The 57,671-nt window shown below is 50.1% G+C and carries 51 protein-coding genes, 1 pseudogene and 1 riboswitch (1 of these 53 running past the window's edge); of the genes and pseudogenes, 24 read left to right on the top strand and 28 right to left on the bottom strand.

What is annotated here, in order from left to right:
• Positions 1-2,305: the 3' portion of a methyl-accepting chemotaxis protein gene (locus tag V5T57_RS04245; RefSeq protein WP_332889921.1), read on the top strand. 320 nt of this gene lie to the left of the window's left edge; the window shows 2,305 of its 2,625 coding nt (coding positions 321-2,625); its start codon lies off the left edge, out of view; the stop codon is at positions 2,303-2,305.
• 706 nt (positions 2,306-3,011) lie between these two features.
• Here the strand turns inward: V5T57_RS04245 and V5T57_RS04240 are convergent.
• From V5T57_RS04240 to V5T57_RS04220, 5 genes are all read right to left on the bottom strand, one after another.
• Positions 3,012-3,584: a phosphoribosyltransferase gene (locus V5T57_RS04240; RefSeq protein WP_332889920.1), complete on the bottom strand. Its 573-nt coding sequence runs from the start codon at positions 3,582-3,584 to the stop codon at positions 3,012-3,014.
• A gap of 105 nt (positions 3,585-3,689) precedes the next feature.
• A complete protein-coding gene (accC, locus tag V5T57_RS04235; protein ID WP_332889919.1) occupies positions 3,690-5,027 on the bottom strand; it encodes an acetyl-CoA carboxylase biotin carboxylase subunit in 1,338 nt (445 codons plus the stop codon).
• A 4-nt stretch (positions 5,028-5,031) separates the two neighbouring features.
• Positions 5,032-5,520 (bottom strand): acetyl-CoA carboxylase biotin carboxyl carrier protein, encoded by a 489-nt coding sequence (gene accB / locus V5T57_RS04230; RefSeq protein ID WP_332889918.1) that lies wholly within the window; start codon positions 5,518-5,520, stop codon positions 5,032-5,034.
• A gap of 11 nt (positions 5,521-5,531) precedes the next feature.
• Positions 5,532-6,002, bottom strand: a complete 471-nt coding sequence (aroQ, locus tag V5T57_RS04225) for a type II 3-dehydroquinate dehydratase (RefSeq protein WP_332889917.1) — start codon at positions 6,000-6,002, stop codon at positions 5,532-5,534.
• Positions 6,003-6,377: 375 nt separating this feature from the next.
• A complete protein-coding gene (locus V5T57_RS04220; RefSeq protein ID WP_332889916.1) occupies positions 6,378-6,938 on the bottom strand; it encodes a hypothetical protein in 561 nt (186 codons plus the stop codon).
• 410 nt (positions 6,939-7,348) lie between these two features.
• On the opposite strand from V5T57_RS04220, the gene thiS reads away from it, so the two are divergent.
• On the top strand, positions 7,349-8,329 hold the full coding sequence (gene thiS, locus V5T57_RS04215; protein WP_332889915.1) for a sulfur carrier protein ThiS: 981 nt from the start codon (positions 7,349-7,351) through the stop codon (positions 8,327-8,329).
• Between the two features lie 11 nt (positions 8,330-8,340).
• The gene (locus V5T57_RS04210; protein WP_332889914.1) at positions 8,341-8,886 is read left to right on the top strand and encodes a hypothetical protein; all 546 of its coding nucleotides are present in this window, start codon (positions 8,341-8,343) and stop codon (positions 8,884-8,886) included.
• Between the two features lie 228 nt (positions 8,887-9,114).
• Here the strand turns inward: V5T57_RS04210 and V5T57_RS04205 are convergent, their stop codons facing one another.
• Together V5T57_RS04205 and V5T57_RS04200 are read right to left on the bottom strand one after the other, a co-directional pair.
• Positions 9,115-10,035, bottom strand: coding sequence for an AEC family transporter (locus V5T57_RS04205; RefSeq protein WP_332889913.1), 921 nt, complete (start codon positions 10,033-10,035; stop codon positions 9,115-9,117).
• A gap of 298 nt (positions 10,036-10,333) precedes the next feature.
• Positions 10,334-10,660 carry a hypothetical protein gene (locus tag V5T57_RS04200; RefSeq protein ID WP_332889912.1) on the bottom strand — a complete coding sequence of 109 codons (327 nt, stop codon included), beginning with the start codon at positions 10,658-10,660 and terminating at the stop codon, positions 10,334-10,336.
• A 117-nt stretch (positions 10,661-10,777) separates the two neighbouring features.
• On the opposite strand from V5T57_RS04200, the gene V5T57_RS04195 reads away from it, so the two are divergent.
• Positions 10,778-11,338, top strand: coding sequence for an XdhC family protein (locus V5T57_RS04195; RefSeq protein WP_332889911.1), 561 nt, complete (start codon positions 10,778-10,780; stop codon positions 11,336-11,338).
• A gap of 1,520 nt (positions 11,339-12,858) precedes the next feature.
• Here V5T57_RS04195 and V5T57_RS04190 read toward each other — a convergent pair.
• Entirely contained in the window at positions 12,859-13,758 is a 900-nt protein-coding gene (locus V5T57_RS04190; protein WP_332889910.1) for a TauD/TfdA family dioxygenase, read from the bottom strand.
• Here V5T57_RS04190 and V5T57_RS04185 point away from each other — a divergent pair.
• Positions 13,757-15,148 (top strand): DEAD/DEAH box helicase, encoded by a 1,392-nt coding sequence (locus V5T57_RS04185; RefSeq protein ID WP_332889909.1) that lies wholly within the window; start codon positions 13,757-13,759, stop codon positions 15,146-15,148. The two genes, V5T57_RS04190 and V5T57_RS04185, sit on opposite strands and share 2 nt — an antisense overlap.
• On the top strand, positions 15,142-16,359 hold the full coding sequence (locus V5T57_RS04180) for a DUF790 family protein (protein ID WP_332889908.1): 1,218 nt from the start codon (positions 15,142-15,144) through the stop codon (positions 16,357-16,359). The genes V5T57_RS04185 and V5T57_RS04180 overlap by 7 nt, the downstream gene beginning before the upstream one ends.
• 58 nt (positions 16,360-16,417) lie before the next feature.
• Here the strand turns inward: V5T57_RS04180 and V5T57_RS04175 are convergent, their stop codons facing one another.
• Positions 16,418-19,621, bottom strand: coding sequence for a response regulator (locus tag V5T57_RS04175; protein ID WP_332889907.1), 3,204 nt, complete (start codon positions 19,619-19,621; stop codon positions 16,418-16,420).
• Positions 19,622-19,863: 242 nt separating this feature from the next.
• Between V5T57_RS04175 and V5T57_RS04170 the strand changes: the two genes are divergently transcribed.
• The 3 genes from V5T57_RS04170 to V5T57_RS04160 are packed head-to-tail and all read left to right on the top strand — an operon-like array spanning position 19,864 to position 21,529.
• A complete protein-coding gene (locus V5T57_RS04170) occupies positions 19,864-20,808 on the top strand; it encodes a glycerophosphodiester phosphodiesterase (protein ID WP_332889906.1) in 945 nt (314 codons plus the stop codon).
• Between the two features lie 23 nt (positions 20,809-20,831).
• Positions 20,832-21,176, top strand: a complete 345-nt coding sequence (locus tag V5T57_RS04165; RefSeq protein ID WP_332889905.1) for a hypothetical protein — start codon at positions 20,832-20,834, stop codon at positions 21,174-21,176.
• Positions 21,173-21,529: a hypothetical protein gene (locus tag V5T57_RS04160; protein WP_332889904.1), complete on the top strand. Its 357-nt coding sequence runs from the start codon at positions 21,173-21,175 to the stop codon at positions 21,527-21,529. Before V5T57_RS04165 ends, V5T57_RS04160 begins: the two co-directional genes overlap by 4 nt.
• 117 nt (positions 21,530-21,646) lie before the next feature.
• On the opposite strand, the gene V5T57_RS04155 is transcribed toward V5T57_RS04160, so the two are convergent.
• The 7 genes from V5T57_RS04155 to yoaA all read right to left on the bottom strand — a co-directional run bounded on the left by V5T57_RS04155 (position 21,647) and on the right by yoaA (position 27,400).
• A complete protein-coding gene (locus V5T57_RS04155) occupies positions 21,647-22,510 on the bottom strand; it encodes a symmetrical bis(5'-nucleosyl)-tetraphosphatase (protein WP_332889903.1) in 864 nt (287 codons plus the stop codon).
• 3 nt (positions 22,511-22,513) lie between these two features.
• On the bottom strand, positions 22,514-22,990 hold the full coding sequence (locus V5T57_RS04150; protein WP_332889902.1) for a CYTH domain-containing protein: 477 nt from the start codon (positions 22,988-22,990) through the stop codon (positions 22,514-22,516).
• Complete coding sequence (locus tag V5T57_RS04145) at positions 22,980-23,747, bottom strand: hypothetical protein (protein WP_332889901.1); 768 nt, start codon at positions 23,745-23,747, stop codon at positions 22,980-22,982. The genes V5T57_RS04150 and V5T57_RS04145 overlap by 11 nt, the downstream gene beginning before the upstream one ends.
• A gap of 11 nt (positions 23,748-23,758) precedes the next feature.
• Entirely contained in the window at positions 23,759-24,211 is a 453-nt protein-coding gene (locus V5T57_RS04140; protein ID WP_332889900.1) for a CBS domain-containing protein, read from the bottom strand.
• Positions 24,212-24,238: 27 nt separating this feature from the next.
• Complete coding sequence (locus V5T57_RS04135) at positions 24,239-24,898, bottom strand: thioredoxin family protein (RefSeq protein WP_332889899.1); 660 nt, start codon at positions 24,896-24,898, stop codon at positions 24,239-24,241.
• Between the two features lie 73 nt (positions 24,899-24,971).
• Entirely contained in the window at positions 24,972-25,439 is a 468-nt protein-coding gene (gene rimI / locus V5T57_RS04130; RefSeq protein WP_332889898.1) for a ribosomal protein S18-alanine N-acetyltransferase, read from the bottom strand.
• A complete protein-coding gene (gene yoaA / locus V5T57_RS04125; protein ID WP_332889897.1) occupies positions 25,436-27,400 on the bottom strand; it encodes a DNA repair helicase YoaA in 1,965 nt (654 codons plus the stop codon). Before yoaA ends, rimI begins: the two co-directional genes overlap by 4 nt.
• A gap of 190 nt (positions 27,401-27,590) precedes the next feature.
• On the opposite strand from yoaA, the gene V5T57_RS04120 reads away from it, so the two are divergent.
• From V5T57_RS04120 to V5T57_RS04095, 6 genes are all read left to right on the top strand, one after another.
• Positions 27,591-28,019 (top strand): 6-pyruvoyl trahydropterin synthase family protein, encoded by a 429-nt coding sequence (locus tag V5T57_RS04120; RefSeq protein ID WP_332889896.1) that lies wholly within the window; start codon positions 27,591-27,593, stop codon positions 28,017-28,019.
• Positions 28,012-28,626, top strand: coding sequence for a 7-carboxy-7-deazaguanine synthase QueE (locus V5T57_RS04115; RefSeq protein ID WP_332889895.1), 615 nt, complete (start codon positions 28,012-28,014; stop codon positions 28,624-28,626). The genes V5T57_RS04120 and V5T57_RS04115 overlap by 8 nt, the downstream gene beginning before the upstream one ends.
• A gap of 5 nt (positions 28,627-28,631) precedes the next feature.
• Positions 28,632-29,258 (top strand): thiamine phosphate synthase, encoded by a 627-nt coding sequence (locus tag V5T57_RS04110; RefSeq protein WP_332889894.1) that lies wholly within the window; start codon positions 28,632-28,634, stop codon positions 29,256-29,258.
• A 205-nt stretch (positions 29,259-29,463) separates the two neighbouring features.
• Entirely contained in the window at positions 29,464-29,790 is a 327-nt protein-coding gene (locus V5T57_RS04105) for an STAS domain-containing protein (RefSeq protein WP_332889893.1), read from the top strand.
• A gap of 5 nt (positions 29,791-29,795) precedes the next feature.
• Positions 29,796-30,161, top strand: coding sequence for a response regulator (locus V5T57_RS04100; RefSeq protein ID WP_332889892.1), 366 nt, complete (start codon positions 29,796-29,798; stop codon positions 30,159-30,161).
• Positions 30,162-30,218: 57 nt separating this feature from the next.
• Positions 30,219-32,333, top strand: coding sequence for a chemotaxis protein CheA (locus V5T57_RS04095; RefSeq protein ID WP_332889891.1), 2,115 nt, complete (start codon positions 30,219-30,221; stop codon positions 32,331-32,333).
• 109 nt (positions 32,334-32,442) lie between these two features.
• Here V5T57_RS04095 and V5T57_RS04090 read toward each other — a convergent pair whose 3' ends face one another.
• Together V5T57_RS04090 and V5T57_RS04085 are read right to left on the bottom strand one after the other, a co-directional pair.
• Positions 32,443-33,363 carry a chemotaxis protein CheV gene (locus tag V5T57_RS04090; protein ID WP_332889890.1) on the bottom strand — a complete coding sequence of 307 codons (921 nt, stop codon included), beginning with the start codon at positions 33,361-33,363 and terminating at the stop codon, positions 32,443-32,445.
• Positions 33,364-33,734: 371 nt separating this feature from the next.
• Positions 33,735-35,036: a CgeB family protein gene (locus V5T57_RS04085; RefSeq protein ID WP_332889889.1), complete on the bottom strand. Its 1,302-nt coding sequence runs from the start codon at positions 35,034-35,036 to the stop codon at positions 33,735-33,737.
• A gap of 222 nt (positions 35,037-35,258) precedes the next feature.
• On the opposite strand from V5T57_RS04085, the gene V5T57_RS04080 reads away from it, so the two are divergent.
• Positions 35,259-36,395, top strand: coding sequence for a protein-glutamate methylesterase/protein-glutamine glutaminase (locus tag V5T57_RS04080; RefSeq protein WP_332889888.1), 1,137 nt, complete (start codon positions 35,259-35,261; stop codon positions 36,393-36,395).
• Positions 36,396-36,398: 3 nt separating this feature from the next.
• Entirely contained in the window at positions 36,399-37,256 is an 858-nt protein-coding gene (locus tag V5T57_RS04075; RefSeq protein WP_332889887.1) for a CheR family methyltransferase, read from the top strand.
• A 12-nt stretch (positions 37,257-37,268) separates the two neighbouring features.
• On the opposite strand, the gene V5T57_RS04070 is transcribed toward V5T57_RS04075, so the two are convergent.
• The 4 genes from V5T57_RS04070 to V5T57_RS04055 form a co-directional block, all read right to left on the bottom strand.
• Positions 37,269-37,739 (bottom strand): DUF2059 domain-containing protein, encoded by a 471-nt coding sequence (locus V5T57_RS04070; RefSeq protein WP_332889886.1) that lies wholly within the window; start codon positions 37,737-37,739, stop codon positions 37,269-37,271.
• Positions 37,740-37,957: 218 nt separating this feature from the next.
• Positions 37,958-40,351 carry a lytic transglycosylase domain-containing protein gene (locus V5T57_RS04065; RefSeq protein ID WP_332889885.1) on the bottom strand — a complete coding sequence of 798 codons (2,394 nt, stop codon included), beginning with the start codon at positions 40,349-40,351 and terminating at the stop codon, positions 37,958-37,960.
• Positions 40,352-40,417: 66 nt separating this feature from the next.
• Positions 40,418-41,332, bottom strand: a complete 915-nt coding sequence (gene ftsY, locus V5T57_RS04060) for a signal recognition particle-docking protein FtsY (RefSeq protein ID WP_332889884.1) — start codon at positions 41,330-41,332, stop codon at positions 40,418-40,420.
• A 129-nt stretch (positions 41,333-41,461) separates the two neighbouring features.
• Entirely contained in the window at positions 41,462-41,875 is a 414-nt protein-coding gene (locus tag V5T57_RS04055; RefSeq protein ID WP_332889883.1) for a TlpA family protein disulfide reductase, read from the bottom strand.
• Between the two features lie 60 nt (positions 41,876-41,935).
• On the opposite strand from V5T57_RS04055, the gene V5T57_RS04050 reads away from it, so the two are divergent.
• The 3 genes from V5T57_RS04050 (at position 41,936) to V5T57_RS04040 (ending at position 46,723) form a co-directional block, all read left to right on the top strand.
• Complete coding sequence (locus tag V5T57_RS04050) at positions 41,936-42,973, top strand: TIGR04283 family arsenosugar biosynthesis glycosyltransferase (RefSeq protein WP_332889882.1); 1,038 nt, start codon at positions 41,936-41,938, stop codon at positions 42,971-42,973.
• Complete coding sequence (locus V5T57_RS04045; protein ID WP_332889881.1) at positions 42,966-44,654, top strand: hypothetical protein; 1,689 nt, start codon at positions 42,966-42,968, stop codon at positions 44,652-44,654. The genes V5T57_RS04050 and V5T57_RS04045 overlap by 8 nt, the downstream gene beginning before the upstream one ends.
• Positions 44,655-44,678: 24 nt before the next feature.
• A riboswitch (cobalamin riboswitch) is annotated at positions 44,679-44,904 on the top strand.
• Positions 44,905-45,961: 1,057 nt separating this feature from the next.
• On the top strand, positions 45,962-46,723 hold the full coding sequence (locus V5T57_RS04040) for a substrate-binding periplasmic protein (protein ID WP_332889880.1): 762 nt from the start codon (positions 45,962-45,964) through the stop codon (positions 46,721-46,723).
• 6 nt (positions 46,724-46,729) lie between these two features.
• Here V5T57_RS04040 and cobO read toward each other — a convergent pair whose 3' ends face one another.
• The 4 genes and pseudogenes from cobO to V5T57_RS04025 form a co-directional block, all read right to left on the bottom strand.
• Positions 46,730-47,269 carry a cob(I)yrinic acid a,c-diamide adenosyltransferase gene (cobO, locus tag V5T57_RS20865; protein ID WP_442918165.1) on the bottom strand — a complete coding sequence of 180 codons (540 nt, stop codon included), beginning with the start codon at positions 47,267-47,269 and terminating at the stop codon, positions 46,730-46,732.
• Between the two features lie 321 nt (positions 47,270-47,590).
• A pseudogene (locus V5T57_RS20860) lies at positions 47,591-47,911 on the bottom strand (esterase/lipase family protein); the annotation flags it as partial.
• Positions 47,911-48,939, bottom strand: coding sequence for an aminopeptidase (locus tag V5T57_RS04030; protein WP_332889878.1), 1,029 nt, complete (start codon positions 48,937-48,939; stop codon positions 47,911-47,913). The gene V5T57_RS04030 and the pseudogene V5T57_RS20860, both read right to left, overlap by 1 nt.
• Before the next feature lie 229 nt (positions 48,940-49,168).
• Positions 49,169-49,603 carry a bacteriohemerythrin gene (locus tag V5T57_RS04025; protein WP_332889877.1) on the bottom strand — a complete coding sequence of 145 codons (435 nt, stop codon included), beginning with the start codon at positions 49,601-49,603 and terminating at the stop codon, positions 49,169-49,171.
• 297 nt (positions 49,604-49,900) lie between these two features.
• Between V5T57_RS04025 and erpA the strand changes: the two genes are divergently transcribed.
• The 3 genes from erpA (at position 49,901) to V5T57_RS04010 (ending at position 54,398) form a co-directional block, all read left to right on the top strand.
• Positions 49,901-50,260, top strand: coding sequence for an iron-sulfur cluster insertion protein ErpA (gene erpA / locus V5T57_RS04020; protein WP_332889876.1), 360 nt, complete (start codon positions 49,901-49,903; stop codon positions 50,258-50,260).
• Between the two features lie 231 nt (positions 50,261-50,491).
• Positions 50,492-52,927: an endopeptidase La gene (gene lon, locus V5T57_RS04015; RefSeq protein WP_332889875.1), complete on the top strand. Its 2,436-nt coding sequence runs from the start codon at positions 50,492-50,494 to the stop codon at positions 52,925-52,927.
• 4 nt (positions 52,928-52,931) lie between these two features.
• On the top strand, positions 52,932-54,398 hold the full coding sequence (locus V5T57_RS04010) for a hypothetical protein (protein ID WP_332889874.1): 1,467 nt from the start codon (positions 52,932-52,934) through the stop codon (positions 54,396-54,398).
• Between the two features lie 39 nt (positions 54,399-54,437).
• Here the strand turns inward: V5T57_RS04010 and V5T57_RS04005 are convergent, their stop codons facing one another.
• Together V5T57_RS04005 and V5T57_RS04000 are read right to left on the bottom strand one after the other, a co-directional pair.
• The gene (locus tag V5T57_RS04005) at positions 54,438-55,865 is read right to left on the bottom strand and encodes a hypothetical protein (RefSeq protein ID WP_332889873.1); all 1,428 of its coding nucleotides are present in this window, start codon (positions 55,863-55,865) and stop codon (positions 54,438-54,440) included.
• Positions 55,866-55,914: 49 nt separating this feature from the next.
• A complete protein-coding gene (locus V5T57_RS04000; RefSeq protein WP_332889872.1) occupies positions 55,915-57,024 on the bottom strand; it encodes a TRAP transporter substrate-binding protein in 1,110 nt (369 codons plus the stop codon).
• Between the two features lie 357 nt (positions 57,025-57,381).
• On the opposite strand from V5T57_RS04000, the gene V5T57_RS03995 reads away from it, so the two are divergent.
• On the top strand, positions 57,382-57,582 hold the full coding sequence (locus V5T57_RS03995) for a hypothetical protein (RefSeq protein WP_332889871.1): 201 nt from the start codon (positions 57,382-57,384) through the stop codon (positions 57,580-57,582).
• Positions 57,583-57,671 lie beyond the last annotated feature (89 nt).

Here is a 57,671-nt window from a genome sequence, read left to right as displayed (position 1 = left end):
TGAATACAACCGATTACAGCTGACTCAAAGCAAAGGAACACCCTTACTTCAGTTAGAATATGGTGAACGTAAAGAGCAGTTTACAGAGATGCCTAATGGGGACGCTCTAACATTTTTTCAACAACAGAACAATCGCCCATTCCACCGTTTTATCACTCGCCCGACCGCCAAAGAGCCAGGCCTCTATTTACAGACGGCCATGCCATTGATCGTAGAAGGTAATTTGGATGGCCTACTCTGGGTGGAACAGCCCATACAAAGACAGTTAAACAGCTGGATGAGTGATCTCCAAGCGCAGGGCTTTACCGCACTGTTACAAACCAAGCAGGGTAAACTGCTGGCCAAGACAGCGGTCGATCAACAGACGGTTAAAGCCCTATCCAGCAACCATTTAAAAGGGTGGGAGCGTTTTAACCAACCCATTGCTCAACACCAGTGGCATATGATCATTGCCAAACAGAGCCAAGTGGCTTTTGCGGTTGTTCATGAGCTGATTCAAAGCAACATTCTTATTGCAGCTGTTCTGGTTCTTCTTACGGTGTTGGGTAGCCATATCATGGTGGGGCACCTGACCCGCCGTATTGACCGGATTACCGCCACATTAGAACAGTTACGTCAGGGCGAACTCATTCAACGCATTCACATTCCCCATAAGACCGATGAACTCGATCGTGTCGCCATGGGGGTCAATGCCATGGCAGAAAATCTTGAAAACACTGTCCGCGGTATTCTTCTGCAAACCATGTCGGTCGCAACGGTGGTGAAAGAGTTACGCCATGTCAGTGAGCAACTGACCAAGGATAGCCACAACGCGACCCAATGGTCCAATGAGGTGGTACGACAGAATGCCAGTCTGGATGGTACCGTTTACAGTCAAAAAGAGGCCCTTGACCAAACCGAAGCTCAAGCCGCCCGTATGACTGAGGTTGCACAAGAGCTCTCGCAATCGGTCTTACGTATTGCTGACAATGCCTCAGCGGCCAGTGGCAATGCCACCACAGTCGCGGCAGCAGCCGAAGAGATGGCCACCAATGTAGAGGGGGTAAACAACAACCTTGTCAGTGTTGGAGACTCCATCATGCAAGCCTCAACTGCGGTGGAAAGGGTTCGCAACAGCTTGCAGGCCATTAACGCACTCTGCCAACAGGCAAGCCACGCTTCACGAAAAGCAGATGAGAGTGTACAACTTAACCAACATGAAGTGAGAAGCCTACTAACGGCAGCGGACCAAATTGGTAAAGTTGTTGGCATGATCAACCAAATCGCCAGCCAAACCAATATGCTGGCACTCAATGCATCCATAGAAGCCGCAGGTGCTGGTGAGGCCGGTAAAGGGTTTGCTGTGGTTGCCAATGAGGTTAAAGAGCTGGCTTCAGAAACAGCCAAAGCCACCAGCACCATTGCCAGTCAAGTCGAAGAGATTCAACGAATCAGTGGCCGCGTACGAGAAGCCTTTGATCAAATAAGTGGAGAGGTCGCAGATATCTCTCACTCCAATGAAGCCATTACAGAAGCCGTCATGGCACAGGATCAAGCGACTGAAGCCATTATGGATGCCATGCATCAAGTAACCCATGCAGCCCAAGAAGTGACGCAAAACGCCACAGAACTACAAGATGCCGCCTCAGAGGTTGCTCAAGCTGCATCTGCAGCGGCCGTCAATGCTGAGGTCATCGCGACAGATGCGGCTCAAGGGGCCGCCAGTGCCGAAGCTGCCGCTCAAGCCAGTAGTGCCAGTCAGCAGTTAACCTACCAAGTTAAAGAATCAGCAGAAGATATTTTCTGTGCCTCGATTGAGGTACAAAAACAGGGGCTGCGGGTTGTAGAGACCATTGAGCATATTGCCGGGTCCAACAACCACAACCGGCAACTGACCGATGTCATTGAGGAAATCAGCGATAATCTAAACCATTCGGTTCACCACCTTGATGTGGGTGGCCATGCTTTTGAGATTGGTGAGGTTAAACAAGCACATCTCGCGTGGCTGGGTAAGCTTGAGGCTGTTGTACGTCAACGAGAAGCCCTTTCACCTCAAGAAGTTGCCAGCGGTCATGAGTGTGCATTTGGGCAGTGGTATTATCAGGAAGGCACTCAACAACTGGGCCATTTAAACAGTTTCCAAGCGGTAGAAAAGACCCATTTACACATTCATGAACTGGCCCGTGAGATTGTCCATTTGGTGCATGATGGTGAAGTAGAAGCAGGCCGACAGCAGATGACACAGTTTCAAGATACCCGTAAGGATCTTTTCAAAGCGTTGGATCAGCTCTTTTTGGACCGTGATGCGGTACAGAGCAGCCGTTAATGAATCGGCAAGACAACAACCTTCAAGACTGACCCTATCAACATAGCACAGCGAACCCATGGATAGGCATCCGCACCTTTTCAGTCCAAAGCTGATCCAGCGATCCCCACTTGGTCAAACGAGAAGCGTATCTCTACGATCAAGCGCTGGGCAAACTTTGTCTTTAAAAATGAGGCCATACAGAGAATCACCCGCCTCTTCTAACTTTACGACGCTCTATATGTAGAGTAAGGACAGAGAAAATCCTTTACTTTGATGCCGTACCCCAGACCATGATCAACAGAGCGACGGGTAAGAGTGCTCTACGCCCTTACTTTCTATGCGGACACAACAGCACCGACCTACCAAAGCCTTTGGGGGGCAACAGCAATCGGCCACATGGCACTTGTGTACTGAGCATCTTTAAGGGATAAGGCGGATTGAACGGTTGGCGTATCGTCTCAGGTATGTGTTACTTAAGTGTTCCATACAGCAGATATTTAATCGCTTAGAGGTTCTGCTCTACCACCGAGACCCCCTCCCTAACCGACCTCAACCTAGCCCAGGTATGGTGTGTGACAGGGCACGATCAGCATGTATGGCTCAACCAAAAGATGGGCAGGATGCGACGGAAACAGAACCATGCAAGCCAGAGAACACGCTGTAAAACGGCCCAGGCCAATGGGGGGATACAAAGACAGCTGTACTGTTTGCGCGGGGATGAAGATTAAAGCAATGCCTCGGGTTCATCCGCATTTAGTGATGTCTCATACTGCCACCAGGCATAGAGGTTACGCATCCCCCTAAACTGCTGTTTTTCATCTAACCCATAGCCAACCAAGCGGGTATCTGGAACCTCAAACCCTACATAGCGCACAGGAATTTTCTCCGCGCGCTCAACCGTTTTGTGCAACATCACCACAAACTGAATAGAACTGGGTTTAAGCGGTTCAAGACCTTTCATCAACCGCATAGCGCTATGACCTTGATCTAAAAGCGTATCGACAACCCAGATATCTTTCCCTTCCAGCAGTACTTTATCTTCCTGTGTAAACATTGGGATATGTTCACACGGCCGTGAAGTGGTAAAGGCAACAGGTACCGTATGGTCCAAAGCACGCATCAGATCCGCACCAAATACAAAGCCCCCTTTAAGAACCACCAAAAGAACCGGATCTTTACCCACCATATCTTCACGAATCTGCACACCGAGCTCAGCAACGCGCTGGGCAATGTGTTCTTTATCGATAAAGGGCTCTAGGTGATCCAGGTTGGCTTTGGCCTCAGCACGTTGAGTCACAGGGGTAATCCTTCACTGATGGTGCACCGCAAAGCGGCTACTGTATATAAAAAACGGGTCTCTGATTATGCATCAAAGACCCGTCTAAATCCTCACTAAATGACTTCACTTACCCAGAAAACGCTCTAGGAAGTGAAGATCATATTCACCACTAATAAAAGCGGCATCCTGCATAATACGCTGATGGAGCGGAATGGAGGTCGCAATGCCACCAATAATATACTCATCCAGCGCCCGCCGCATACGGGTAACCGCTTCATCCCGGTTACGACCATGAACAATCAGCTTGCCAATCATAGAGTCATAATGGGGTGGGATCCGGTAGCCTGTATAGCAGTTGGAGTCGACACGTACACCACCACCACCAGGGGCATGATATTCGCTGATCAAACCCGGTGAAGGCAAAAATGTTTCTGGATCTTCCGCATTAATTCGACACTCAATAGAGTGACCACGCAGCACCACATCGTCCTGAGAAAAACTCATGGGAAGGTTGGCCGCAATACGGATCTGCTCTTTCACCAGATCCATACCCGTAACCATCTCGGTTACAGGGTGCTCTACCTGGATCCGCGTGTTCATCTCCAAGAAAAAGAAGCTGCCTTTATCGTACAAAAACTCAAAGGTCCCTGCCCCTTCATAGCCTACAGCATGAGCGGCTTTAGCGGCCAACGTGCCCAGCTGATGACGCTCTTCTGGGGTGACAGCAGGAGAAGGTGCCTCTTCCAAAATTTTCTGGTGACGACGCTGCAAAGAGCAGTCACGCTCACCTAAGTGCACCGAGTTACCATGCCGATCACACAGAACCTGAATCTCCACATGTCGTGGGGCTTCCAGGAATTTTTCAATGTAAATAGCATCGTTACGGAAGAACTGGCGGGCTTCATTACGGGCAACCGTATAGGCACGGATCAAGCCAGCCTCAGCATGAACCACTTTCATGCCACGGCCACCACCACCACCAACCGCTTTAATAATGACCGGAAAACCAATTTCCCGCGCAATACGCAGGGCATCTTCTTCACTGGTAACTGCGCCTTCACTGCCCGTAACCACGGGTACTTTGGCAGCGATCATGGTTTTACGGGCTTGGACCTTGTTCCCCATCAAGCGAATAACTTCAGGATCTGGACCAATAAAGGTCAGACCTGAGGCTTTGACGATCTCAGCAAACTCCGGGTTTTCGGATAAAAATCCATACCCAGGGTGAATGGCTTCCGCATCCGACACTTCCGCTGCGGCCATAATAGAAGAGATGTTCAGGTAGGAATCCATGGAGGACGCAGGCCCCACACAGACCGATTCATCTGCCACTTTAACATGCATAGAGTCTGCATCTGCAGTGGAGTGAATAGCGACGGTCTGGATACCCAACTCCTTACAGGCACGGTGCACCCGTAAGGCGATCTCACCACGGTTGGCTATGAGTACTTTCTTGAACATGGGCTTACACCGGCTCGATGAGGAACAGCTCTTCACCAAACTCCACTGGGCTGGCGTTATCCACCAGAATTTTCACAAGACGCCCGGACTGCTCGGACTCAATTTCATTCATCAGCTTCATCGCTTCGATGATGCAGAGTACTTGACCTTTTTCAATAATATCCCCCTCTTTGATAAAGGCCGCCGCATCCGGCGAAGGGGATTTATAGAATGTACCGACCATAGGAGAGGTCACCGCAACCGCGTTGCCTCGATCCTCAGCCACCTCACCAGCAGCTGGGGCTGCTGCTGCTGCCGGTGCTGCCACAGGCATACCCGCAGCGGGTGCCGCAGCCATAGGAGCTTGAGCCATATAGGCTTGAGGAGCCGCAACAACAGTCTGCTGTACGCCACGGCTAATACGCACGGTGCTGCCCTCTTGGCACACCTCAATCTCCGACACATCAGTGCCGTCGAGCATTTTGATCAATTGACGAATCTCTTTGAGATCCATAATACGCTTCCTTATGGCTTGGATGCTGCCTGATCATTCAGGTGGGCTACACCGGCTTCCATGGCATAACCATAACCACGGATGCCCAAACCCACCACCTGTCCCAAGGCGATATCACTAACGTAAGAGTGGTGTCTGAAGGGTTCCCGCTTGTGGATATTACTGATGTGTATCTCCACCACAGGTTTTTCAGCAGCCAACAAAGCGTCCCGAATGGCCACCGAAGTATGGGTATAAGCCGCAGGATTGATGACGATTAAATCGGCATTTTCCCGAGCTTGCTGAATACGGTCTACCAATGCCCCTTCATGATTGGATTGATAGAATGAGAGTTCAGCCCCCAGCTGTTTGGCCTTAGCCGCACACAATGCTTCAACATCCGCCAGGGTCTCATGACCATAGAGCGAGGCCTCGCGCAGACCCAACATATTTAGGTTGGGACCGTTCAACACCAGAATACGCCATGAGTTGGATGGGGACATACCTTTGCCCTTCAGTTTCCCCGGTGCCATACCGGGGGGATCATTGCGACCTCATCCCCAAAATCAAAATTCAATCCAAAACAGAGGATACCGATTTCTGTCGCACCAACAGTATAGAGAGGTTACACAAAAGGTTCAGGGGAAAATCGCCATTTCTGGCGTTTTTTTGTAAAAAAAATGACAAAAACGAGGGATTTTGACTGATTCGCGCCTATTTCATCGCTTTTTTTACCATCTACCAAAAAGGCTGAGTGATCGAGAGCCAAAAATGAAAAAGGGCAAAATCTGATGATTTTGCCCTTTTAGACGCTTATTCAACGAAATTTCAGCCAAATTAAGGCAAAAATATCGATACATATAGATGAGTACACATAATCAGCCGCGTTGTGTCCGATAATCTTTTACCTTATCCAACAAGCCCTTCAAGCGGCTATCCTGCCCCTGTCGGGTTTTGGAGGTAAAGTCGTAGACATAAAGCCGACCTAAAAACCCCTGTAGACGCCACATTTGCCGCTGCTGATCTTCATTTAAAACCACAGGGCTCGGAGCTTCAATCGCTTCAACGCATGGAACTGGCGCTTGCCTCTCTGTTTCTAGAGGTTCTGGCTCAGCCTCTTCAACCACCTGTGGAACGTTTGCAGCAGCTGCGTCTGGTGTTTCCTCAGGCTGAGCCCCGCGAACAGCATCATTCAATGTATGGATGGTTGCCCGGTAAGCTCTTGCTGGTGCAGCACCAAAACGCTCCAGCTCCTTCTCAATACGCTCTTCCCATATCAGATCTTGCCCAGCCAATAGTTTGGAAAGCAGAAACCACTGCCCCACCACCTCTGGATATTGATGAAGAATCTCTTCAATTTGGGCATTAGCCTCCTCAACACGGGTTTCCCGTGCCATGGTGGCTAACTGCTCTATGGTGCTTTGCCAATCCAAGCTCATCAGTCTCTCCTGCTATAAACGAACCTGTGCAGTGTGAACCATTTCCCTCTATAGGGGAAGAGTGAACCGGGCTTATACCCTTAAAAAACAGCTCTGCTTTTGCGACCCACACTCAATGTATACACCCCCCTAGACAACAATAATGATCGAGGGATGCACAACCGCGCCTGTTAGCCCTTTCTGCCATCAACCTCCGTTCTGTTCTTGAATTCATAAACATCAGCAACCGCACAACCCACTTTACCCCGACATTTAACCGAAAAGATCTGAAGACCCCAACTTTACCTTGAGCGGGAACTTTTCGACCTTTATGATCTTCCAAAGCCCACAGCAGTGACCCTGCCACCCGACCCATCGAAAGGTTCGATGGACCTAGCTGGTGGCAGCTAATTCTCATGGAGAGGATGAAGATGAAAATCCAGTTAAACGGCGAATCCCATAACACCGAAGCAGGTCATAGCATAGAAGATCTGTTAAAAGAGCTGGGCTTTGCACCAGAAAAGGTGGCGGTGGAACGCAATCTGGAAGTGGTCACCAAAGGCACCTATAACAACGTCAAACTGGCCGAAGATGACCGCATTGAAGTGGTACACTTTATCGGTGGTGGTCAAGATGCTCCTGCAGACCCTTGGCAAGTCGCTGGTTTGACTTTTAATAGTCGTCTGCTGGTTGGCACAGGTAAATATAAAGATTTTGAAGAGACCAAAATCGCCATTGAAGCCTCCGGCGCTGACATTGTCACCGTTGCGGTTCGACGGGTGAACGTCAGTGACCCAACGGCACCGATGCTAACGGACTATGTTGACCCAAAGAAATACACCTACCTTCCCAATACAGCCGGTTGCTTCACCGCTGAAGATGCTGTGCGCACCTTACGTTTGGCGCGGGAAGCTGGCGGTTGGGATCTGGTTAAACTGGAGGTCCTGAGTGATGAAAAGTACCTATGGCCAAATAATCCGGAGACCCTAAAAGCGGCTGAAACGCTGATTAAAGAGGGTTTTAAGGTCATGGTCTACACCACAGACGACCCCTATTTGTGCAAACGCTTTGAGGATATGGGTTGCGTCGCGGTTATGCCGCTAGCCGCCCCTATTGGCTCAGGCCTTGGCGTGCGCAACCCCTATACAACCCGCATTATTGTGGAACAGGCCACTATTCCTGTTCTGGTAGATGCCGGGGTAGGAACAGCTTCTGATGCTGCCATTGCGATGGAACTGGGCTGTGATGGCGTACTCATGAATACCGCCATTGCGGGTGCCAAAGATCCTATTTTAATGGCCCATGCCATGAAAAATGCGGTTACGGCAGGTCGCCAAGCCTATTTGGCGGGTCGGATTCAAAAGAAGCTTTATGCCACAGCTTCTAGCCCCTTGGACGGCACCTTCTTTTAAGGAGTGCGTAGATGCATGACCAGGACCCGCCCATGTGGGATTGTCGTTGGCCAGACCCGGTTGCTTTAAAAGTTGCCAATGACCGCATAGCCCACAGCTTAGACAGTGCCCGACCCGGCATCAACGCTGCACTGGAAGTGATGGTTGAGTTGGAATCAGCCGCGCGTGATGATGGACTGGCTTCGGCACTGCTGGTCACCCCTTGGGCTATTGAGCGTGTCTACTGGCTGGGTCCTGGTCAGATCAACCCGCCTATACAATCCGCTGTTCCACTGGAGGGGGATCATTCAGGTCGGGTAGCGGGTGGTCAGGGCGCCCTTTTGGAGACAGGATCGGGTACTAAACCGGTTATTATTGGTTGGGAAGCCGAGACAGGCCACCATTTTGTCGAGACCATCATTCGTGAAGTACAAAACTATCTAAATAGTATGGATGCCATGGCAGCGGCAAAAGCTGTTGGCTCAACAGCACCGAACCCAAAAATTAAAAAATCGATGACAACCCACCTTGAAAAGCCGGTTAGTCGTCGCGGGCTGTTTAATATGTTCCGTTCGTAAATTCTGGATGACGGTTGTACGATTGGCTACCGTGCAACCGTCATTTTGCAGGTCAACCCCCCAAGCCCCACGGCTCTTCTAGCCCCGTTCACCCTCAATGAGCAACACCTATACTGCCGCAGATAAACCGTCATGGCCCCCGCGCACTTAGGTAACGGACAACAACCTATCAATCCCTTCCCGCACGCATGCCGTCAAGATCAGTCACCACCCACCCCCTTTATTCACTTACAACTGTGCAACCACAAGCATCGTCAACGGCAATGTGATCATCGCCAACAGGGTTTGCCCGGTAATCAACTTGGCCATCAACTCAGCATCCCCACCCATCTGCTTAGCCAAAATATAGGCCGATGGTGCCGTAGGCATGGCAAAAAACAGTACCACGATCTGCAAGCCCACCCCCTGCAATCCCACTTGCTGGCCCACCAAATAGACTAAAATAGGCATCAGTATAAACTTCAGCAACGCGGTCAAGCCGAGATCTCGCAACACACCAAAATCCATATAAAGACGCAAACCAAACCCCACAGCCAACAACCCCATGGGAAGCGCAGGCTGCCCCAATAGACTTAGTGTCGGGTGTAACCAACCGGGTAATCCTAGACCACTAGTATTGAGAAACAACCCGACCAGACAGCCTAAAATTAACGGGTTACGTATCAGATCCTTGCCCACAACAGATAAGCTAAAGCGATCTTCATTGACCTTAAGCGCAAAGACGCTGACACAGAGCACATTGATCAAGGGAATCATCCAAGCGATGGTCATAGCCGCCAACGCCAACCCGGCTTCACCAAATAGCTGCTCAGCCGCAGCCAGCGCCACGTAGGTGTTAAAGCGGATCGCCCCTTGATGAATGGATGTAAAGCCTGCTTTTGTCGGGTGTAAGAGCGGGCTCAACACTACCATACCCACACTGACCACCAACAGTGGCACCACAACAGACAATGCCAAGGGCACCACGGCCACAGTCGCAAAATCTGCAACCGCTAATTTGCTGATTAACAGTGCGGGAAAAAGCAAAAAATAGACAAAACGTTCAGCTAATGGCCAAAAGCCATCGCCAGGAAATTTCAATATCCTTAACAAAGCCCCTGCGATCACCAATAAAAAGATGGGTCCCAATGCATTAAGAATATTCAGCATAGGCCTACTCCAAGCCCAAACAACGGGAAAGAGGGGTGATGAGATCGCAAGGTGCAAGCAATGCCTTGCTTTGATGGGAACGGATGCCACCCCTTACGCGTAAGAATGTGTAGACACCATGACCGCAGGATAGCAAAGCATGAACAGGATCACCGATGGAGCTAGGCAGGCCATACACGCTTTATCTCTGTAACGACAGCTTTCAACACCATCCACCACCTTTCAAAACAACCTGTCCAAGCTGCATGACCGTGATGGACGTGGTTTAGCCATCATTCACATGGACTGGTACATGGTGCTAATTTTTTTCACGTTGTACCTTCTGCAAGGTTAACCATTCTTTTAGATCAGAAAGAAAAAAATTACGGTTTTCTGTATTGTTAAAATGCTTAACCGTGGCAGGGCTACCATTGTTATAATGGTTGGAAGCCTCTAAAAAAGGCCGGGGCATGGAGATCACAAAGGCAGACCGACAGGCTAACATCTGCATGACCTGCCGGAACAGAAACTGAAGTGGATCGGGTTGGGGGTGAGGCTCTCTATTATAAAAAGCCTCCTCTGGATAGAGAGAAAAAAGTTTTTCAAAATCCTCTAAATGGGGTTCCTCAGTCATCATACCAGCCATATCTCATTCCACGATTACCCAAACACCATTCCCACCATGGTATCTGGTTGCAAAGTCGAGTTAAAAAGCGGAAAAATACCCCCACTAACCACCAGCTGATATTATGAGGCCAATTATATGTCAACGCAAACCCAAGACCCTAAATTATTGATCATTGGTTGTAAAAAAATTGGCCGCCTAATCGCCAGAACAGCCTCAACTTTAGGCTGGCAAGTCACGGTTATGGATCGAGATGTACCCCAATATCCATGGCCACCCAATGTAGAGCCCATTGCCCATAATTTTCTTAAAACAGAGCTCGGCATTCCCCCATACACCCATGCCATTGTCAACCGTGGACATAAAAAAGACCCCGAGGTGATCTACGCCTTACTGGAAAGAGGTGTTGAACACATCTATCTGATCGCATCCGCCAAACGGGGGCAGAGTATCATTGATGAACTTTCAAACAAAGCCGACGATAACATTCAAAAGAAGCTACACAAACGCCTCTCGGCACCGGCAGGCCTGGATCTAGGCGGGGAGAATACACCCTCTATCGTTCTATCCATTCTTTCAGAAATTCAAATGCGCCACTACCAAGGCTCTGCCGAACGCCTTAATGATCTTCGCCCGCAAAAGTTGGCAAACGACCAGCCAGACCGTGCACAAAAAACATGCCCTGGCAAAGAAAAGTAACCCACAAACCCTGATCGCTCCGTGCTAAACCCTGTTTTTAGGTGTTTTTACCTAGTTGCATACACGGCTTTACCTGCCTTTATGGGGATTTTTTTGTAACGCTACTTTTTTATAGGCCGATATAAATTCTTTGGGCATGACAGAAGGTCAGGTCCAAAGCACAAAACAGAGGCCATATGCAGGATTTTCATATAACTATCAAATTTAATGAAACTTATAAACAAGCAACTCAATCATTTTCACGGATTTGAATAGGGTCAAATCTCTAGAAAATCCGACGCCATCCCTTTTTAATCACACAAAATCTCCATTCTCAGGCTGAACGGTTTGTGACAAACCTGAAACTTCCGTTACGTAGTTACACTTAGTTGCAAAACTTCAGTTTCCGTAAGCATTGTTTTCGTGCATTAATAAATCAACCAAGCACGGAAACACGCCGTTACCAAGCTTGGTCAAGACGCGATAAAGTCTGGAAAAGAATTGGAATTACGACGGTGTTTGCTGTCGTGACGGCTGTGATCGCATCTGCGCACCCCCCCCTCCCTCTACGCCCCCGCGCAGGTGTGATCCAGCATCCCATAAAAAGCATCCCCGCTTGCCGAGGATGCTTTTTTTGTGTGTATGGTGCTTCTCTCACACCTGTAACAACGAACCTTCCCTACCCGCCCTGCGCGGCTCAAGAGCCTAACGCCCAAACCAGAACCCTCTTTTATCTCATTCGGTTTAGGATGCCCTGTTCCAGGATATCGTTCTTGCCACACCTGCACTTTTAACAAACCACCTGACAGCTTGTGTTTAACAAGGGGTTACCAGGCAAACCTACGATTGATGAAGTGTCCACCAAACCATGTATGCACACGTTCAGCCCTGATGGCAGAGGAACACTCTAAGAGAGGGCTTGAGGCACAAGCACTACTTTTTCCTCCAACACAAGCAGAGGTTAAGCTCTATTTTAGACAGCACAGCTTGATAGGCATGCGCAAGCAATCCCACCACAAAACCTACGGGTAACAGAGGTCGTAGTAAGCGGGTGACCAGATGGTAAAATATCTTCAACAGAACAAGCATCGGCTGCTAAGGAACATAACATCCGGTTTATCTGACCGATCTTAAGAGAGAACAACATGGTGGGGGGCGCGTATGCTCGATCATGGGTAACAGGTGACAGGGTCATAAAACCCCATGGGAAAATTGCTTTTATAGCAAGCGGACAGACCGCTTTACCTACCCGATCCAAAACAGATCCATACCGATAGCTCGGATATCTTATCCACTCAGCAAACCGAGCGGTGACAGCAAAGCCCCCCTATACCGGACCTTACATCTTTAACTTAAGGGGGCACCCTACTAGGCAGCTCTTCACTTTAATGGTCACAGACCTACTTGGCTGGCCCTTAGCCGTCAGCCCACAGCATGACCCCCTTACCCTCATTAAACCCATCTCTGCAGCTCTACACCCATGACAGGCATACAAAGGGCAAGGGAGACCGCATCTTCATTCTTTTAGGCCCTCGCCATCCCTATGAGGAAGCATCCACACGGTCTAAACAGCGAATGCGGTACATCAACCGGTGTTCATCAGGATTATCCGAAGGGTCAAACCCCGTCCGGGTATGCAGCACATTATTACAGATCAAACCAATACCTGGTTCCATTCGAACATGGTGGGCATAGGGTTCATCCGTATTTTTCAAAACGGCTTCCAATGCCTTCACAGCATCAGCCGCTTCAGCCTTCCAACCAATACTTACGGTACGGGCGGTATAACGCATATGCAGATATCCACCACCATCCACACTAAACACAGGCCCAACACACTCGGCACGGACCACCTCACCCGCACGATTGGTCCGCGCGGGGATACTCATAGCATCTTCTGCCATAAGAACGCGGATAAAGTCAGGGTTTTGATCACGCAGACGGATGTACATCAGTTCATGATCCAGCAGATCATTCTCGCCCCCCTCCTGCGCTTGTCGGGCACAATGCAGGGCCATACCGCGGATGGTACGCTCAGGCACATTATAGTAGCCATCGGTATGCCACTGAATAGCCTGGGCCTTATAGGGAATAAAGTTTTTAAACGGAGGATCATCCCGCAAAGTTAAGGCACTTACCCCCTCTTCATCCGCCCCTTCATTTCGGTCGACCCTCAGCGCAGACATCACCTGACGCAACACCGCCATGGGCAAGGCAGATTCCGCCACATCCCCACCTTTAACCCGGTACATGGCCATGTTAGCCCGGCCACAAAGATCCACAATCTGTGCCCGTTCCGCAGAGCTAAGGTTGAATGGATCGGCAATCTCCACCATCATATCCTCTAGCGCAGGGTAGGCAGCCAGTTTTGCTGTACGCCACTGGGCATAACCATCCGCATTATCCGGATGAAACGGGGAATCAACTGGAATCTGAACCATGGTGCGTATCACCTTCAATCTGGGAACTCTCATTCTGTACGGTTCCGCGGAAGAACTGGCCCTGGTGGCAGACTTGGTCACCTGGGATGACCGTGTTCAAGCCTATCGGGCAGAAGCTCGCTATTATGGCACGATTGCCCTGGCCCTGCATCGCGCAAAGATACCCTTTACCGATGAAGCCAAGGCTTTTGAGAAACAAGACTTTAATCTCGCCACCCTTTTTCAGCCACGGCCACACCAAAAAACCGCCATCCAAAAATGGGCTGAACAAGACCACAATGGTGTGGTTGTTCTACCCACAGGCTCCGGCAAATCCTTGGTGGCCCGCTTGGCCATGCAGCGCATACGCCGTGACACACTCATTACCGTTCCCACACTGGACCTCATGCACCAGTGGGTGGAACAACTTCAAGAAGCTTTTAATCAAGAGATCGGCATGCTTGGCGGTGGTGAACACCTTTTACGCCCCATCACCGTCAGCACCTATGACTCCGCCACCATCCATATGGAACGGTATGGCTGCCGCTTTGGGCTATTAATCTGTGATGAGTGCCACCACCTGCCAACCCCAAGCAACCGCCTTGTCGCCACCATGTGTGTGGCCCCCTTCCGACTTGGGCTAACCGCCACACCAGAACGAACAGACGGCGGCGAGGCCATGCTCTACGACCTACTTGGCCCCCAAGTCCACCGTGTTGAGATTCAGCATTTGGAAGGGGAGTATCTGGCGAATTATGAACTCCACCAGGTGCCCATTGTTCTGGATGATGATGAGCGGGAAACCTACGACGCCGCCTACCACCAATACAAACAGTTTGCCCAGATTAATGGGTGCCGTTTAGGCTCCCCTGGTGGTTGGAATAATTTTATTATGCTCTGCACCCGCTCCAAAGAGGGGCGAGAAGCCTTTAAAGCTTACCTCACTCAAAAGCGAATCGCTCGAGCCAGTCGCGCCAAATTGCGCGCCGTATGGCACTTACTCAGAGAACACCGCCTAGAACAAGCCATTCTCTTTACAGATGATAATGCGACCGCTTATGCCATTGGAGAAACCTTTTTTCTTCCGGTCATTACCCACAAAACCCGAATGTCCGAACGCAAAACCATGCTAGAGCAGTTCCGCGCAGGTGAGATCCGGCATATGGTAACCTCCCGGGTACTCAACGAAGGGGTGGATGTACCGGATGTGGCCGTGGGGATTATTGTCTCTGGCACAGGTTCCGTACGGGAACATGTGCAACGGCTGGGTCGAATTCTTCGTCCCAGGGAAGGCAAACAGGCTATGTTGTATGAACTGGTCAGTGAAGATACGGCTGAGACCTTTACCAGCGCCCGCCGCCGACAACATGCCGCTTACCAAAAGGATCAGGGAGTGCTGGACGCATGCTGACCAAGGAACACCTCCGTTTTAACCAACGCAGTGGTAAAATTAAGCCTGGGTTTATTGATGTCAACAACCGCGCCTTGCTCAATGCGGTTGAGTCCCTAACGGATATTTTTGTTCATGGTGAGGGTCAAACCCGAGCGGAGCTGTCAGAGCTGTGCGGGCCGGTTATTGCCACCGGTTATCGCTCTCCAAAAATTCTAAGAGGGTTTGAGAAACTGCTCTTGGATCGCTGCACCTTTGGTGAACCTGACGATGGAGCGGTGGAACACCGGACAGCCATTTTTCAAAAAGCTGCAGAGCTGCTCCAACAAGAGAATATGGAGGAGCTCCCCTACTATCGGCGTACTGTGGCTGAAGCGTTTGATAGCCAGGCCGATATACTGGCCGCGGCCCTTTACGAGGATCTGCCCGAGCGCCAACCCCTGCAAGCATTCCGCCCCATGGAGAGCAAAAAACTGCTCTACCGCTATAATGCAGCCCAGGTTCAAGGGCTTTTGCTGCGTGCAGAACGTCTAACCATTACCCTTAAAGCCACAGATCCTGGCAAGTTACGTTTGCTGCTTCAACAGCTACGTTTTCACCGACTACTGGCACGGGTTAACCGGCAAAAGAGTGGCCGTGTTGAGATGGTTCTGGACGGCCCAACATCGGTACTGGAACAGACGCAAAAATACGGCATGCAGCTGGCGCTATTTTTTCCCACACTGCTGCTGCAAGAGGCCTGGAAGCTGGAAGCATCCATCCGTATTCAAGGTAAACCTGAAGCCACTTTAATCCTGGATAACGGCAACCCTCTGGCCAGTTGGTATACCCGCACCCGCGCTTACCGACCAGATGAGGATTTTGCCAAATTTGCCCTCAGTTTTCGGGAAAAACATCCCGATTGGACGGTGGATGAACATCCACCCATTCTCGATCTGGGTCAGCAGGAGATCTGCGCCCCGGATATGGCCTTTAGCAAAGATGGCAAGCCGTTTCATCTAGAGCTGTTCCATCGCTGGCATGCTGCCCCCTTACTAAGACGCCTGGAATACTTAGAGAAGGTCGGCCCAGACAAGCTTCCCCTCATACTGGGGGTGGAGCGAAGCTTAACCAAAAACCCTGAGGTCGCCGATAAGCTGGAGGCAAATCCGCTCTTTGATCAACGGGGCTTTTTATTCCGAGATCTACCCTCAGTCCGTAATTTGGTTAAAGTGCTCGAAGCGAGCCTTTAAAAGAAGAGACTACCATACCTAAACCCAAACCAATCGCCCCACCCAAGGTTTTGCCGGTTTATACCTCTGGTGTAAATGCCTCGAGCAGCTCCAGGAACACCTTTTTACGGATAGGCTTGGTCAGGTGTTTATTACACCCTGCCTCCATGGACTTAGGAGCATCTTCTTTCATCGCATGCGCCGTCAAAGCCACAATGGGGGTCGGGGCTTTACCCTGCTCCTTCTCCCAAGCCCGAATGGTCCGTGTTGCTTCCAGACCATTCATGACCGGCATTTGAATATCCATCAACACCAGGTCAAAGGACTCGACAATAAAGCGCTCCAGTGCCAACTGGCCATTTTCGACAGCCACCACCTGATGAGGTGTCTGTTCCACATAAGCCTCAATGAGCATGGCATTTTCTGGTACATCTTCCGCGAGCAGAATTTTCAGCCCATCTTTTTGTTCAATGGGTTCCACCGGCTTAGGTACAATAGCGGGTTCAAAGTGTTCATGCCGCTTCACCAACTGCCCCACGGTCTGCCGCAACAGGTGCCGACGTACAGGCTTGAGCAGGAAAGTTATCCCCATCTCACGGGCCTGCTTGGCTGCACTGGGGTGCTGATCTGAACTAAGCATTAACAAAGGCAAATCTGGCTCTGCTGCCTGGATTCGTCCAGCCAAGGTCAAACCATCCTCTGAAGGCATATGAAAGTCCAAAATGGCCAGATCAAACAGCGCGCCCTCTTCCAACAACGCCATGGCGGCTTGCCCATTCACGCATGCTTCAACCAACGCGCCCTCTTGTTGCAATAACTCTGTATAAATTTCGCGATTGTTGCGGTTATCATCCACCAACAGCAGGTGGGCCCCTTTTAAATCAACCGCTTCTCGTGAAACCTCCACCAACCGGCTGCTACCCACGGGTAGAACCAGCTTAATCATCACCGTGGTTCCCAGCCCCACCTCACTATCCAGCTCAATAGAACCCCCCATTTTCTCGGTTAAGCGCTTGCAGATCGTTAGCCCTAAACCGCTCCCACCAAATTGGCGGGTGATGGTCGAATCTGCTTGAGTAAAGGGATCAAAGACCCGCTCTAACATCTCTGGAGCCATACCGATGCCGCTATCACAGACACGAAGGATAATGGCACCTGGCGCCGCCCGCTCCGAATCGTGACTAATATCCAACACCACTTCGCCCTGCTCTGTAAACTTAACCGCATTAAACAGCAGGTTGAAAAGGATCTGCCGAATCCGTTTTTTATCTCCAACCAAAACTGGAGGCAAAGCTGGATCAACTCGGCTGGGCACAACCAACCCCTTTTCATGGGCCGAGGCAGAGATCACTTCACAAACCTCTTCAACCAACTGCTCAACATCAAAAGGCCCAGGGTCCAACTCCAACTCACCCGCCTCAATGCGTGACAGATCTAAAATATCTTCAATCAACTCGACTAAGGTCTCACCCGCATTTTGGCTGACGGTTAAATAGTGTTTCTGCTCGGTACTTAAGCCACTTTCTGCAAGCAGATCACCCATCCCCATAATGGCATTAAGGGGTGTACGGATCTCATGGCTCATCACCGCTAAGAATTCACTTTTAGCCAAGTTACCTGCATCAGCCTGCTTTTTCGCTTGTTCCAAACGTTGTTCATACTGCTTGCGCTCAGAGATATCCAAGAGAACACCATAGAGCACTTCTGCCTTACCCTGCTCATCGTAAACCGCACGACCCCGTTCCATCACCCAACGAGGCCGACCATCGGTATGCTCCAACCGATACTCCAGGTTATAAACCCGTTTTTCTGCAACAGCCTCCGCTATTTCTCTCTGAACCTGGTGTAGATCCTCAGCATAGATCACGCTGGCATAACTCCGTTCCCGGTTGAAGAGGAAGGCATCGGATGGATAGCCCGTAAGAGCGGCAATACCTTGCCCCAGGCTGTACATCGTCCAATCTTCATCCAACGCGCATTGGTAGAAGATACCTGGCAGAGCCTCAACCAAAGTACGGAAGTGCCGCTCAGACGATTGCAGTTTTTGTTCGGCATCCAACCGTCGGGAGATATCATTAAAGAGCACCACAGCCCCAATGGCATCCCCCTCTTGCAACATGGGATGAATACGCATCTCCACGGGGAAAAGGGTACCGTTTTGCCTTTGCAGATACTCCAACTGCAAATGAACCGCCGACTGATTGCTAATAACATCACAACTTGGACAACCACCGACAGGAATGGGGGTTCCTTCCGCATCGGCCCGATGACACAGTTCGTGGATATTTTTTCCGATCAACTGGTGACTATCCCCATAGCCCAACAACTGAGCAGCCGTTGGATTGCACAAGGTACACAGCCCATTAATATCAATGGCATAAATACCCTCCCCGGCGGAGTCCAACAGTAGCTCAATTTGGGCTTGCCGCTCCTGGACCTCCCGTTCTCGAACCACAACCGTTGTTGCCATTTCATGGAAGGTTGCTATCAATAGCTGAAACTCACCGGGCTGATTGGCCAGTGCAGGAATAGCCCGATCATGACCAAAATCACGGACCGCACTGGTGATAGCCTCCAGGGGACGCCCAACATCCCGCCGTAAAAAATAGCTCATGGCAAAAAAGGCGGCGCCAAAGATCAAGAGATGGATGATACCGTTTTCAATAAACTGCCGCCGAACCAGTTGGTCAATATGTTCCGCAGGGAGCTTAATGCTCATCAACCCACGCAGTTCACCCAACTTATAATTAAAGCCAGTGTTATACATGGCACGGATCGGCTCTGGAGCTTTTTCAATTGAACCATGGCACTTCAGGCAGTGTTCTTCGATCCAAATAGGGGTGGCATAGTGATAGTAGGGAGCGCCCTGATTATCCTGGTACTGGGTAAACCATTTCTGTTCGGTGGGGTTTTGGCGAAAAAACGCCATCGCCTCCAACTCTACACCGTTGGCTGCTTGATGTTTGTTGCGGGGGATATCTGAAACATTGTTAAAACTAACCCCCCCTTTAAACCAGTTTGGAAAGTCCTTGGAGATCCGGTTTAATGCGTGGGCAGGGAGAAGCTTGACGGTTTTGCGGGTTAAAGGAATGCTACTTTCAAGGAAGGCGTGCTGGTAAACACGGCGGGTCGACATAAGTATGCCCCGCACAATCTCTGCCTGATTACGCAGATCCGCTTCGGCCTGTGTTTTTAATTGATGGTAGGAGCGCCACTCAACCGCGCTAAAGGCCGCCAGCAGAAATAGGGCAATCAGCAGTAAAATCCGTTTCTGAATTCCCATACACTCCCCCCAAAACACGCCATAATTAAGCATGAACGGTTCGTTAAAGCTCTGTTATCAGTAGGTTCACCTTATTCAGTATGCCACAATCTTTCATGCAATCCCTTACTTAAATGATCGGCAAATGTAACTATTTTGGTTATAAATCGCACAAAATTGAATATGGTGCTTAAATGCTCTTGCACATAATTGATATAAGGGCAATGACCGTTATCGATTTATAATCCGATCAGGGCAGGATCATGATTCCTTATTTAAACCGATCCCGTCGCACCGCCATTATCGCCCACCGGGGCGCCCGCGCCTATGCGCCAGAAAACACCCTGGCAGCCTTTCAAAAAGCCATTAACCTCACCGCAGCAGATGCCATTGAACTGGATGTTCAACGCACGGCTGATGGTATACCTGTGGTTTTTCATGATGCCACCCTCACCCGCACGACCGATGCCGCCCATAAGCTCACACCTGTACCCTCAGGGGGGTACCCTCTACACCACTTTACCCTCGCCCAACTACAAAAGTTGGATGCCGGGCGCTGGTTTGTCCAAGCCCATCAAGCTGCCATGCAGGGGCAGGATGCTCCAGACTATTTAACCCTACGCCTTCCAGAAGAGCTCAATGCCTACTTAAGCACGGAGGATCTGGAATATTATGCATCCGGGGCCGTGACCATCCCGACCCTGGCTTCGGTCTTAACCTGGGCACAAGGGGCAGGGATTGGAATCAATATTGAACTTAAACCAGGCCCTTCTGCCGCAGATACCCAGCTGGCCCAACAAGTGGTCGCCCTGGTCCAGAGCCATGAGATGGCCAGCCGTACCCTCATCTCCTCCTTTAGCACCGATCAGCTTCGCCATGTACACTTTTTTGATCCCGCCTTACCCACAGCACTGTTGGCGGATACCCCTTTGAAGCATGTTGAACCCTATTTGCAAACCCTACATGCCACAGCCTACCACCCCGGCTGCACGCCACCCTATGATGCCCTGAGCCCACAGGGAGAAATGCTGATCTCACGCTTGCAAGAGGCCGGTTATGGCGTCAATATATGGACCTGCAACGATAAACTACAGATGGCACGCTGGATTGCAGCGGGGGTCTGCGGTATTATCAGCGACCTGCCCAACCGGGTAAGAGATATGGTGGCGTTGCATGCAGCGCTGCCACAAAAGAAAATCACCCCTTAATTCAAGAGAACAAACATAGCCTCATGATGGAACGTCTCGTTGCTCTTTTCGAAAGCAAAAGCCCAAACCAACAACAAATTGGTGGCTTTTTGCTGCAATATGCGCTTATGACCCTCTACTTTGGCGCCATTTTCCTGCTTTTTGCGATCATGTTACTGCTGGAGCTGGATATCAGCATCATTAACCGGGTTATTAGCATTCCGATACTCTTTTTTGGTATGGGCCAGTTTCTTTTCACCCCATTTGTGGCCAAAGCACTGGCTGAAAAGAACCTGCCTGATGCCACCCGAGGCTTGCAAAAAGCTGCGGGAACCCTGGTCGTCTTCAATATTCTCGTGATTGTGCTGAAACTGGAGATTATTGGATGAGCACCCCAGAAACGGATCTGACCTATATCGATAAACTGGTTCTCTGGGCTCGCCCTTTTAGTGGTATTAAACAGTATGTCGCCGGACTTGGTGTCCATGTACTGCTGTTTACCCTCTATTTTCTGGTTGCCGCACTCCTGGGCAAACTGACCCGTGGCGTGCCACTTTTAGAGCCCATTTACATTGCCCTGTACTACTTCTTTGGCTTTGGTCAGCTTATTTTTGTCATCCCCCTCATCCGTCGTGCCCGCCGAGCAGGGATGAAACGCTATATCCTGGGCATGCTCACGGGGACCAACCTACTGATCATGTTCAACCTTATCCTCTACTTTTTTGTGTACTTAAAAGCATAAGTACGCGATCTGATATTGCCCAAGGCCGACATGAGCAGATCGTACGTTTGGCTGGATCAACCGGGATAAGATGTCGGGGATTTGTTTGAGGAAGCAGCCAGTCAGAAGCTGGCTGAATTAACCCACATAACCCGGGCAATCTATCTGGATTGTGGGGTGAGAAGGGTCATCCAACTGCATGGCGGTCAGTTGCCCACCATAGACACAGCCAGAGTCTAAGCCAAAGCTCTGGCCAGGGTTATGATGGTGCAACTGCAACCCCACCATCGCCCAGTGCCCATAGAGCACTTTTTCCCCAGCTTGCCAGGTTCGCTGTTTAAACCAGGGTTGATAGGGGTACCCTAAGGGTGGAAAGGCGTAAGGCTCAACCCCATCTTTTTTCAACTGTTTGGGCCAGATCAATGCCCCATCTGTTTTACACAAACGCATACGGGTCAGTGCGGTCATAACAAAGGCGCTGCGCTCCAACTTTGTCGCGGCTGGGCCTGGGTCTCGTAGGGGCAACCCCCGTTTTAAGACCCCAAACAGCGCCATAACATCATCATCATCTCGAAGATGAGCCACCGCTTGGTCGGCCAGCGACTGAGCCTCAGATAAGGACCAATGGGCAGGAATACCGGCATGGACCATATAGGCGCCACTTACAGGTTCTTGCACCATTAAGGGCATCTGCCTAACCCAACGGTACAACTGGTCACGATCCTCTGCTTGTAGATAATCTGTATGCCAATGATGCTCTTTAGTTGGTAAAGCACCATGCTCTAAGGCCAGCAAACGGACCTCATGGTTCCCCAATGTTGTGACCGCACGGGAACCCAAGGATTGCACCAGGCGCATGCAACCCAGCCCATCGGGCCCACGACTGAGCAGATCTCCCGTGAAGTACAGTTGGTCACTCGCAGGATCGAAATTCAACCGGTCCAGTAGCTGCTTAAGCTCATCGACGCAACCGTGCAAGTCACCAATGGCATAGATCGCCATCGTCTAGACCTCTTTGGACCACTGACAATACGGATGAGCAACCAATGAGGCGTTGGCGTAACGAAAATCCTCGGTGACCTCCTGCCCAACCCAATCGGGTAGAACCACCGCCTCCTCTTCACTGGAGAGCTCCACCTCAGCCACCAGTAAGCCCTGGTTCTCACCAAAAAACTCATCGACCTCCCAGGTATGACCCTGGTGTTCAATAAGGTAGCGGTGTTTCTCAATTAAAGGGCGCTGGCACAGCTTCTCCAGCATCTCCACCGCATCCGACACCGGAATTTCATACTCATATTCAGGGCGTTTGGCCCCCTGGGACTTGCCCTTAATGGTCAGTGTACCTTTGTCACCAGCTACCCGAACCCGTACCACCCGCTCTTTGTCCGTAGAGAGGAACCCCTGGCGATAGAGTGTCCCTTCACTGCGCCCACGCCAACCGTCATGGGCGATCAGAAATTTGCGTTCAATCTCAAAGCTCATCTAGCATCCTTCTGGTAATGAGAGATTTATCCCAATCTTCAGTTCGGCCATGGAGCCGTTTGCCTTGCAGCAATCCGGCAAAGGTCTCCATGGTTCGCCGAGCATCCCCAATGGGGTGATAAAAGGCATCCCAGTGATCATGCCCTTCCCCATCATGGTTGGCGATGACAGCATCATACTGATAAGCCATGGACATTTCCGTCAAGGCACGGGTCGCCCGACGCTCGACATCCTGCAAGTCTGGCAAGCTCAGTGTTCCCTTCCACTTAGCGGCTCGGTGCAACAGTTTGCGGCGCATGATATCCGCCACAAAACTCTTCAGGTCCACCGCAGGGTCACACCCGTTAAGATGCTCAATCTCAGCTTTAGAGAGTGGGGAGAGAAACACCTTCAGCGTATCAAAACGCTCTAGAACCCCAATACTTTTCAGCTTTTCAACCAAATAGGTATTGCCTTCAAAAAAGACATCCCGTCCAGCATCCAGCGCTTTATTCAACGTGGCTAGCTCAAGACACTGCAGTTCACCACGCGCTTCAAAGGTTAAAAAACCATCTTGCTGACCGATCTGATCAATCTTTTTACGGGGGCGAAAGTGATAATCCACCCCATCTCTCTCATAGGGCCGGGGTGCCCGTTCATTGTAGAGGACCACCCGCTCCATATTGGCCAACAGATCCGGATAGAACTTCTCCATGGCAGACATTAAGGGCCCTTTGCCCACACAAGCTGGTCCGGACAGAATGATAAAACGTGCCATGGTGACTTCCCTTATAGTGCAAATGTCTGTTTAAAAATGGATTGATGAATATCACTAAGACTGACAATACCCACCAACACATTTTTTTCATCCACCACCGGTAACCGACGAAAATGGTGGGAGGTCATCCGAGAAGCAGCATCCAACACAGGGTCTTCTGGGCTACAGGTAAAGACCGATGAGGTCATAATCTCATCCACCTTTTTTTCCATAACCTTAGGATAGGTTGCTTCCATCGCTTCAAAATCCCGCCCTTTGACAGGATCAGCCAAATATTCCGAATAGCTGGGCAGCAACGCATTGAGAATATCTTTCTCAGAGATAATACCCACCAACCGGTTTATCTCATCCACAACGGGCAAGCCGCTCACTTTGAGCGCACAGATAACACTCGCCACATTTTTCAGATCATCTTCGCGATTTGCCGTCCGCACTTCACCCGTCATCACATCTTCTACACGCATGGATCTCTCCTATGGCGTTTCATTATTTTAATGCACCGTTAGGGAACCACCGGATTGATCATCCAACTCATCCAGCGCTTCACGAGCAATCTCTCGAACATCACCGTTATCATCATCCAGTCGAGCTTCCAGGTAAGGAATGGCGGTACGGTCCCCGGTTAAAGGGAGGTAGTGGCAAGCATCACCACGAATGCGGGGGTCTTTATGCTCGGTCAACTTGCACAACCCCTCGGTCAGAACCTGGGAAATACCTGAACCCTGCAACTCCTCTAGAACCACCCCGACCCCCAGGCGGGTGTTTATACCCACTTTATCGTCCCCCAAAAGATCCACAAATGCCGAGAGATGCTTGGGTTGATTACGTACAATGGTCTCCACCAACTGGCGCTGACCTGAAGAGAACAGATGGTCAAAATAGAGCGCCATACCTTTAGGTTCACGTCGCTGCGCCAACCAGTGTCTCAACTCTGCAAGGGTCAATGCCCCCGTAAAAACAAACGGCCCAAGGCTTAGCCATGGTACCGAACGCACACCACGGGTGGCCGCTTCTTCTGGAAACCGCTGTACATTGAACACCTCCAGCTTGGCCAGCTCACCGGTCTCTAATAGCTCAGAGAGTGCTGTAAGCATGGTGCTGCAGTGGGGGCATCCTGGCCCCATGAGTAAAATCGCCTGTGGTCTTGGCATTGTCCTTTAACCTATCCTCTCACCCACACTTCCCAGATCCACTGTAATGCAAACCCAGGTCTGGAATCATCCCTCAAATATCATCCGAGCTATCCGGCTTCAATGTCAGCATCATCAAGACAGCATCTTCCCGGCCATGGTGACCCAGTGGGTAATAACGAGGTCGCACCCCCTGGTGGATAAAACCCAGCTTCTCATATAACCCAATGGCCGCTCCGTTAGAAGCCCGTACCTCCAGCTCCAACCGATCACCTGCGCGACGACCAACGCCCTGGATTAACCCTTCCATCAATATCAGACCATAACCATGGCGACGTTGTTCCGGCTCGACGCCCAAGGTCATGACATGCCAACTCTCATATTGGGCTCGGGCAATGGCAAAACCCACCAGCCGTTGTTCAAGCCACCCCACCAGAGCCACACTCTGTTCGCGCAGCTCCTCTGCAAACATACCCTCTGTCCAAGGCTTGGGCGAGATATGATAATCCAACTCTGCCAAAGCAACACAGTGGCTAGCCAGCATGGGTGTCAGATGCATCATGGCAACTCTTCCAGCACAACATCCTGTTCTTGGGCAAAAAACTGTTGTACCGCTTCAAGGTCATAAATACAGGTTGCGGGCGGTAGACCTGCAACAAAACGTTTACCATAACCACGGCGGCTTATACGTGCATCCAACACAGCAATCACCCCCCGATCTGTCGCACGGCGCAACAAACGCCCCGCCCCTTGTTTTAAGGTTAGAATCGCCTGAGGCACAGACAGTTGCATAAAAGGGTTACCACCCTGACTTTCACAAAACCGATTACGCGCGGCACTTATGGGATCATCTGGTGGGGTAAAAGGTAAACGGTCGATCACCACCATAGAGAGCGCAGCCCCCGGAATATCTACCCCTTCCCAGAAGGTGCTGGTTCCTAATAACACGGAGTTTTCTTGGGTTTTAAACATCTCCAACAAGGCCCGTTTGGGACGTTCGCCCTGCACATACACCGGGTAGGGTATGCGACGGGCTAACACTTTTTCCACCTGGCCCATCATACGATAGCTGGTAAACAGACAGAGCGCACGACCACGGCTGGCTTGAATAAGATCTACCAGCTCTTCAATAAACATATTGGCAAAACCCGGTGCATTGGGTTCGGGCAAACGCCGGGGTAGGTAGAGACGTGCCTGACGGGGATAATCAAAGACCGGGGGTAGCTGCTCGCAGGTCGCAATTTCCGGGTCTAGCCCCAATTGGCTCATAAAATAGCTAAACCCTTTTTCCCCCTTACCTGTCGAGAGTGTGGCCGAGGTAAAGATCGCACACTGCACCCGTGGATAGAGCATCTCACGCATGGTCTGCCCCACGTTGAGGGGAGAGGCTTGTAAAAACACCCCACGGTTCCGTGTCTCATACCAGTAGATACGTTCGGGGTCATCCAAGGTACGGATGGTGCCGGATGCAATCAGCAGTTTTTCCAAACGTCGGCCACAACTGCCCAGGCCAGCACTACGTTCTAGGTGAGGTTCAAGCAGCTCTGCCAATTTATGCAGGGTCTGTTCACAGCGCACCAAAGCTCGGCCCGCCTCTTGTTCCAGATGCTCAGGCGCCAGGGCATCCCGACTATTTTCTATCGGAAAAGCGGTCCGTAGAACAGCCGCGCTCTCCTCGACCACCGTAAGATGATGCAACAGGTCAGGATCATCCATCCCCACCATATCCATCTCTCGGCGGCAATCCCGAGCCAGTTCCAACATTTGATAATTACTGACCTCCAACCCAAAAAAACGGGTGACTACATCAGGAATTTGGTGGGCTTCATCAAATACCACCACCTGATAATCCGGTAAAATCTCACCAAAGCCCCCCTCCCTAACCGCCAAGTCTGCAAAAAACAGATGGTGGTTAACCACCACCAATTGTGACTCTTTGGCCCGGGCGCGGGCTTTAAACAGGTAGCACTCCTGCAGATCAGGGCACTCCTGCCCTAAGCAATCATCGCCATTGGTCGAAAGCTCTGGCCAGATATCCAGTTTTTCTGGGAGGTTGGTTAACTCATCACGATCCCCTTGCACCGTAAAAGCCGACCAGTCTGAAATAACATCCAACCACTCACGGGCTTCACTACGCAGCATTTGGCTATTGGCCCGCATCTGCTTAAAACGGTGTAAGCACAAATAGTTTGCACGACCTTTTAATAAGGTGGCACTAAAACGGGTCCCTACCACTTGCCGTAAAAGCGGTAGATCTTTTTCTAAAATTTGATCCTGCAACGCTTTGGTTGCGGTGGAGACCACCACCCTTTTACCCATGGCCAACAAAGGCAGCATATAGGCTAAGGTTTTACCGGTACCGGTACCGGCCTCGACCATGAGCAACCCCTCCTCCTGCACCGTTCGGGCAATGAGCTCTGCCATACGGACCTGGGCGCCACGGGGTTCATAATTCTCCAGGCTCTGAGCCAGGGCACTTTCGGGACCAAACAGGGTTTGTGTCCAACTTTCAATTTCGTCCATGGAATCCACAATAATCAAAACGCATGCGTATTCATGCGAACCAATGATGATGACGCCGCTCAAAGCCAAAGGCAACCATGCACGGAGGGGAAGCTGAGATTGACGCTATGGGCTCCCCCCCCTACAATGGCCAACCATTGAATACATGACCGTCCATTTATTCACGCTATATACGATCGTGAGAAGCACCATGAAGATTGCCCGAATGTTCAAATTTGAATCCGCCCATCGGCTGCCCTATCACGATGGCAAGTGCCAACGCCTGCATGGGCACTCCTATCGTTTAGAAATGATCTTCTCTGGCACGGTGCGCCCCCCTCAGGAGAGCGACCCCCAATCCGGCTTTGTTGCGGACTTTGGTATTGTTAATGATCTGGTTAAAGATGAGCTGATTGACCCCTACCTAGACCATCGGGATCTCAACGAATCGATCCCCAACATCCCTTACACATCCGCAGAGTATATGTCTGCCTGGATTGTGGGTTGGTGCATGCGTGAGCTAGAAGGCCGCCCTGAGTTGGGGGATCTAAAAATTGAACGTGTGCGTTTGTGGGAAACCATTAATGCATGGGCTGAAGCGGATAGAAAAGATGCACAAGGGATGAATTTTCATGTCTAAAACCTATGCCATTTGTGAAATTTTTCACTCTGTCCAAGGTGAGGCCACCCATACAGGCCTACCCATGGTCTTCATTCGTTTCTCTGGCTGCCCCTTGCAATGTTCATGGTGTGATGAGCCCTTACATCGCCAACCAACCAAGGCCGAACATCTGACCTTAGAACAGATCCGTGCCCGTATTTTAGAAATAGCCCCGAACACCCCCAATATTCTTCTAACCGGCGGGGAACCCTTAATTGCCGACGAGCTCGACACCCTGGTTGAGTACTTTAAAGAACAGGAATATTGGATTGCCATGGAAACATGTGGCGAGGGGGGGGAGATCCCTGCTGAAGTTGATTGGGTGACACTATCCCCCAAAAACCCCCTGCCACAGACAGTCTATGAGCGCGCCGACGAGATTAAATTTGTGATCGGACCGGATGCCGGAGACACTGAAAAACAACAACTCAGCAGTTGCCAACACCCCAATTTTTGGCTGCAACCCCGCGCCCTGCCCTCAGGCCCAGATCCACGCGCTGTAGATTTATGCTACCGGTGGGCATTGGAAAGTGGCGGAACATGGCGCTTATCTCTGCAGACCCATAAATATATTGGGGTTGATTAAGCCCCATGCGTCCAACCGCGCCTCGCCTGCTTGTGATTACAGATACCACCGCTTGCCCGGTTTGGGAAAAGTGGATACCCGCCGCCATTGCGGGAGGCGCACAGCACATTTTATGGCGTGAAAAAACGCTCTCTGATCACGATTATCTTCACCAAGCACAATCCTTATGGGCGCTTATCACCCCATTGGGGGCCAAACTATTGCTGCATAACCGCCCACATTTATTGCCCCATGTCGCAGCTGCGGGGGTACATATGAGCGATGGGGGGGAATCTTTAGCTCCCATTCGGGCTCAAATAGGTGAACATTTACTCCTTGGGCGCTCTTGCCACACGCTTCAGGGTGCATCCCAGAGCTTTAAGCAAGGGGCCGACTATATAACCTTATCCCCTCTGTTTGCGACGCTTAGCCATCCAGGGGCCCCCCATTTAGGCCCGGAGACCTTTGCCAAGTGGGTACAGCAACTCTCTGGGCCAGTCCTAGCCTTAGGGGGAATAAATGTTGATAATGCCCATCAAGCCTATTTGGCAGGGGCACATGGCGTTGCACTGATACGGGAAGTCTGCACCTCCAGCGATCCCAAGGCTGCGGTTGAACATCTGTTAAATCATGAAAAGCGTACAAAAGCTTAGTCATGGATCATTTTTTATTCATCTTCTACCGACTGCCTTTGTTACACTAGCGGTGTGCATGACGCTGGCAAGTGCCCTATAAGAGGCGGGTTTACAGGACAAAAAGTCAGTTACATGCGGTCAGTATCTGCAACGAACAGACTTATTGACCCATAAATATTGGTATCGAGCGTGTGCACGAACCACTTTCAGAGGGAGGGCAGTCATGTTTCAACTCAGTGCCGATGGTGCCAACGCCACCCTGACTTTGGACGGCGATTTAACCATTCAACAGGCAGCCGAGCTGAAGGAAAGCTGTGTCAATGCTGTGCAAAACAGTGAAAACCTAGCCCTTAACATAAGCGGGGTCACCCGTGTGGATCTGGCTGGAATACAACTGATTTGCGCCATGCATCGTGCTCTGGTTGATGGTGGTAAGCACCTGACCATTCAAGGAGAGGTACCCGAGGCTTTTCGTGAAACCGTCCGTATTGCCGGTTTCCAAGCATGCGTGGCCTCGGATCAAACCCAATTGTGGAATGCGGGAGAGTAAAGGAAATGGCCAAAACGATTATGACGGTGGATGATTCATCCAGCGTCCGACAGATGGTAAGCATCACCCTTAAAAGTGCCGGCTACACCGTCGTTGAAGGGGTGGATGGGCAAGATGCGCTCACAAAGCTTAAGGCATCACCGGTGGACATGGTCATCACCGACCTAAACATGCCCAATATGGATGGCATCACCCTTATTCGTAATTTACGGGCACTACCCGCCTTTAAATTCACCCCCATTGTGATGCTTACAACTGAATCTCAAGCCAGCCGTAAACAAGAAGGCAAATCGGCAGGGGCAACAGGATGGATTGTCAAACCATTCAAGCCAGATCAGTTATTGACGGTAATTAAAAAAGTATTGCGTTAAAACACGTGCTTTAACGTACCCAAACAGAGACGACCTGCAACCGGGGAGTTGGGATCCATGTCCGTGGAAATTGATACCAGCGCATTTACCGAAGAGGCCTACGAACTTCTATCGGAACTGGAAGATTCCCTTCTGGAATTGGAGGAAAACCCCACGGATATGGATCTGATTGGGCGAGTATTCCGAGCCATGCACACCATCAAAGGCTCTGGGGCCATGTTTGGCTTTGATGAAGTTGCCGAATTTACCCATGATGTGGAAACCGTCTTTGATAAAGCTCGGGAAGGGGCCATCCCTGTTACCAAAGAGCTTATCGATCTCACCCTTGCTGCGCGTGATCAGATCCGCAGCATTTTGGATGAAGCTGGCGGTGGTGATCCTTCGGACAAAGATAATGCCCAGCGTATTATCTTAGGCCTGCGCGCCCTACTGCCAGGCTCAGAAACCAGCAGCGACTCCCCAGCCAATGAAGAGCCCGTTCTTGAAGATGCTGAAGAGGAGCTTGAGGGTGGCTTGCACACCTTCCGCATCCGCTTTAAGCCCGATGCCAATATCTTTATGACCGGAACCAACCCACTGCTCTTGGTTGAAGAGATTATGGAGTTGGGGTCTACGAAGATCATTGGGATCAGTGACTCCATCCCGCCTTTAGCCGAAATGGACCCTGAGCAGTGCCATACCAACTGGGAGGTGTTTCTTACCACCGACCAGGGGGAAGAGGCCATCAAAGATGTCTTTATCTTTGTTGAAGATGAGTGTGACCTGAACATTCGGCGGATCGACCGTGAAGAAGATGTAGACGATCAGGCCGATGTCAAACGGCTGGGGGACCTGCTGGTTGAGCGTGGCGATATTGATAAAGATACGCTAGAGAGCATCACCAACCCCCTGGGTGACCGTCTGGTACAAGCGGGATTGGTCAGCAAAGGGCAAGTGGATGCCGCACTAACCGAGCAGAAGGTTGTTAAAGAAAAACAAGCGACCAATAAAGTTCGGGAACAGGCCGCCAGTGTACGGGTACCTTCTGACAAGCTAGACCAGCTGGTGGACTTGGTTGGTGAGCTTGTCACCGTCCAGGCCCGGTTAAACCAAACGGCCCACAGTGAAGCAAACCATGACCTTCAGCTCATTGCAGAAGAGGTCGAGCGGCTCACCAGTGAACTGCGGGACAACACCATGTCCATCCGCATGCTGGCCATTGGCACCACCTTTAATAAGTTTAAACGCTTGGTTCGCGACCTCTCTAAAGAGCTGGGTAAACAGATTGAACTCACCACCTCCGGTGCGGATACAGAGCTGGATAAAACGGTTATTGATCAACTGAATGACCCTCTGGTTCACATCATTCGTAACAGCATTGATCATGGTGTGGAAGGACCAGAAGAGCGCAAGGCCCTAGGCAAAGAAGCTGCTGGGACGGTCCATCTTTCGGCCGAGCATAGTGGTGCGAGCGTACTTATTCGCATTACCGACGATGGTGCGGGACTGGATGCCAACCGGCTACGCACCAAAGCCATTGAAAAGGGCCAACTGCCTGCAGATCTGGAAATTACCGATAAAGAGGCTTACCAGTTAATCTTTGGTGCCGGTTTTTCAACAGCAGCCAAGATTACCAACGTCTCTGGACGCGGTGTTGGTATGGATGTGGTGCGTAAATCCATTGATGCACTGCGCGGCTCGGTGGATGTCGACAGTGAACTGGGTAAAGGCACCTCTATTACCTTAAAACTGCCCCTGACACTGGCGATTATTGAGGGCCTGTTGGTACAGATCCATGATGAGTACTTTGTACTCCCCTTGGCCGCTGTTGAGGAGTGTGTCGAACTAACCCGAACGGATGTTGCCAACACACATGGTCGGCAGGTTATCAATGTACGGGGTCACATTGTTCCGTATATCCGTTTAAGAGAGCGGTTTGACATTGGTGGTCATCCACCGGATGTGGAACAGATTGTTATTTCTGAAGTTGAAGGCCAGCAAATGGGCTTTGTTGTCGATCATGTCATTGGGCAGCACCAGACGGTGATTAAATCTCTGGGCAAAGGGTTTAAACATCCCGATGAATTTTCAGGGGCAACCATCCTGGGGGATGGCACAGTCGCACTGATTATTGATCTGTCTAAGATGGTTCGCCTTGCTGAGCGTCAGGAACTGACTGGCACCAACGGTTAATCAAGCCTCATCGGCAGGCATGACACCTTACATCCCAAAAAAGCCAAAGGCCTGCTATGCAGGCCTTTGGCTTTTTTATTTCTCATGTCATAACGTGCTTTTGCGTTACTTACTCACCCAAATGTTTCAATAGCACTTCGGCCAGACCATCCGGTTGAAATTTACCAACAAAGTCATTGGCCCCAACCTGCTTGGCATGCATCCGGTTCGACGGGTTACTCATGGAACTATGCAAAACCAGTGGAATAATCCCTAGGGATTCATGTTCTTTCACCCGGCGGCAAAAGGTAAAGCCATCCATACCTGGCATTTCGATATCTGAAATAATCAGGGCAAAGCTGGATTTACTATGAACCTCTAAATCCCTTTCCAACTCTGCCATGGCCTCACGGGCATTGGAGAAGCTCTCATAGCCCAAGCCAAGGGTTTGCAGGGCTTGTTCCAACAAACCCCGAGCCGCGCCGGAGTCATCCGCAATCAGTACTTTACGTCCACCGAGATCCAGTGCCTGGGTTCGTTCAACAAGATCTTCAGAGAGACGGTGTTTAATTTGCAACACCTCTTCAAGCACTTTTTCAACATCCAATACCTGAATGGTTTGCTCATCATCGGTATACGCGGTTGCTGTCAGATAGTTTGCCGAGGAGAGGGAGCCCGGCTCATTAACCTCTTCCCAACTTCGGGTAATTAAAACATTGGGTCGGTTGATCAACAACCCCTGGGTGGTGTTGCTGTATTCACAAACAATGATGTAGGTGATACACCCTGCCCGTGGCTGGGAGTTCAACCCCAATGCAATAGAGAGATCGAGTACTGTGACCGCTTCACCTCTAAACCGCATGGTACCGATTACAGCACTCGGCGTACCCGGAACTTGGGTAATGGTGTCAGGCGTTTCAATCACCTCAATAATTTTGAAGACATTGATGCCATAAAGCTGCTCATCCGATAAGAAAAAGGTGAGCATCTCCATCTGGTTTGAGAGTGCCAAGTTGGCTCTCTGGTCAACTTCATCCAACAATTCAGCCATTTTTGCCCCCAAGATTGACCCAAACACTTAGACATCTATTCACACCCATCATTGTACACTGTCCCATGGTGCAAATGTGTGCTTTTTTATTATGAATCACATATATCGATCTATTTCTTCCCGACCATAAGAGACGGAGCCTTCATTAAAAGAAAAGACTGTTTCTCTTATTCTAAGCTATTGCCCTGGGTTACCCAGGCATGCCAGCCCGGTCTAAAGGATCGGCACAAACTTTAGCAGTAAGAGATAGAGACGATATACATATCCCGACAAAATATCTTCATAAGGTTTGGGTCTTATTCATCCCAACCCCACAGGACAGGGCGCTTTGATCCTGAGCACAAATACACTTAAAATACATGGTATTATGATTATATCACATCCATTAAAGCTTTTTTATCCTGACTCTTTAATGCAGGATAATGGTGAAGCAGCAACTGCGCACCGGTGCGATGTTTCAATTCACAAAAGAGATTAACCATCAAGTTCATCATGGGTTCTAACAACGACAAAGGTGGCGACTCAACCATAAGCAGCTCAACCAACACCGTTGCCAAGGGTTCTTTGTACGCATATTTGGCATAGATCGCGGCCTTAAAGATGGGTACTTCAAAATCACGATGGGCTTGCCACTCCATCTGATTCAACTGTTGAAGCGCTTTTCCAGGTAGTTCTCGATCGGAAAAAACCATTGCATCGGCTTTGGTTTGCTCATAAGCAGTAAAACAGGTTGAGATCGGGGTCGTGGGCTGTTGAATATCGTTTAAAAGCTGTTCCATACGTTTATCCCAACTGTTCTTCTCCACCACACGCGCCGCCCCACAAGACAACCACGCCAGCCTGCTGGGATCAGCAAGAACAGCTTTCACCTGAGCCACCAAAGATTCTGCATCTTCATAGATGAGGATATCCTCATCAGGTGTAAAAAAGTCCGTCAAACTTTCTGCCATATTGGTCACGACAACAGAACCACAACTGCTACCTTCAAAATTACGCGGATTAAAGACACCATGGTGGTTCTGGTTGAAGACCAGCTTACTGCAGGAAAAGAGTTTGGCTACCTCCTCCCGCCAAATACCTTGGGTAAAATGGGTTTTTAAACCTGCCTGTTCTAGAGCTTGAAGTAAAGCAACACGCTCTGGACGTTTTTCAGGGTCCATATCGCCAACAAAAACAATATCCAAATTCCGCTCATGCTCAGGATAAGGCCGATACACATGGTGATCATATGCATGGGGCAACCACTGAACAGAAGGGTGTCCAACCTTCTCAAATAGAGGGATATATTGTTTAAAGCTTACAAATATACGATCAAACAACTTGGCATATTCCTGCTGCCACCCCCCATTAAAGTGTGGATCAATACTGTAGTACCAACATGGGCATGGCGCTTCCATCAAGCCACTGGGGAAAAATTTCTGCCCAGACTCCATCACAAAAATAGCATCTGGCTGGAACCCTTCAGGTAACCGTTGCAGAATCTCCTGAACAGAGGTCGCCGTTTCACACCCCGCCCGCCACCCTGGCTCCTGACAACGCTCATGGCCCACCCCAACCGCACAGACCTGAAAGATCTTTCTAAGGCTCTGCTCAACAAAGCTGGCTGTCGTACCATAATGGTAACCATAGAGAAGAAGAAGTCGGCTTATCTGTTTACTACTTGTACGCATCATGATCTTTTGTTTCCTATATATTATAGGCTTACACATCATAACGATGGATCTTATTGGGACCTTTAGAATGAACAGAGTATACTACTGTTTTACAATCTATGAAAAGTCACATGCGCGGGGCATACTACTTGCGATCAAACTTGTCATGGCTGGGTTTATTGGCTATAGATGATGCGTGTTTATCTATATTTTTAGCCAATACGCGTTTATAAAATTTTAACCATGTGTGTCTGTAATAATATGCAAGCTGACCGCACCATACGTGTCCTGATTGTCGATGACTCTTTTACGGTTCAAAAAACACTGGGGCGCATACTCAGTGAAGATCCGGAAATTGAAGTCATCGGCTGCGCCTCAGACCCTTACGAAGCCGCTGAACTCATGCGTACACAAGCACCCGACGTGATTACACTTGATGTCGAAATGCCGCGTATGGATGGGTTAACTTTTTTACGTAAGCTCATGCGTCAACACCCCATTCCAGTGGTCATGTGCTCCTCCATCACACCGGAGAATTCCGATAAAGCGATGGAAGCCTTGGAGCTGGGCGCGGTTGAAGTTTTCACCAAACCCAAACTGGGCACCGCGCAACATCTGGAAGAGATCAGCATACAGTTTTGCGATGCCATTAAAGCCGCTGCTAAAGTACGTTTTGGCAGTAAACCCCCAAGCAAACCTAAAAGCAGCAGCCCAAAAGCAGCCCCCAAAAGAGCGTTAAAGGTATCACCCAAATTAACGGCAGATGCGGTCATCCCACCTCGGGAACCTAACCGTTGTCGGGCTGTGGCGGGCCAGGGTCGCATGATCGCCATAGGTGCATCAACCGGTGGAACAGAAGCCTTAAAATCTGTCCTAACCCAGCTTCCCTTAGATTGCCCACCCATTTTTATTGTCCAGCATATGCCGGCTCAGTTTACCGGTTCTTTTGCCAGCAGATTAGACGAACTGTGCTCCATACGGGTCAAAGAGGCCGTTAATCAAGTCATTGTCACACCTGGTATGGCCGTGATTGCTCCTGGTGATAAGCATATGCTCATCCGCTATACTGCCGGCAACTACCGGGTTGAACTGCGGGATGGTCCTTTGGTCAGTCGTCACCGACCATCGGTTGATGTGCTCTTTCGCTCAGCCGCCCAGTTTGCTCCTGGTGTGGCCATAGGTGCCATCTTAACCGGCATGGGGGATGATGGTGCCCACGGCATGCTTGAAATGCATGATATGGGCAGCCAAACCGTTGCTCAAAATGAAAAAAGCTGTGTGGTCTTTGGCATGCCCAAAGAGGCCATCACCTTGGGTGGGGTCGATCATATTTCTGATCTTACACGCATACCTTCTCTGCTAATGCAGTTAAGTGAGTAAGCCATGAGCAAACCCCTCTTACCTGGCCAATCACCCTTAACAGACAAAGAGTTCCAACAGTTAGCCCTGCTTATACAACGGCAACTGGGCATTCAGATGCCAGCCTCAAAAAAGACGATGCTCTCTGCACGCATACAAAAACGTCTAAGGTTGCTCAAAATGCAATCCATGCAGGAGTATGTTCAGTGGGTCACAGACCCATCAAAAGCAGGCCAGGAATATATTAATTTTCTGGATATCGTCACAACCAACAAAACAGATTTTTTTAGAGAGCCGATTCATTTTGATTTTTTAACCCACACCATTTTTCCACAAATGAGTCATCTTGGTTATGGCACAGGACGTCCGGTAAAAATATGGAGTGCGGGCTGCTCAAGCGGTGAAGAACCCTACACCATTGCCATGGTGGCAAAAGAGTATGAACAGAGCACTAAGCAAGCCTATAAAGTGGATATTTTGGCCACAGACATCTCCAGCAGGGTGCTGAAAAAAGCCCAAAATGGTGTGTATGAGATGGAACGGATTGCACCGGTTTCTCAGGCACTGCGAAAAAAATATCTCCTACGCCACAAAGACCCAACCCAAAAAAAAGTACGTATGGGACCTGAGCTACGCGAGATGCTTCGCTTTGGGCGCTTAAACTTTATGGATGGTGAGTTTGGACTTAAAGAGAAGATGCATGTCATCTTCTGCCGCAACGTCATGATCTACTTTGACCGCCCAACCCAAGAACGTCTGGTCAACCAGTTTTGCCACTATCTGGAACCTGGTGGTTATCTCTTTATTGGCCACTCTGAGACATTAAATGGCCTAAACGTTCCTGTCACCCAAGTCAAACCAACCATCTATCAGTTTGGTTAACACCCGCCGCCCTTACATATGCTGCTCTTGTTTTAGTTTATCTAGAGCGTGCCTAAGCTCCATTTTTACCGCTTGCTCGACTTGGGTTGTAAAAGGGCCAAGCTTATTAAGGATGGAACGCCCTTCAGCAGAACCATAAAAGTCCACTAAGGCACGAAGCTCCATCGTTGTGAAATGTTTAACCAACAGATGGACCGATATCTTTTGTAAGCGGTTTTTGTCGATCAACTGCTGCATTAATGCATGGAACTTCAAGCGATCATGTTCAGGCAACTGCTCAGCATAGACCTGGATCATTTCATTTAAACGTGTCTCAACAGGATGCAGCTTGGCATACTTGGTGGCGGCTTTTTCGCGATTTTTGGGTGTGTCAGGAACAGAGGGCGGGGCAGAAGGCCCAACCTGTACAACAATACGCCGCGGCTCGGCATGAACAAACAGCACATTTACCGTGATCAACAGCGTAAAAACAGATAAAAACATGAAGCGTTTTTGCAAAACCACGCCCTCACATACCCCCTAATTAGAATCCAGTCATCCCCGACCTAAATAGAGATCTCATCACGCGCCAAGGGGCAATAACGCTGGTATGAACACCCCTTCAATAGACGCTAAGCAAAGAGCACGTGAGCCCCCTACCCTAGAATGGATAAACCCAACCGAGCTTGGCTCGGCCACGGCCTTACATATCATCCGTACACTTAAAAGGTCTCAGCGGTTTCCCCCTCTAAGATGGGGTCATAAAAACTATGAAGTGCCGCTTTAGGCCGGGGTGCTTGTGACCTCACTTTAAAGGCCAGTTCAGCTTCTGAAAGGCGGGTTTGGGGGGTTTGCCAATTTGCAGGAGGTTTGAGTGCATCCAACCCTGGGCCACGTGGCTGAACCAAGGCATTCAATGATGCTTGGCCTTGATAGCGCATCAAATAGATCGCCTGTCCATGGGTCACACGTTTTACATAGTGTCGGGTTTCAGCAAAGGGTATCTCCTCAATAAAGGTCAAAGCATCCATTTTATCCCGGCGCCCTTTCCACATCTTGGCGCGTCCAGGCCCCGCATTGTAAGAGATCAACGCCAGGGCCATATCCCCTTCATGTCGTGCAAGCATACGCTGAAGATAGGATTGCCCCAGAGAGAGATTATATTCAGGACGCAAAAGCTTTAATTGCGTTGCCCGGGGTAATTTTAAAATACGTGCTTCACCCCGAGCCGTCGCAGGCATAAGCTGCATCATCCCCATCGCACCCGCCGAGGATTTAATGCGGTGGTTAAACAGGCTCTCTTGGCGTACCGTGCCCCATACCGCCGCAGGATGAAGCGTCCAGCCCGTAGCGGGCGCCCAGCGCCCTGGCTCTGGATAGAGACCGCGCCATAGCTTCCCACCACCACTGTTCCGTAAAGCGGAGGCGGTACGGATAACATGGTGAGGGTCTTGATAATTTTCAGCCAGGCAGATCTGCTGCATCGGGCTGAGTTTTAACTTCTTGGCAATGCGTTTAACCTCAGAACCGACATAGTAGGCACGGTCCATACGCACCAACTTTGCCATACGCAAACGTGCTGTTTTTAACAAGCCATCCTCAAATGGCACATCATTACAGGTCAGCTTACGCCCCCCAATATTATCCGCTGTGAGCGACCCTTTGAGCCGCTCAATGGCTAACAGGCCATAAAACGTATCGGGATGTTTGGTCGCTTTACGCAGCCACTTATTAAAGGGTTTGCCCTCTTGTTCTAACAGCTTTGCTGTCCAATAAGCCCCTTGGCTTGCACGGTTACGATCTTTGGCATGAAGACCTAAACGTCGGAAATTATTAAGCGCCACCTCTTTTTTACCCAGTTTTAACGCACTCCAACCCGCCATCCAGGTGGAATCAGCCAAGCGGCCGGTTGATTCATCCGCATTGGCCTGGAGCAGAAGGTGGGCCTGTGAAATTTTTTCACGTAGGTAGAGCAGATCCTTACCAAAGCGATAGCGCAGTGACGCGCGCACCTTTTCACTCAGGTATCCCCCCTCAACGCCCATTAACAGCGCGATGGCGGCTGTACGTCGCTTATGACGCCATAGCCCCATAATCCGGGCTTCCCACAAGCGCCCATCCATCTTGTCTTCAGCATTGAGCGTCTGATAGTGTTTTTTAAAACTGCCCCGCCCATAATAGGCCGAAGCCAGGGCACGGAAATAGTCCGCCCGACCTGGATCAAAGGCTTTAATAATCTTCTCTAGCCCCTTCACCCTTTTTTTACGGATATACACCCAAGCACGCGCTTCATGGTCGCTTTGACTTAAGCGAGGGGAAAAGCGGGTCCGCAACTGTTTTTCCAACCCCTTATACAGCGCATTGCCCTCTCGATAGAGGCGTCGCCAAATGGGCCATGCTTTATCAAAGCGTTTTTCATGGACCAGCGCTTCAAGATAACGAACCCGCTGGGCTGTTTTACCGGATTTAATGGTTCTATTTTGGTACCAGTCGGCAACGACACGGTGATTTTTATGACTGATCATCCGCTGATCAAGCAAACCACGCACACGATACGCCAATGGGTGGTCAGGCCACTGTTTTAAAAAGGCCTGAAGACGTGAAACTGTGGCCCGATAATCGGGATGAAACAAGCGTTCCCAAGCCACATAAGAGGCCAGGAAATCATCTTCCTCCCAAAAATCATTGCGCAACAAGTCTGCAGGCAACTGCGGCTTAAGAAGGGCCGAGAAACGCTTTTTAAAACGCTTTTCCAAACTAAATTTAGCCCAAGGCCGCCGTATTTTTGGTCGGGGCGTGGCACGTTGAACATGGACCACTGTTTCAGGTGTTAGGGATCTCTTCTGTGCATCACTGCTCGGTAGCAATGGTTTTTGGCTATTGAAATGATTGATTGTATCCAGGGTCACAAAGGTCTTGCGCACAGACTTGGCAGCCGGTGTCCCTTTGCGGGTAGGAATAGTACGAGGCGCAGGCGTGGCACGTTGCTCTGTGGAAACATGCCCAGAGACCGATGCTGCTGTTGCAGGTACAGCGGACCACAACGATCCCGGCAAAACCCACAAGCCCGCCAAGACCCCCAGCCACCCCACCGTTGTATTGATAGGCCTTTTCACCACGCCATTCCTTAGCCTGTTCTGAGCAAAAAAGGTCCGCACTACCCATCCATGGGCTTAAGGCGATTAACCCTCTGCAAAAAGCGCTTCAACAAAATCTGTAGGATCAAAGGGTCGTAAATCCTCTACCCCTTCACCCACACCAATAAAGCGGATGGGAAGATCAAATTGCTCACAAATACCCACCACCACACCGCCTTTGGCGGTTCCATCCAGCTTGGTAATCACCAACCCGGTGAGACCTAAGGCTTCATGGAAAATCTTAACCTGATTAATGGCATTTTGGCCGGTTGTTGCATCCAATACCAACCAGATATCCTGAGGTGCCGTTGCCTCCAACTTTTGGACAACCCGCTGAACTTTTTTGAGCTCTTCCATCAAGTTGGATTTGGTGTGCAAGCGACCGGCTGTATCGGCAATGAGCAAGTCCGCACCCCGACTACACGCAGCGGCATAGGCATCATAAATCACCGAAGCAGAGTCCGCATCCTGCCCTTGGGCAATAACCGGAGTCTGGGTGCGCTCACCCCAAATTTTTAGCTGCTCAACGGCTGCTGCACGAAAAGTATCCCCGGCAGCGAGCAGCAGGTTATGACCTTGCTCACGGTAATACGCACTTAATTTACCAATGGTCGTGGTTTTACCCACCCCATTAACCCCCACCACCAAAAGAGCATGGGGGCCGGGCGTAATCATTTCCAAAGGTCCATGGTGACGGCTTAAACGCTCACCAATAACCTTTTTGAGCATTCCTTTAACCGCTTGGTCTCCCTCTGGGGCTTCCTTGGGAAAACGCTCACGGGTCTCCGCGATAATACTCTGTGCCGTCTCAACCCCAAAGTCAGACATGATCAGTAGATCTTCTAACTCTTCAAGCAGATCATCATCTAAGGCCTGACCGGTGATGATGGTCTCTAGCTTTTGGGTAAAGCTTTTACGGGTCTTGGCCAGACCTTTGCGCAGCTTGTCAAAAAACGCCATAGTACATTCCAACCCCAAACGCCCATGTACAGCAGATCACCATGCAAGGGTCGTGCAATGGGTAACAACAGATGAAAAAAGAGCAGGTTTCTTTAAACCCACCATCCCGCCATGTAACGACCTGTCAAATTATTGGAGGGCCGCATGGGTTTTATCGGTCCCTTCCAGCTTGGCCACAGTGTCTTCCAGGTCATACCACCAGAACTCTTCACCCCGATAACCGATAAACCGAGCTTTGATCTGCCCAGCATCGCCCAAAATAAAAAAGGATGGGACAAAAGTTACCTTACGGTTTAACTTCTCGTACTGGGCTGGGGGATGATCATGATCAACCTGCACCAGGGGTAATTTTTTTGACATGGCGGTTTTAGGGTAGACCTCAGCCACCTCATGTTCAAAGCGGCGACAATAAGGGCAGTGTTCTGCACCAAAATAGACCAATGTACCGACTTCCGCCTGTACCTGTTCAGCTTGGGCAGGTTGACCGGCGCCAAGTAACAGACCCAGCCCCAGGACCACTACCCCAGTTAGCAGACGTATCATTCATTACCCTCCAAATACAGCCGTGGACATCCACACCAAACACCGTTTAAATAGACTATTATGGCCCAAGTAGAGCTTTCTGTCATCATCCCTGTCCTTAACGAACAGGAGAGTCTCCCCATCCTGCTAAGGCAACTTCAGCAGCAACAGGGTGTTATGCTGGAAATTATTGTCGCAGATGGTGGTTCTAAAGATCGCTCCCAGTACATTGCCCAACAAGCCGGTGCAACCTGGGTTAACAGTGCACCAGGCCGTGGGGTACAGATGAATCAGGGTGCCACACACAGTCAGGCGCCTTGGCTGCTTTTTTTACATGCCGACAGTGGTTTATCCCATAAAGAGCTCATCTCCACAGCTTTAACAACCTTACGTCAAACGCAGCAGAAATCTCCCCATGTTGCCGGACACTTCCCTTTAAAATTTACAGGCGCTAACCCAGCTATTTTAAAAAAACTTTGGTATAACCAAGCCAAAACCTATTTAAACCGCCATCAGGTCATTAATGGTGATCAGGGGATGATGCTACACCGAGATTTTTTTGAACAACTGGGTGGATTTGATACCACACTGCCTTTTCTTGAAGATCAACGCTTGGCGGCCGCTGTGCATCAACGGGGCCGATGGATCACACTACCCGGCCTTTTAGAGAGCTCTGCACGTCGTTTTGAACAAGAAGGCGCGTGGCAACGGCGACTGCTGAACATTATGATTATGACAGCATATAGCCTACCCTTAACCGCTTTTTTTAAACAGGCCGGGACCCTGTATCGGCAACAAGCCAAGACCGGTCAACTACACTTATCCCCCTTCTTTAAGAGCATGAAAGAGCTTGGAACAGTACGGTATAACGAGGCACCCACCACACCATGGGGCCGCGGTGGGCACTACCTACAACAGAACCTATGGCAGTTTGCTTTTATGCTGGACCAAAAACAGGATCAAGCCCCCCTGCATACCCCATGGCTTGATCGATATGACCGTTTTATGGCCCCAATACTGGAACATGCCACCCTGCGCCCTTTGTGGACGGGAATGATCTGGATTCTCTTTCATCTCATGTGGCTCTATTGCTGGTTTCAGGAGAGATATAATGGCTAACCAGACACTTAAAGATGATTACATCCGTAGCAAACAGCGGGGGTTTAAAGAGGCCGTTGGTCGTGTCAACAGACAGCTACAACAGTATGCGGATACCCAACCAGAACATGCACCTATGGTGGAGACGTTGGCACATCTGTTTGCCAACGCCTGGTTACGTAGCGAGGTTCATCCCGATTATACCCAAGCCGTCACCGCTTTATCACGCAACCCAGAGCACCAATTTTTAGTGAACCTGTTGCTCAAAAGGCTGGATGATCGCCATTTTGTGCAAAGTCACCTGAGTGCCGCACTGCAGAGCACACCCGAACACCCAAGACACCAAAGAGCCGCTTGGCTATTGGCACAACATGGTCAAGATCTTCAGCAAACCACACAGGCTATTCTTGATCAGTGGCAACAGAGCAGCTTACAACCGACGGCGGATTTTCAAGCCATTACACGTCAGGTTGGTGCTGAAGAAAAATCCAGGTACAGCGAGCGGCTCGGCGAATATGAACAGCAAAGGCTTGAACTTATTGATGCATTACCTGAGCAGTTCGGGTCAGAAACACCTTTTGAAAAAGTAGGCATTATTCCACGCATGGCCTGCCCACAGAGCTGCCGTCATTGTATGTTTGTCTGGCGACCTGTTATGCGAGACCTGCCTGATCCATCCCCACTTTATAAACAGATCAATCGGCTTACCAAGCAGGTTCTCTTTACAGGCGGGGATCTTACCCCTGTCTTGGAGGGATTTCATCAAGCCATTGCCAGCATGCCCCGCATCCGTCTGTTTGCTATTCTTCTTAATGGTGACTTCGCCAAGGATGATCACGCCACTCGAGCCGTATTACAGGGCTTTCAGCACGCTCTGAATCAACGCAGTAAAAAAGCAGCACCCGCTGAAATTATTTTACAGATCAGTTTTGACGAATTTCATCAGGAAATTTTAGCGGATCGGCACGGCCAACTGAAAGAGCGCATCGCTGTTGCCAACATTGCGCGTATTGTTCAAGCAACTGCGGACTATCCACAGATTAAGCTCTCTCTTCTGCATAAACAAAATAGCCTCAATTTTTCTGAGGCCCTGTTCCGCGATGGTGTGTTTGCCCGCCTGACCCAAGCGCTTAACCACATGGGGGAATCGCTGGAGCTACTGCAAGTGACCAAGACCCCAACAAAAAAACGCCACCCCGTGGATGCCAATACCCAAGCGCCGGTCATTCGCGAAGCGCTCATGGTCCTTAAACGCACCCCTGACCAACCCATTCATTGGATGAGCGGCACCACAGATACCTATGGCCGCGCCGGTTACCTAGAGCCCAGTCAATTTGTGAATGATCGCATGCAACTGGATGCCTACCTACAGGGTACACCCATGGAAGAGGAGTTTGATACCGACCCCATGGTATGGCTGGATGGCCATGTTTCACTCTTTTCAGCAACCCATATCACCATGGGGCATCTGTTCCAGGAGTCGTGGGAGACCATATTAGGTCGTTGGCGTCGTGACCCTTTACTCGACGCCCTCAAACGCTTTGACCCCAAACTTATATCGCTGTACCAACAACTCAAACCTGACACAGATCTCTCTCAACTCAACTGCACCAGCCCCCATCAACTGTTTCATTACATGACCGAATCCGCAGCGATTCGCTTACAGTTGACCCAAAAATTAGTGGATCAATCCATGCCTTGAAACATACCCCATCCACCACCATGATAGCGTACATGGTTACTCGGTGCCTGCGGGGCAAACCTTGACCTCAGGTTAAACGGGAAGTTGGTTAAAGACCAACACGGCCCCCGCAACGGTGATCGCACTGGATGGTTTATCCCACCTCACTCAAACCACCCTGGCCACTGCGTTGTAAACGTGGGAAGGCCGGTTTGAAGAGCTTTTTTAGCAGTGCGTCAGCCCAAAGACCAGCCTTTTGCCTTGCAGATTCACACAATGCGGGGTGCATTGGGAGATGGGTTTAATGTGCGTTCAATCCCCCCCCCTAGCATGTTGACTCTGCCGTTGCAACCACGCTACGGGGTTGTTGCGTCATGGGCAGATCCAAACCCTATTTCATCCCCCTTGTGTGGCTTCTATCATACTGGTTTCAGCCATTGGTGACGTTAAGAGGACATCCATGGCCTTTTTTGCTTGGGTGGTTAAACATCCTCGCTTGTTGTCCGGTTTTTTACGTTGCCTCCCTAACGTAAGAACCAGAGAGGGCAAGACCCCAGCAGTTCCAGGCTTTACTCCCCTTATGATTGGATGCGCAAACCAAGGGTGTTGGCCAATGCCTTTGGTTACCCCTATGGGCTGGCCACCCTGTTTGTCATGGTGTCTTGTCTCTACGACCTAGGACTACCCCATGAAAAAAGACCCCAAATCTGGGCCTTTCTTTTCTGATCACACTCAAACACAGCCTCAAATTATCGGCATATTTAAAGTCATGACCTTTAGTCGGGTTGATTATTCAGTCACGTAGCAAGCCCTCTCGCTTTGCGCCACGAGATTCCACCTCACCGGCCATGATTTCAAACTTTAGATCAATCACCTACCTGATCCGTTCATGGTCTACCACTCGGTGTGTTGTGCCAGAAGCTTACACCTCTGCTCATTGTTTTTGTCAGCCAGACCATCTAAGGCACTTAAAAACACCGAAGCATACTCTCGATTGATCATTGCAATCAGGGTTTGGCGCGCTTGATCAATGGCATCCTGCCCCCCCTTAAATATGGTACCCCACCCATTAAGATGGCCGTAAGCGTCATTCCTATCATAGGGTATCGTACCTTCCTTATCCCCTCTTCGGTTGTCCGTTCAGTGCCAGCCCAAACTTGGCCTATGGCAGACAAGCTATCTGTTTGGAAAGAACAACCGTGCCGCCACACTTTATTGCATGTCGCGCATACAAACCGTTCAATCTATCTATCGTTATTTACATCACAAAGTACAAACGGCATGGTATGTTCTATCAGTCGCGCTCTAAAACAGTTATAGGAGACACCATGTACAAAACATGGATAATGGTATGGATTCTTGGTTTGATCTGGGTTGCCCCCCTACACGCTCAGGCACCATCACAAGCCCAAAAACCCCTACAATTAATGACTGAAAACTACCCCCCTTTTAATATGGCCAAAAGTGGGCGTAGCAGCGAAACATATGCACCCATGATCCATGGCATCGCCACGGATATGATCAAAGAGCTGTTCAAAAGGGCGGATATTCCCTACACCCTACGCTTAACCCAGTGGCGTCATGCCTATGCCATTACGCAGAACAAACCGGGCTATGGGCTATTCTCAACCACCCGAACACCAAACCGAGAAGAGCTGTTTCAGTGGGTTGGCCCATTGGTGGAGAACAACTGGGTTTTCCTTGCAAAGAAGAGCCGCAACATCACCATCAACTCGCTGGATGATGCCCGAGCCTACAAAGTGGGGGGATATAGTGGGGATGCCGTGGCCAACTATCTACAAGGACAGGAGTTTATTGTTGAACTTGCCTCAAAAGATAAGAGCAATGCCAAGCGCATTAAAAAAGACAAAATTGATCTATGGGCTACTGGCCATCTGCTGGGCCCTTGGCTGGCCAAAAAGATGAAAGTGAATGGCTTGGAGGTGGTCTATCAATTTAAAACCACACAGATGTATCTGGCCCTTAGCCCCACCATCTCTAAAACCACGGTGGATACGCTAAATACAACCCTAGACAGCATGCGCAAAGATGGCACCGTCGACACCATACATCAGAACTATTTGAAATAGCCCAATCTAAAATTCAATACCCTTTGCCGCCTTAATCCCTTTTTTGTAGGCATGCTTTACCATACCCATTTCAGTAACCGTATCAGCGGCTTCAATCACGGCATCCGGCGCATTACGCCCGGTTAAAATTACATGCATAGGCTGGGGTTTTTCCTCTTGCAGGAACCCAACAATCTCTTCCCCACTTATCCATCCATAGCCGCAGCAGTAGTTGATCTCATCCAACACCACCAAATCATATTCACCACTGCGGATAATGGCTTGGCTAAAAGCCCATATTTCACGCGAGGTTTGCAGATCTTTTTCTGGGTTTTTGGTGTCCCAGGTAAAACCATCACCTAGGGCATGCCAATCAATATTCTCAAACCGGGTCGCCGCATACTCCTCCCCCGTCTGCCATTGACCTTTAATAAACTGGATCACACAAACCCGTTTGCCCCACCCTGCGGCACGGAACACCACACCAAACGCACTGGATGATTTACCTTTACCCTCTCCCGTATGCACCAACATAAGTCCAGGCTTGTGCGGGTTCTCTTTCGGTATCTCCCGCTCAAGCTTCTCCCCTTCACTGAAGCTGGCTTGGCGGATAAACTCAATCACTTTTTCAGCGGCTTCTGGGTTGAAGAGCAACCCCATATGGTTGGTGTGTACCGCACACCACTGGGCACCGGGCAAACGGGTTTCACTGACCTGTACCACCCCATCGTTATCGCCTGGAATATCCGGGATCAACAGACGTGTCAAAGAGTACGGCCAATCGCCAGCAACCACCCCAACCTCATGACCTTCAGGCATGCATCCCAAGGCTTCACCATCTAGCCCACTGTCATAACTTTCACCCAATAAGGAGCGTCCCCACCATTTTTTAAAAATGGTATGGGCCGCAAGACTACCCAAAAAGGGCGAACCCAGGGCAACCATACGACCAATTTTCAGATCAGGGTGCCGTTGCAACATCCGTAAAGCCACCACCCCCCCCAAGCTGTGACAAACCAGATGAACCCCTTGCTCCATCTGTTTAACCTGCTCAGCTAAGGCATCAGCATTTTCATCAACATTTTGAGTTCGGGTGGGGTAGCTGAAAAAAGTGGGTTCAAACCCTGCACTTTTTAGGCGGGCAGAGAGTTGCAACATCTCCCCCCCCTTCATCAACAAACCATGAATACACAACACCTGTTCAGACATCAGACACCCCCACTCAAACGCTTTAATATCTTCACTCTCTCATCCGCTGGCCGTTTACCAAGCTTGATCGCTTGTTGATGAAAACGGCCCCAATCTCCACCCACCTGTTCAAACAACCGTTCAAAAGCAGGTACCCATTGGTGGTAGAGACTAAAGAGAGCTAAACGTGCGTTATTTAAATCTTGATAGACCCAGGCATCATACTGGAAGCCATGTCTTGTTTTAAAGGTCGCATAATCATGACGAAATTGGGCCAGAATCTGTTTTTTCCCATAGCGCTTCACAGCCTGCTTTTGCTGGGTATCATAGAGCTCTTTTAATTGAAGGCGTAAGTGCGCGATCTTCTGTTTAAACAAAGCCTGTTTTTTGCGCTTTTGCTGATAGGCTTGCCAAGCCGCAGGATCCTGCATTAGCCACTGTTTAACCCCTAAACGGGCTACCGCTTCAGCATAAGACTCATTAAAAGCCGTATCATCGGCGATATACAGACGTTGATGGCCCAGCTCATGAAAAATTAAATGGGCTAAATCAGACACGGGCCAGTGGATGGTGGTACTCAGCAGAGGATCTGCAAACCAGCCCAGGGTTGAATAAGCGGGAATGGGCGATACAGCAACATCCCACCCTTCACTGCGTAGCTCCGCAGCCAGCTCTTGAGCCGCAGATCGGGAAAAATAGCCCCGGTAGCTCAAGCACCCCACCACAGGAAAACACCACTGTTTGGGGGTTAATGAGAGCTCAGGCGCCGCTGTAACCGACCACACAACATAGTCTCTATCCAGAGCCACATAGGTTTCATAGCTACCGTCACTGGGTAGTGACATATGCTTAAGGGCAAAATGGCGGAGATCTTGGCTATGCTGTAGACGTGTCTTAAGCTTGGGGTCCGTGGCATCGGCTGCCAACAAACCCTCGATAGATTGGGCCTTACTTATAAGCTCAAGCTGCCCCTGACCCGCCTGCCACACATAGGCTGGTGAGACACACCCCCCCAGCACCAACAGGCTAAGCACAATAAATACACGCACCACGTTCACCTTATCGGTTCTGCCCCATATGCGCCAAACCACACTCAGGACAGGCCCAGGTACGACCATTCCATTTGGTCCGGGTAATGACCTCTTCATCATCCAAACAGGGGGTACACATGGCGTAACCACACGAACAGGTCCAAGCAAAACTGACCGGCTGTTTGCAGAGACTACACGGGGGAAAGGTTTTCCCTTTTTTCCGGGCCCTGTGTGTTGTGGTAGACATTTAGCAAACCCCTTTATTCTTTAAAAAATCGGCATACTGGCGATCCTGCTGTTGAATATGCTCAACCAGCCACTGCTCTAAAAATGCAGAAACCTCATGGGTTACTTGACTTTTTTGGGCCGCATTTTCCGCTAAGCGCAGTGCCTCTTGATACTGGTTTAGCCGAACCTCAAAAACTTCATGCTGCTTTTTATGCTGTTCTGTCTCTGGATAACCATACCGTTCAAAAAGCTGCTCTTCATAGCGAAGGTGGGTACGCACATATCCCGACACTTGGTTCAACAACATATCCAACATAGCGCCTAGAGCATGACCATCCTTAATCCAGACAATCGACTGCTGCAAACCCTCAAAGGCTGCAAACAACCCTTGGTGTTGCTCATCAATGGTTGCAATACCCAGTGCATACTCTGGCTTCCATACCGTCATGACCATCTGCGCACTCCTTTTAGTGATTCAAGCGGTCCAAGACCGTCATCAGGAAACTTATAAGAGCCTGCCCGGTCTCACTATATACACCCAGGGATTGGTGCGCACCCTCTTTTGATGAAACGCCAACATTAAAGTTGACAAATCATCTATTGCCACCTATACTATCCGACGCCTATATTAGGCGATCTAAAATTTTATCTGTGCAACTGATCTGTTGATCCAGCATCCAGGTCGATCTGCCCAAAATACGTTGACACTCATGCCCCACAATGGGGTTTTTGTTTTAAGGAGACCTCACCCATGTCCATTACTCTGACTGAAAATGCGACCACCAAGCTCTCTACGCTCATCGCTGAAGAGAACAATCCTAACCTGAAACTGCGCATCTTTGTTTCTGGCGGTGGCTGCTCCGGTTTTCAGTATGGTTTCACCTTTGATGAGAACCAAGACGACAACGATCTGGTTGTTGAGTCTGGTGCCGTGAAGGTTTTGGTGGACTCCACCTCGATCAACTATCTGCGCGGTGCTGAGATCGATTTTGTTGAGGACCTTAACGGTGCCTCCTTCCAAATCAAAAACCCCAATGCTCAGAGCAGCTGTGGCTGTGGCAACTCCTTCACCCCTGCAGCAACGGGTGGTGGTTGCGGTCACGCCGGCTAAGCTTTTGGCGACGCCACAATAGAAGAAGGCCCTCCATTCCTATGGAGGGCCTTTTTTCTTATGCCGAGCAAGTCTGCTTTTCCCTATTTTTCCCATTCCCCCACCTTGCAATCATCGCCCCCCAACCCCATATTATACTCAGTAATCTATACGCAGTGCCTGGGCATGCAGGGAACGCCGCTGCCCAGCAAGATATTCTCTCTTGATTCCCATACAGAAGGTGGACCTTCTATGTCTGATCAACGCAGTGACGAACCGGAAATTGTGGATGCCATTATTGAAGAGGCAGAGGGCGAAGGAGACAACCCTGCTTCTGATGCAACCCCCCCGGTCCGTATTGAGAACACTCTACCTACTGAATTGGTCATCTATCCTTTAGGCGGGCGCCCGTTCTTTCCGGGTATGCTTACCCCTATTCAGGTCGAAGGTTCCCCGTATTTCGAGACCATCAAGCAGGCTATGGATGCCCATGGCCGCCTATTTGGCATCTTGGCCAGCCACGCTGAAGATGGCCAGGAGGTGTTTGATTCTGAACAGCTGTTTGGGATCGGCACGGTCGTGCGGATTTTGGAAGCCGCTGTGAATGAAGAGACCAAGCAGATCAAACTGCTGGCTGAAGGTTTATGGCGTTTTGAGGTGCGGGATATTGTCAGCGCCAAGGCCCCGATCGTCGCTCAGGTTACCCACCATAATAATCCTGTCTCTGTGGTGGATTCAGATGCGCTTAAACCTTACACCATGGCGGTTATCAACACGCTAAAAGAGATTTTAAAATATGACTCGCTCTATCAAGAGCAGGTTAAAATGTTTCTCTCCCGCCATAATTTCAGTGAACCTGACCGGTTAGCAGACTTTGTGGCCTCCATGACCTCTTCTAGCCGTGAGGAGTTGCAGGAGGTCCTGGAGACCTTACCCATTATGGAACGGCTGGAGAAGGTTCTGACCCTGCTCAAAAAAGAGCTGGAAGTGGTCAAACTTCAAAATAAAATCCAGCGTCAGGTTGAAGAGGGTATTGCCGAGCACCAGCGGCAATTTTTCTTGCGGGAGCAGCTTAAAGAGATTCAAAAAGAGCTGGGGATTACCAAAGATGATCGCACCGCAGAAATTGACCGCTTCCGTGAGCGCCTTGAGCAACTGACCCTGACGGAAGAGGCGGAACAGAAAATTGAAGAAGAGCTGGATAAACTGGCTATTCTTGAAACGGGCTCCTCGGAATATGGCGTGACCCGTAATTATGTCGACTGGCTAACCAGCCTGCCTTGGGGTGTACACTCCACCGATAAGCTGGATATCAGTCGAGCTCGTCGTATTTTAGACCGTGATCATGATGGTCTGGAAGATGTTAAAGAACGTATTCTGGAGTTTCTGGCGGTCGGCAAGCTAAAAGGGGAAATTGGCGGTTCCATTATTCTTTTGGTGGGTCCTCCTGGTGTCGGTAAGACCTCCATTGGTCGCTCCGTTGCCAACGCTGTTGGGCGGGAGTTCTACCGCTTTTCTGTTGGCGGTATGCGCGATGAAGCTGAGATCAAAGGCCACCGACGTACCTATGTTGGCGCCATGCCAGGTAAGTTTGTACAGGCCATTAAGCATACCAAAGTGGCCAACCCACTAATTATGCTGGATGAGGTGGATAAAATTGGGGCCAGCTTCCAAGGTGATCCAGCCTCAGCTCTGCTGGAAGTGCTGGATCCCGAGCAGAACTCAGAGTTTCTTGATCACTATATGGATGTCCGCTTTGACCTCTCCAAAGTGCTCTTTATCTGTACCGCCAACCAGTTAGATACCATTCCCCGGCCGCTCCTGGACCGCATGGAGGTTATCCGTCTGTCTGGCTATATCACCTCTGAAAAAGTTAAAATTGCCCGTAACCACCTGCTACCCAAGCAGCTGGAGAAAAATGGCCTGGATAAATCCCAACTACGCATGAGCAACGGCGCATTAAAAGGGATTATTGAAGGTTACGCCCGTGAAGCTGGCGTACGCCGACTGGAACAGAAAATCGGCAGCATTGCCCGCAAAGCCGCCGTCAAAGTACTTGAAGAGGTACCCCTGCCGATTAAAGTTGGCCAGCAAGAACTGGAAGATTTTTTAGGCAAACCGGATTTCCGCGAAGAAAAACCCCTTAAAGGGGTTGGTATTGTCACCGGCTTGGCCTGGACAGCTCTGGGTGGTGCCACCCTGGATATTGAAGCGGTGCAAACCACGACTGAAGGCAACACCATGCTGCTAACAGGTCAGCTGGGTGATGTGATGAAAGAGTCCGCGCGCATCGCTTTTAGCTTTATGCAATCCAACGGTAAAAAGCTGGGTGGGGATCCTGGTCGGCTTAAGGGGAATATTCACCTGCATGTACCAGAAGGCGCCACGCCTAAGGATGGTCCATCAGCCGGTATAACCATGACCACAGCCCTGCTCAGCCTGGCTCGCAACCAGCCGCTGCCACGCCGCTTGGCCATGACCGGGGAGATTACATTGACCGGTAGTGTTCTTGCGGTTGGTGGTGTACGGGAAAAAGTTATTGCAGCCCGCCGGGTAGGTATCCGTGAACTGATTATCCCTGAGGCATGTCGTAAGGATTATGAAGAGGTCCCAGACCATATTCGTGAAGGGTTCACCGTCCACTTTGTGAAAAAATATACCGAAGTGGCCAAGATTGTATTTGGGTAATCTGATGTTACGACACCCCTCTATGGTAATGTTCTTACTGTTGCTGCCCATAACAGGCTACAGCCAACCAAGCCCTATGGGCTTAGCTGAGGCTGTTCAAGCACCACCGGCCATTCACCAAGAGCTGAATGATAGCCAGCTCCAACAGTTGGATGCGCACAACCCTCAACACAGCGATGGTAGCGTGCACCTATGCGCCGGGAAAAAAAGCTGCCCCTTGGATAAGCTGTTGGGGAACAATGTTCATGGGGGTAGCTATCTTAGCGAACCTGTCGTAACCCCCATGCGGGTTGCCGATGATGCCAGTTGGTCAAAAAGAAAACGTCGCCCTTTTCCAACCCAACTTGTCATACCCAGGCCCTTTAAGGTTGGGCAAACATGGCACCGCAAATGGCCAGTTAAATATGTACCACTAAAAGGTACACCCAAAACAGACACACCCCAAAAATCAGTGACCGTACAACCGACAGTCACGACACAGCAACCCACACCACCAAAAGCCACTGCCCCTTTAGCTGTGGCTAAAAAGGCTTTAGACCCCAAACCACCTTTAAACAACCGGCCAAACCCAGAACCCAAAGAGATACTTAGCCAAGAGACACAGCAACCGCTGGCTAAAAAACCTCCCGTCACTCCGGTCCTGGAACAAGCCCCACACGCCGCCAAAAAACTGCGGAAAAAGGTGACTGAGCCACGCATGCGCACCACGGAGAGCGTGGCCGTTGAAGAACCCATGACTGTTTTAAGCCAGGGTTTAACCACCTCTGAACCCATAGCCGCCCCAAGCAGCACACCTGTGTTGTTAAAGACCCCTACTCCACAGCCCTATGCTGAACCCCCATTAACACTGGAAGATATTGGCTTAGGCGAAGCGGCTGCTTTACTGAGGGAACCCAGCACAACAGCGGTGCCGAGCAACACAAGAGAGCCCTCCACCCAAAAACCGGCCACCACCGCTCAGCTAACAGAGCCCACACTGTTTGGTGCATCACAAAGCAGCCGACAAGAACCTACCCCTTTGACGGCTAATTTGGAGCATGCCGATTTTGTCCTCAACGCTTCTCCCGATCTGCAGTTAGGGAAACTGCCGGCACCAACCAGACAAGCGACAAGCCAGCCCAATACGCCCATGGAGCGGCCAGACTATGCTATGCAACTGCTCACTAAGGCAGATGCCGCTTTGAGGGAGCACTACCTATCACGCCCGTCAGGGCGTAATGCTCTTTTTTATACCGATATGGTTTTGGATCTGTATGCCTGGGATAACCAGACCCGGGTCCATGCTTTAACCATTATCCGTCGCATCCACCGGGCCTTTATGCTGCTCACCGAAGAGGCGTTGGATAAAGGTCAGAAGAGACGTGCTAAGGGGTTGCTCAACAAATCTCGTCGGGTATTTAAAAAATATAGCCTCCGAGATCCAGATGGCGCATTGCAAACACATATGGACCAACTACAGGCACGGCTTTAAGAACAAAGAGATGACGCTAGACCACCCCAGCAGGGTGGTCTAGCGTTGGCATAGAACCAGGGGCTTTTTACCTGTTTGCCATTGTAGAGCTTCATTCTTGGCTTGTGCACCACACCCCAAACGCTTAATGGAGACCTGTAACGGCAAGGGCAACGCAGGTACAACCAAGGGGCTTTCAAGACCACGTAGGGAAAAATAGGCCGCGTCAATATGGGCTCCAAGCTGCGTCCCTTGCCACAAGGGTGAGAGCACACCGGCGGTTTCAATCTGCGCCCCATTAAGGCCAATACCTTTAAGGCTATAGGGCATGCCGCCACCCCCTGTACGGGTTAAGTGCCCCTGCCAACGCCAGGGCGTTAAATGAACCCCCTGGAGATCCGCACGAAAACCAACCGTGTTACTATCTCCAGGGTACAGCTGAGCTGGGCGAATACTCTTGAGCTTAACCACCCCTTCCAGCACCCCCAAGACAGCAGATCCACTCTGTAGCGTCAGCTGTTCCTGACCAACCCCTAAACGTACAAGCAGATCATTGATCGTTGCCCGTTGCGGGCCTTTAAAAGGTTCGGCCAAATGGGTACCACCAACCCATGTTACCACCCCTCCATTTAACCCGAACTGCACCATACCCTGAGCATCTTTCAAGGGCGTTTTTCGGTTAAGGGGTGGGTAGAGCCCTTTTAGGTCAATCTTAGTCAGTTTTAAGGTGCCACTTTTTAGTGTGATATCCCGCACACCAAACTGATCCTCTTTCCACTTAAGCCTTTTCCCCCAATGACCGTGCTGACGCAGTAGTGGCCACAACTTTTGCCCCTGAGCTTCACCGCCCTGCCCCGTTAGATGAAAATGATAGCGTGGCCCTTGTGCCTGTTTAACCTGTACCTGCATCGGCTTTAGCACACCCAGGGGAGACTGAGCACCCTGAAGGGTAATCTCCCCCTGTTTTTTATTCCCCTTACCCTGTACCTGATGCATGACCAAAGGAAAAACAGACGGGGGCAGATTCATAGGCCCCATACTTTCGGTTAAACGCAGTCGCTCAAAATGACCACTCCAACGTTTACCTTGCCCTGTCAGCTCCAGGTTTTGCACCTCTCCCTGACGAAATTCAATGCGTTGAGCCGTAAGCTGTGCCCAATTTTTTCCGTTTAAACGCAACCGACCAGATTGGATTGAAGTATGACCCAATTTACGAAGAAGGGTCATCCCCCCCTTTTTTCGGGTCCATGTCCCAACCAGATCCACGACCTTTTCAAAATCACCATTGAACTGGTCAATCTTTAGTTCAACTTTTAGGGGGGAAAGGGTGTGTAGATAGACTTTTCCCGACAGTTTGGCATCGTCTTGGTTCAGGGTCAGGCGCTGTACCAGAACAGCTTTTTCAGGATCCCACAACGCTTCCGCCCAACTGTTGGAAAGCGGGAATAAGAGTAGAGATAAACCGAGCAAAAAAAATCTTACACCCACAGAAAACACCCCTCTGAATGCATCTAAAGATAAGCCCTTGGACAGATCATCAACCATGACGGGCATTCATATAGGCCTGCTCTGAAACCGAGTGCCAAGCCACAGCCTGAGCGCGGAAAGCACGGTACGAATCATAAATCTCTTTAGAGAGTGGATTTTCATGGGCGATCTCTGCAACCACTTCATCCGACAGATCCCTTAACTTCACCAGCACATCTTTGGGATAGGGACGAAGATCCACTTTATGCTTGTTCACCAAAATCTCTAAGGCTGAATTGTTACGGGCCGTAAAGTTTGCCAACATATTCATATTGGCCACTTTAATGGCATTTTGCACAATGCTCTGTAGATCTTTAGGTAGTGCCTCAAAGGATTTACGGCTTATTAAACACTCAATGGTGGTTCCTGGCTCATGCCAACCAGGATAGTAATAGTATTGAGCCGCTTTATAGATGCCAAAAGCCAGATCGTTATAGGGCCCCACCCACTCTGTGGCATCAATTGTACCGGATGATAAAGCCGAAAAAATCTCACCACCAGGGATGTTAACAGGGGTTCCCCCTGCCCGTTTCAGCACCTCGCCACCCAAGCCGGGTATGCGCATTTTCAACCCGTTAAGGTCCTCAACCTGATTAATCTCCTTGTTAAACCACCCTCCCATCTGCGTACCTGTATTACCAGCCACACTGGGGATCAGATCAAACTGACGGTAGAGTTTCTCCCATAGCTGATAGCCACCCCCTTGGTAAATCCAGGCATTCATCTCCTGCGCAGTCAGCCCAAAAGGAACAGCCGCAAAAAACTGGGTGGCGGGGTGTTTACCTTTCCAGTAGTACGCGGCCCCATGGCCCATATCAGCCGTACCGCGAGAGACAACATCAAAAATCTCAAACGCCTGTACAAGCTCACCTGCCCCAAAGACTTTGACCTCCAGGCGGCCCCCACTCATCTCTGTAATGAGTTTAGCGAGCGCATTGGCTCCCGTCCCTAAACCAGGAAAATTACGGGGCCATGCCGTCACCATTTTCCAACGAATTTTACGCTTGGCCGAGACAATAGCCGGTGCACCCATCGCGGCCACTGCTGTGGTGGCAGCAGCTCCTTTAATAAAGGTACGTCGGGGTAAGGGTGAAGAACTCGGATTTTTAGTATCACTCATGACAGATCTCCCTGCTTAAGCAGGTACGGTGTAGAAACCCTATTTGTAATTGAACGGTCTACTGTAGCAGATTGGCTTTCAGGACGCATGGACCCGGAAACCTTAAAAGCTCAAATAGTTGGGCCAAATTTATAGAAATTTCGTTGCGTTTGTTACATCTGTGTTGCAAAAAAATTGGTTGTCCATATCTCGCTCAACAGCACTATATTTTTCCGCTTCTTAGTCACTGGATCTGGCATAAATACAACTTTTATTCAATAAGGATCAAATTGACACCTATAGAGTGATCACCTAGTTTTATACACAAGCGTATATGTACAGATGGATCTGTTAATCAAACTGCATATGAGGTGTGCCATGGGTTGCATCAAAATGGGGTTGAGCGCTGCTTTTGCCTGGACGATGATTGCATTTATAGTATTAGGTAAAGAACAAGCAACGGTCGATTGGGGATGGATCGCCCTGATTGGTGTATTGCTACTCTTTTCTGGTTACATTTTCCGGCTACTGGCGATGCCCTTTCAACCGGTCAAACGTCATTATCACTCAGCATCCTGAGACGTACCATCGGGTAGGAGGCGGGGTTACCCCCGCCGACCTCCCACACCACCGGGCATACGGATCACGTACCACGGCGGTTCACATTT

The sequence above is a fragment of the Magnetococcus sp. PR-3 genome (assembly GCF_036689865.1).
Lineage (GTDB): Bacteria > Pseudomonadota > Magnetococcia > Magnetococcales > Magnetococcaceae > Magnetococcus.
This window is presented reverse-complemented; position numbering and strand designations above follow the sequence as displayed.

Excerpts from the sequence above, each read along its gene's own strand:
- accC (WP_332889919.1), bottom strand. The coding sequence starts at position 5,027 with ATGTTCAAGAAAGTACTCATAGCCAACCGTGGTGAGATCGCCTTACGG.
- accB (WP_332889918.1), bottom strand. The coding sequence starts at position 5,520 with ATGGATCTCAAAGAGATTCGTCAATTGATCAAAATGCTCGACGGCACT.
- aroQ (WP_332889917.1), bottom strand. The coding sequence starts at position 6,002 with ATGTCCCCATCCAACTCATGGCGTATTCTGGTGTTGAACGGTCCCAAC.
- V5T57_RS04220 (WP_332889916.1), bottom strand. The coding sequence starts at position 6,938 with ATGAGCTTGGATTGGCAAAGCACCATAGAGCAGTTAGCCACCATGGCA.
- thiS (WP_332889915.1), top strand. The coding sequence starts at position 7,349 with ATGAAAATCCAGTTAAACGGCGAATCCCATAACACCGAAGCAGGTCAT.
- V5T57_RS04210 (WP_332889914.1), top strand. The coding sequence starts at position 8,341 with ATGCATGACCAGGACCCGCCCATGTGGGATTGTCGTTGGCCAGACCCG.
- V5T57_RS04205 (WP_332889913.1), bottom strand. The coding sequence starts at position 10,035 with ATGCTGAATATTCTTAATGCATTGGGACCCATCTTTTTATTGGTGATC.
- V5T57_RS04200 (WP_332889912.1), bottom strand. The coding sequence starts at position 10,660 with ATGGCTGGTATGATGACTGAGGAACCCCATTTAGAGGATTTTGAAAAA.
- V5T57_RS04195 (WP_332889911.1), top strand. The coding sequence starts at position 10,778 with ATGTCAACGCAAACCCAAGACCCTAAATTATTGATCATTGGTTGTAAA.
- V5T57_RS04185 (WP_332889909.1), top strand. The coding sequence starts at position 13,757 with ATGGTGCGTATCACCTTCAATCTGGGAACTCTCATTCTGTACGGTTCC.
- V5T57_RS04190 (WP_332889910.1), bottom strand. The coding sequence starts at position 13,758 with ATGGTTCAGATTCCAGTTGATTCCCCGTTTCATCCGGATAATGCGGAT.
- V5T57_RS04180 (WP_332889908.1), top strand. The coding sequence starts at position 15,142 with ATGCTGACCAAGGAACACCTCCGTTTTAACCAACGCAGTGGTAAAATT.
- V5T57_RS04175 (WP_332889907.1), bottom strand. The coding sequence starts at position 19,621 with ATGGGAATTCAGAAACGGATTTTACTGCTGATTGCCCTATTTCTGCTG.
- V5T57_RS04170 (WP_332889906.1), top strand. The coding sequence starts at position 19,864 with ATGATTCCTTATTTAAACCGATCCCGTCGCACCGCCATTATCGCCCAC.
- V5T57_RS04165 (WP_332889905.1), top strand. The coding sequence starts at position 20,832 with ATGATGGAACGTCTCGTTGCTCTTTTCGAAAGCAAAAGCCCAAACCAA.
- V5T57_RS04160 (WP_332889904.1), top strand. The coding sequence starts at position 21,173 with ATGAGCACCCCAGAAACGGATCTGACCTATATCGATAAACTGGTTCTC.
- V5T57_RS04155 (WP_332889903.1), bottom strand. The coding sequence starts at position 22,510 with ATGGCGATCTATGCCATTGGTGACTTGCACGGTTGCGTCGATGAGCTT.
- V5T57_RS04150 (WP_332889902.1), bottom strand. The coding sequence starts at position 22,990 with ATGAGCTTTGAGATTGAACGCAAATTTCTGATCGCCCATGACGGTTGG.
- V5T57_RS04145 (WP_332889901.1), bottom strand. The coding sequence starts at position 23,747 with ATGGCACGTTTTATCATTCTGTCCGGACCAGCTTGTGTGGGCAAAGGG.
- V5T57_RS04140 (WP_332889900.1), bottom strand. The coding sequence starts at position 24,211 with ATGCGTGTAGAAGATGTGATGACGGGTGAAGTGCGGACGGCAAATCGC.
- V5T57_RS04135 (WP_332889899.1), bottom strand. The coding sequence starts at position 24,898 with ATGCCAAGACCACAGGCGATTTTACTCATGGGGCCAGGATGCCCCCAC.
- rimI (WP_332889898.1), bottom strand. The coding sequence starts at position 25,439 with ATGATGCATCTGACACCCATGCTGGCTAGCCACTGTGTTGCTTTGGCA.
- yoaA (WP_332889897.1), bottom strand. The coding sequence starts at position 27,400 with ATGGACGAAATTGAAAGTTGGACACAAACCCTGTTTGGTCCCGAAAGT.
- V5T57_RS04120 (WP_332889896.1), top strand. The coding sequence starts at position 27,591 with ATGAAGATTGCCCGAATGTTCAAATTTGAATCCGCCCATCGGCTGCCC.
- V5T57_RS04115 (WP_332889895.1), top strand. The coding sequence starts at position 28,012 with ATGTCTAAAACCTATGCCATTTGTGAAATTTTTCACTCTGTCCAAGGT.
- V5T57_RS04110 (WP_332889894.1), top strand. The coding sequence starts at position 28,632 with ATGCGTCCAACCGCGCCTCGCCTGCTTGTGATTACAGATACCACCGCT.
- V5T57_RS04105 (WP_332889893.1), top strand. The coding sequence starts at position 29,464 with ATGTTTCAACTCAGTGCCGATGGTGCCAACGCCACCCTGACTTTGGAC.
- V5T57_RS04100 (WP_332889892.1), top strand. The coding sequence starts at position 29,796 with ATGGCCAAAACGATTATGACGGTGGATGATTCATCCAGCGTCCGACAG.
- V5T57_RS04095 (WP_332889891.1), top strand. The coding sequence starts at position 30,219 with ATGTCCGTGGAAATTGATACCAGCGCATTTACCGAAGAGGCCTACGAA.
- V5T57_RS04090 (WP_332889890.1), bottom strand. The coding sequence starts at position 33,363 with ATGGCTGAATTGTTGGATGAAGTTGACCAGAGAGCCAACTTGGCACTC.
- V5T57_RS04085 (WP_332889889.1), bottom strand. The coding sequence starts at position 35,036 with ATGATGCGTACAAGTAGTAAACAGATAAGCCGACTTCTTCTTCTCTAT.
- V5T57_RS04080 (WP_332889888.1), top strand. The coding sequence starts at position 35,259 with ATGTGTGTCTGTAATAATATGCAAGCTGACCGCACCATACGTGTCCTG.
- V5T57_RS04075 (WP_332889887.1), top strand. The coding sequence starts at position 36,399 with ATGAGCAAACCCCTCTTACCTGGCCAATCACCCTTAACAGACAAAGAG.
- V5T57_RS04070 (WP_332889886.1), bottom strand. The coding sequence starts at position 37,739 with ATGTTTTTATCTGTTTTTACGCTGTTGATCACGGTAAATGTGCTGTTT.
- ftsY (WP_332889884.1), bottom strand. The coding sequence starts at position 41,332 with ATGGCGTTTTTTGACAAGCTGCGCAAAGGTCTGGCCAAGACCCGTAAA.
- V5T57_RS04055 (WP_332889883.1), bottom strand. The coding sequence starts at position 41,875 with ATGATACGTCTGCTAACTGGGGTAGTGGTCCTGGGGCTGGGTCTGTTA.
- V5T57_RS04050 (WP_332889882.1), top strand. The coding sequence starts at position 41,936 with ATGGCCCAAGTAGAGCTTTCTGTCATCATCCCTGTCCTTAACGAACAG.
- V5T57_RS04045 (WP_332889881.1), top strand. The coding sequence starts at position 42,966 with ATGGCTAACCAGACACTTAAAGATGATTACATCCGTAGCAAACAGCGG.
- V5T57_RS04040 (WP_332889880.1), top strand. The coding sequence starts at position 45,962 with ATGTACAAAACATGGATAATGGTATGGATTCTTGGTTTGATCTGGGTT.
- V5T57_RS04025 (WP_332889877.1), bottom strand. The coding sequence starts at position 49,603 with ATGGTCATGACGGTATGGAAGCCAGAGTATGCACTGGGTATTGCAACC.
- erpA (WP_332889876.1), top strand. The coding sequence starts at position 49,901 with ATGTCCATTACTCTGACTGAAAATGCGACCACCAAGCTCTCTACGCTC.
- lon (WP_332889875.1), top strand. The coding sequence starts at position 50,492 with ATGTCTGATCAACGCAGTGACGAACCGGAAATTGTGGATGCCATTATT.
- V5T57_RS04010 (WP_332889874.1), top strand. The coding sequence starts at position 52,932 with ATGTTACGACACCCCTCTATGGTAATGTTCTTACTGTTGCTGCCCATA.
- V5T57_RS04000 (WP_332889872.1), bottom strand. The coding sequence starts at position 57,024 with ATGAGTGATACTAAAAATCCGAGTTCTTCACCCTTACCCCGACGTACC.
- V5T57_RS03995 (WP_332889871.1), top strand. The coding sequence starts at position 57,382 with ATGGGTTGCATCAAAATGGGGTTGAGCGCTGCTTTTGCCTGGACGATG.